This window comes from Pseudomonas fluorescens, assembly GCF_000967965.1.
Classification (GTDB): domain Bacteria; phylum Pseudomonadota; class Gammaproteobacteria; order Pseudomonadales; family Pseudomonadaceae; genus Aquipseudomonas; species Aquipseudomonas grandcourensis.
In genome coordinates this window covers 205,329-250,148 of sequence record NZ_LACC01000004.1, presented here as the reverse complement: position 1 = coordinate 250,148, position 44,820 = coordinate 205,329, and the positions used below count along the sequence as shown (strand labels likewise).

Annotated in this window: 32 protein-coding genes; 16 read left to right on the top strand and 16 right to left on the bottom strand. The window is 61.2% G+C overall.

All coding sequences use genetic code 11. The annotated features are described in order from the left end of the window. Nucleotides 1-6,885 (top strand): Ig-like domain-containing protein (locus tag VC35_RS03500; RefSeq protein ID WP_052960536.1); only part of this gene is annotated, 6,885 nt, incomplete at its 5' end. 109 nt (nt 6,886-6,994) lie between these two features. Here the strand turns inward: VC35_RS03500 and lapD are convergent. The 4 genes from lapD to VC35_RS03480 all read right to left on the bottom strand — a co-directional run bounded on the left by lapD (nt 6,995) and on the right by VC35_RS03480 (nt 10,760). After that, entirely contained in the window at nt 6,995-8,935 is a 1,941-nt protein-coding gene (gene lapD / locus VC35_RS03495) for a cyclic di-GMP receptor LapD (RefSeq protein ID WP_046037758.1), read from the bottom strand. 22 nt (nt 8,936-8,957) lie between these two features. Beyond that, nucleotides 8,958-9,665, bottom strand: a complete 708-nt coding sequence (gene lapG / locus VC35_RS03490) for a cysteine protease LapG (RefSeq protein ID WP_046037757.1) — start codon at nt 9,663-9,665, stop codon at nt 8,958-8,960. 101 nt (nt 9,666-9,766) lie between these two features. Further along, nucleotides 9,767-10,162 carry a YbaN family protein gene (locus tag VC35_RS03485; protein ID WP_046037756.1) on the bottom strand — a complete coding sequence of 132 codons (396 nt, stop codon included), beginning with the start codon at nt 10,160-10,162 and terminating at the stop codon, nt 9,767-9,769. 10 nt (nt 10,163-10,172) lie between these two features. Then, a complete protein-coding gene (locus VC35_RS03480; protein WP_046037755.1) occupies nt 10,173-10,760 on the bottom strand; it encodes a UPF0149 family protein in 588 nt (195 codons plus the stop codon). Nucleotides 10,761-11,145: 385 nt separating this feature from the next. On the opposite strand from VC35_RS03480, the gene recQ reads away from it, so the two are divergent. The 4 genes from recQ to VC35_RS03460 all read left to right on the top strand — a co-directional run bounded on the left by recQ (nt 11,146) and on the right by VC35_RS03460 (nt 15,528). Further along, a complete protein-coding gene (recQ, locus tag VC35_RS03475; RefSeq protein WP_046037754.1) occupies nt 11,146-13,272 on the top strand; it encodes a DNA helicase RecQ in 2,127 nt (708 codons plus the stop codon). A 119-nt stretch (nt 13,273-13,391) separates the two neighbouring features. Then, nucleotides 13,392-13,826, top strand: a complete 435-nt coding sequence (locus VC35_RS03470; RefSeq protein WP_007984163.1) for a MarR family transcriptional regulator — start codon at nt 13,392-13,394, stop codon at nt 13,824-13,826. Between the two features lie 127 nt (nt 13,827-13,953). Next, nucleotides 13,954-15,207 (top strand): FimV/HubP-related protein, encoded by a 1,254-nt coding sequence (locus VC35_RS03465; protein ID WP_046037753.1) that lies wholly within the window; start codon nt 13,954-13,956, stop codon nt 15,205-15,207. Nucleotides 15,208-15,240: 33 nt separating this feature from the next. After that, the gene (locus tag VC35_RS03460; RefSeq protein ID WP_046037752.1) at nt 15,241-15,528 is read left to right on the top strand and encodes an Rdx family protein; all 288 of its coding nucleotides are present in this window, start codon (nt 15,241-15,243) and stop codon (nt 15,526-15,528) included. On the opposite strand, the gene VC35_RS03455 is transcribed toward VC35_RS03460, so the two are convergent. Together VC35_RS03455 and VC35_RS03450 are read right to left on the bottom strand one after the other, a co-directional pair. After that, nucleotides 15,522-16,415: a DMT family transporter gene (locus VC35_RS03455; protein ID WP_046037751.1), complete on the bottom strand. Its 894-nt coding sequence runs from the start codon at nt 16,413-16,415 to the stop codon at nt 15,522-15,524. The two genes, VC35_RS03460 and VC35_RS03455, sit on opposite strands and share 7 nt — an antisense overlap. Before the next feature lie 77 nt (nt 16,416-16,492). Next, complete coding sequence (locus tag VC35_RS03450) at nt 16,493-17,251, bottom strand: helix-turn-helix transcriptional regulator (protein ID WP_046037750.1); 759 nt, start codon at nt 17,249-17,251, stop codon at nt 16,493-16,495. A gap of 134 nt (nt 17,252-17,385) precedes the next feature. Between VC35_RS03450 and VC35_RS03445 the strand changes: the two genes are divergently transcribed. Then, the gene (locus VC35_RS03445) at nt 17,386-18,201 is read left to right on the top strand and encodes a UDP-2,3-diacylglucosamine diphosphatase (RefSeq protein WP_046037749.1); all 816 of its coding nucleotides are present in this window, start codon (nt 17,386-17,388) and stop codon (nt 18,199-18,201) included. 174 nt (nt 18,202-18,375) lie between these two features. On the opposite strand, the gene VC35_RS03440 is transcribed toward VC35_RS03445, so the two are convergent. After that, nucleotides 18,376-18,954: an HD domain-containing protein gene (locus tag VC35_RS03440; protein ID WP_046037748.1), complete on the bottom strand. Its 579-nt coding sequence runs from the start codon at nt 18,952-18,954 to the stop codon at nt 18,376-18,378. 27 nt (nt 18,955-18,981) lie between these two features. Beyond that, entirely contained in the window at nt 18,982-19,293 is a 312-nt protein-coding gene (locus VC35_RS03435) for an Mpo1-like protein (RefSeq protein ID WP_046037747.1), read from the bottom strand. A gap of 159 nt (nt 19,294-19,452) precedes the next feature. Here VC35_RS03435 and VC35_RS03430 point away from each other — a divergent pair, with 159 nt between their 5' ends. Beyond that, on the top strand, nt 19,453-20,514 hold the full coding sequence (locus VC35_RS03430) for an AraC family transcriptional regulator (RefSeq protein WP_080925245.1): 1,062 nt from the start codon (nt 19,453-19,455) through the stop codon (nt 20,512-20,514). On the opposite strand, the gene VC35_RS03425 is transcribed toward VC35_RS03430, so the two are convergent. Then, complete coding sequence (locus VC35_RS03425) at nt 20,471-21,925, bottom strand: TrkH family potassium uptake protein (protein WP_046037745.1); 1,455 nt, start codon at nt 21,923-21,925, stop codon at nt 20,471-20,473. The genes VC35_RS03430 and VC35_RS03425 overlap by 44 nt on opposite strands. A gap of 121 nt (nt 21,926-22,046) precedes the next feature. On the opposite strand from VC35_RS03425, the gene VC35_RS03420 reads away from it, so the two are divergent. Further along, the gene (locus tag VC35_RS03420; protein ID WP_046037744.1) at nt 22,047-22,613 is read left to right on the top strand and encodes an NAD(P)H nitroreductase; all 567 of its coding nucleotides are present in this window, start codon (nt 22,047-22,049) and stop codon (nt 22,611-22,613) included. Nucleotides 22,614-22,627: 14 nt separating this feature from the next. Here the strand turns inward: VC35_RS03420 and VC35_RS03415 are convergent, their stop codons facing one another. The 6 genes from VC35_RS03415 to VC35_RS03390 all read right to left on the bottom strand — a co-directional run bounded on the left by VC35_RS03415 (nt 22,628) and on the right by VC35_RS03390 (nt 26,910). Beyond that, nucleotides 22,628-23,971, bottom strand: coding sequence for a sensor histidine kinase (locus tag VC35_RS03415; RefSeq protein WP_046037743.1), 1,344 nt, complete (start codon nt 23,969-23,971; stop codon nt 22,628-22,630). Between the two features lie 235 nt (nt 23,972-24,206). Beyond that, nucleotides 24,207-24,656, bottom strand: a complete 450-nt coding sequence (locus tag VC35_RS03410; RefSeq protein ID WP_046037742.1) for a Spy/CpxP family protein refolding chaperone — start codon at nt 24,654-24,656, stop codon at nt 24,207-24,209. A 134-nt stretch (nt 24,657-24,790) separates the two neighbouring features. Beyond that, entirely contained in the window at nt 24,791-25,468 is a 678-nt protein-coding gene (locus tag VC35_RS03405; protein ID WP_007984138.1) for a response regulator transcription factor, read from the bottom strand. 7 nt (nt 25,469-25,475) lie between these two features. Then, nucleotides 25,476-25,889, bottom strand: coding sequence for an SH3 domain-containing protein (locus VC35_RS03400; RefSeq protein WP_046037741.1), 414 nt, complete (start codon nt 25,887-25,889; stop codon nt 25,476-25,478). Nucleotides 25,890-26,012: 123 nt separating this feature from the next. Beyond that, the gene (locus VC35_RS03395) at nt 26,013-26,312 is read right to left on the bottom strand and encodes a YciI family protein (protein WP_046037740.1); all 300 of its coding nucleotides are present in this window, start codon (nt 26,310-26,312) and stop codon (nt 26,013-26,015) included. A 1-nt stretch (nt 26,313) separates the two neighbouring features. Then, the gene (locus VC35_RS03390) at nt 26,314-26,910 is read right to left on the bottom strand and encodes a septation protein A (protein ID WP_046037739.1); all 597 of its coding nucleotides are present in this window, start codon (nt 26,908-26,910) and stop codon (nt 26,314-26,316) included. Nucleotides 26,911-26,997: 87 nt separating this feature from the next. Between VC35_RS03390 and VC35_RS03385 the strand changes: the two genes are divergently transcribed. The 6 genes from VC35_RS03385 to VC35_RS03360 all read left to right on the top strand — a co-directional run bounded on the left by VC35_RS03385 (nt 26,998) and on the right by VC35_RS03360 (nt 32,963). Continuing rightward, nucleotides 26,998-27,861, top strand: coding sequence for a PHP domain-containing protein (locus VC35_RS03385; protein ID WP_046037738.1), 864 nt, complete (start codon nt 26,998-27,000; stop codon nt 27,859-27,861). A gap of 13 nt (nt 27,862-27,874) precedes the next feature. Next, on the top strand, nt 27,875-28,504 hold the full coding sequence (locus VC35_RS03380) for an L-threonylcarbamoyladenylate synthase (RefSeq protein ID WP_032829738.1): 630 nt from the start codon (nt 27,875-27,877) through the stop codon (nt 28,502-28,504). Nucleotides 28,505-28,564: 60 nt separating this feature from the next. Further along, nucleotides 28,565-29,323 (top strand): segregation and condensation protein A, encoded by a 759-nt coding sequence (locus VC35_RS03375; protein ID WP_172435389.1) that lies wholly within the window; start codon nt 28,565-28,567, stop codon nt 29,321-29,323. Nucleotides 29,324-29,334: 11 nt separating this feature from the next. Beyond that, nucleotides 29,335-30,324: an SMC-Scp complex subunit ScpB gene (scpB, locus tag VC35_RS03370; RefSeq protein ID WP_046037737.1), complete on the top strand. Its 990-nt coding sequence runs from the start codon at nt 29,335-29,337 to the stop codon at nt 30,322-30,324. A 295-nt stretch (nt 30,325-30,619) separates the two neighbouring features. Beyond that, complete coding sequence (gene rluB / locus VC35_RS03365; RefSeq protein ID WP_046037736.1) at nt 30,620-31,840, top strand: 23S rRNA pseudouridine(2605) synthase RluB; 1,221 nt, start codon at nt 30,620-30,622, stop codon at nt 31,838-31,840. A gap of 412 nt (nt 31,841-32,252) precedes the next feature. After that, complete coding sequence (locus tag VC35_RS03360) at nt 32,253-32,963, top strand: response regulator (protein WP_046037735.1); 711 nt, start codon at nt 32,253-32,255, stop codon at nt 32,961-32,963. Between the two features lie 45 nt (nt 32,964-33,008). Here the strand turns inward: VC35_RS03360 and VC35_RS03355 are convergent, their stop codons facing one another. Further along, nucleotides 33,009-34,505: a sensor histidine kinase gene (locus VC35_RS03355; protein ID WP_046037734.1), complete on the bottom strand. Its 1,497-nt coding sequence runs from the start codon at nt 34,503-34,505 to the stop codon at nt 33,009-33,011. Nucleotides 34,506-34,577: 72 nt separating this feature from the next. On the opposite strand from VC35_RS03355, the gene VC35_RS28565 reads away from it, so the two are divergent. Together VC35_RS28565 and VC35_RS03345 are read left to right on the top strand one after the other, a co-directional pair. Next, entirely contained in the window at nt 34,578-35,045 is a 468-nt protein-coding gene (locus tag VC35_RS28565) for a hypothetical protein (protein ID WP_080925244.1), read from the top strand. 297 nt (nt 35,046-35,342) lie between these two features. Further along, nucleotides 35,343-44,820: peroxidase family protein (locus VC35_RS03345; protein ID WP_404942342.1), on the top strand; the 9,478-nt coding region annotated here is incomplete at its 3' end.

The window sequence follows — 44,820 nt, the reverse complement described above, 5'->3', positions numbered from 1 at the left end:
TCGGAAACCCTGCTGACCCTCAACGGCAACGTGCTGAGCAACGATGTGCAAGGCGCCGATCGGGTGCCGCTCGGTGAAAACAGCGGCCCGATCACCCCCGGCACCTTCACCGGCACCTACGGCACCCTGGTGCTGAATGCCAACGGCACGTACACCTACACGCTGAGCACCAGCGATGCCGACTTCAAAGCCCTGCACGGCGGTGGCGACGGTACCGAAACCTTCACCTACACCCTCACCGATTCGGACGGCGACAGCAGCACCGCGAACCTGGTGCTGCAGATCCACAACAACGATGATCCCGTCACCATCGATGGCCTGAGCGTCACCGGTGGCGAGTTGACTGTCTTCGAGAAAAACCTCAGTGACGGCAGCAACCCAGATGCACCAGCCCTGACCCAGAACGGCACCTTCACCGTCGCCGCCCTCGACGGCGTAACGACCCTGACCGTCGGCGGCATCGCCGTGGTCACCGCTGGTGTGGCGGCGGGCTTCCCGCAATCGATCAGCACCCCATTGGGCAGCACTCTGACCATCACCGGGTTCAACGCGGCGACCGGCGTGGTGAGTTACAGCTACACCCTCAACGATAACGAAGCCCACCCCAATGCCAGCGGCGCCAACACCCTGCCTGAACAGTTCGCCGTGAACGTGGTCGACGACAACGGCACCACTGCCACGGGCAGCCTCGACGTGAACATCGTCGACGACCTGCCAAAGGGCGTGTACGACAGCAATGCTTCAACGGCCTCGGAAACCCTGCTGACGTTGAACGGCAACGTACTGACCAACGATGTGCAAGGCGCCGACCGCGTAACTGTTGGTGAAAACGCCGGCCCGGTCACCCCCGGCACCTTCACCGGCACCTATGGCACCCTGGTGCTCAATGCCAACGGCACGTACACCTACACGCTGAGCACCAGCGATGCCGACTTCAAAGCCCTGCACGGCGGTGGCGACGGTACCGAAACCTTCACCTACACCCTCACCGATTCGGACGGCGACAGCAGCACCGCGAACCTGGTGCTGCAGATCCACAACAACGATGATCCCGTCACCATCGATGGCCTGAGCGTCACCGGTGGCGAGTTGACTGTCTTCGAGAAAAACCTCAGTGACGGCAGCAACCCAGATGCACCAGCCCTGACCCAGAACGGCACCTTCACCGTCGCCGCCCTCGACGGCGTAACGACCCTGACCGTCGGCGGCATCGCCGTGGTCACTGCTGGCGTGGCGTCGGGCTTCCCGCAATCGATCAGCACCCCATTGGGCAGCACCCTGACCATCACCGGGTTCAACGCGGTGACCGGCGTGGTGAGTTACAGCTACACCCTGAACGACAACGAAGCCCACCCGACCGCCAACGGCACCAACACCCTGCCTGAACAGTTCGCCGTGAACGTGGTCGACGACAACGGCACCACTGCCACGGGCAGCCTCGACGTCAACATCGTCGACGATCTGCCAAAAGGTGTGTACGACAGCAATGCTTCAACGGCCTCGGAAACCCTGCTGACGTTGAACGGCAACGTACTGACCAACGACGTGCAAGGCGCCGACCGCGTAACTGTTGGTGAAAACGCCGGCCCGATCACCCCCGGCACCTTCACCGGCACCTACGGCACCCTGGTGTTGAATGCCAACGGCACTTACACCTACACCCTCAACACCAGCGATGACGATTTCAAGGCGCTGCACGGCGGTGGCAATGGCACCGAAACCTTCACCTACACCCTCACCGATTCCGACGGCGACAGCAGCACCGCCAATCTGGTGCTGGAGATCCACAACAACGACGCCCCAGTGGTCCTCAACGGCCTTGACGTGTATGGCGGTGAGCTGACGGTCTACGAGAAAAATCTCAGCGATGGCACCAGCCCGGATACACCGGAGCTGACCCAGAGCGGTACCTTCACCGTGACCGCCCTCGATGGCCTGCAAACCCTGACCGTGGGCGGCATCACGGTGGTCAGCGGTGGTGTGGCCGCCGGCTTCCCGCAAACCGCAGTCACGCCACTGGGCAGCACCCTGACCATCACCGGTTACAACGCGGCGACCGGCGTGATCAGCTACAGCTACACCCTCAACAACAACGAAGCCCATCCGACTGCCGATGGCGCCAACAGCCTGGCCGAGAACATCAACGTCGTAGCCACCGACAGCGATGGCGACAGTGCGACCGCGCAGATCAACGTCAACATCATCGATGACTTGCCAAGCGCCAATCCCGACGCGGATTCGGTGCAGGAGGGCGGCACGGTCAGCGGCAATGTGCTGGACAACGACATCGGCGGGGCTGATGGTCCGGCTGTCACTGGGGCGGTGGTCGGTGTGCGTGCCGGTAGCGACACATCAACCTCGGCCATCGGCGGGCTCGGTGACCACATTGCCGGCACCTACGGTTACCTGACCCTCGATGCCAACGGCAACGCCGTTTATCACAGCACGCCTAACGCAGTAAGCGGCCCCGGCGCGGTGGATGTGTTCACCTACACGGTGCGCGACTCCGATGGTGACGAAAGCACCACCACCATCACCATCGACGTCTACAACAGTTGCCTGAAAGCTGTTAGCGACAACGATGTCACGGTTTTGGAAAAAGCCCTCGATCTGAGCCAGGACGGCCAGGACCTGGTGGCCGGTACGGTCACCGGCAGCGATCCGACCAACACTGGTGAAACCGCTTCCGGCACGCTGGTGGGCTCGGTCACCCATGCCGTCGGCGCGATCACCTACGCTCTGGTCGGCAGCGATGTCGGGGCATACGGGCAGATTCAGCTCAACACCAACGGCACCTACACCTACACCCTGACGACGCCACCGAGCACCACGCCGCACGCCAATGACGGTCCGAACGTGATGCACGAAACCTTCAACTACCAGGCCACCGATTCGCTGGGCAACATCGTCACCAGTACCATCGTGGTGAACATTGTCGATGACGTGCCTAAAGCGATGAACGACAGCAACGTCGGCACCGCTTCGGAGACAGCTTTAAGCCTCAGCGGCGATGTGTTCGGCAACGACGTGATCGGCGCGGATAAAGTCGCCACCGGCCCGGATGCCGGCCCGGTCACCCCAGGCACCTTCACCGGTACCTATGGCACCCTGGTACTCAATGCCAACGGCACCTACACCTACACGCTGGATCCCGATAATGCGGACTTCAAAAACCTGCATGGCGGTGGCAGCGATACCGAAACCTTCACCTACACCCTCACGGACGCCGACGGTGACATCAGCACCGCCAAACTGGTGCTGAACGTCTACAACAACGACGATAAGGTCACCCTCAACGGCCTCGACGTGTATGGCGGTGAGTTGACGGTCTACGAGAAAAATCTCAGCGACGGCACCAGCCCCGACACGCCGGCCCTGACCCAGAGCGGTACCTTCACCGTGACCGCCCTCGATGGCCTGCAAACCCTGACCGTGGGCGGCATCACGGTGGTCAGCGGTGGCGTGGCCGTCGACTTCCCGCAAACCGCCGTCACGCCACTGGGCAGCACCCTGACCATCACCGGTTTCAGCCAGGGCGTGATCAGCTACAGCTACACCCTGAACGATAACGAAGCCCATCCCACGGCCAACGGCACCAACAACCTCATCGAGAACATCAACGTCGTAGCCACCGACACCGATGGCGACAGCGATACCGGGCAGATCAACGTCAAGATCGTCGACGACCTGCCAAGCGCCAAACCAGACTCGTCGTCGGTAGTGGAGGGCGGCACCGTCAACATCAGTGTGCTGGGCAACGACGTCAGCGGCGCCGATGGTCCGGCGACAGTGGTCGGCGTGCGTGCCGGCGGCAACACCTTGACCTCGGCCATTGGTGGGCTGGGCAACCAGATCAACGGTACCTATGGCTACCTGACCCTCGATGCCAACGGCAACGCGGTGTATCACAGCAATCAGAATTCCGTCGGCGATCCGGGCGCCACTGACACGTTCACCTACACCGTGCGTGATTCCGATGGCGATGAAAGCACCACCACCATCACCATCGACGTCGCCAACAGCATCATCAAGGCCAACCCCGATAGCGACGTGACGGTCTACGAAAAAGCCCTCGACCTGAGCAAGGACGGGCAGGACCTGGCCGCCGGTACCGTCACCGGCAGCGACCCGGGCGACACGGGCGAAACCGCGTCCGGGACCCTGGTCGGTTCGGTCTCGGGTGCCAGCGGCGCGCTCAGCTACACCCTGGTCGGCAGCGCCACCGGCACCTACGGACAGATCCTGATCAACCCCGACGGCAGCTACACCTACACCCTGACCTCGGCACCGAAAACCTCGCCGAACGCCAACGACGGGCCGAACAGCCTGAGCGAAAGCTTCACCTACAAAGCCACCGATGCACTGGGCAACAGCAGCACCAGCACCATCGTGATCAACATTGTCGATGACGTGCCCAAGGCGGTGGCAACGGATCGCTCGGTGGCGGCGGTGGAGATCGATTCCAACCTGCTGATCGTGCTCGACGTCTCCGGCAGCATGGTCGACGCTTCCGGTGTGTCGGGGCTGTCGCGGCTGGATCTGGCCAAGCAGGCCATCAGTGCGTTGCTGGATAAATACGACGACCTGGGCGATGTGAAAGTGCAGCTCGTCACCTTCAGCAGCAGCGCCACCGACAGGACTTCGGTGTGGGTCGATGTCGCGACCGCGAAGACACTGCTGGCCGGCCTCACCGCGAACGGTGGCACCAACTACGACGCGGCTGTGGCGACCATGCAGACTGCGTTCAACACCTCGGGAAAACTGACCGGTGCGCAAAACGTCGGCTACTTCTTCTCCGACGGCAAGCCCACCACCGGTCAGGAAATCGGCACCACCGACGAAACCGCGCTGAAAGCCTTCCTCGATGCCAACAACATCAAGAACTATGCGATCGGCCTGGGCAGCGGCGTGAGCAACGCCAACCTCGATCCGCTGGCCTACGACGGCATCAGCCACACCAACACCAATGCGGTGGTGGTCACCGACCTCAACCAACTCAACTCGGTGCTGTCTGGCACCGTGGTCGGCGCACCGGTCACCGGTTCGTTGCTGGGTGAGGGCGGCTCGTTCGGCGCTGATGGCGGTTTCATCAAATCCATCGTGGTCGACGGCACCACCTACACTTACGATCCAAAAGCCCTCAGCGGCCAGGGTTCGTTGACGCCAAGCGGCGGCACCAACCACGGCACCTTCGACACCGTGAACAACACGGTGAGCATCGCCACCAACAACGGCGGCACATTGGTGATCAACCTCGACACTGGCGATTACAACTACACCTCGCAGAAAACCACTGCGGTGGTGATCACCGAGAACATCGGCTTCACCGTCAGCGACAACGATGGCGACCTCGCCAGCTCGATGCTGACCGTGAAAGTGATCCCCAACGCGCCTCCGGTGGCGGCGGACGACCACGTCATCACTAACGATCTGTCGAGCAACATCGTGGTGCCGGGCGAGCTGTTGCTGGCCAACGACACCGACCCCAACGGGGATACGCTCAACGCGACGCCGACCACCTTCAACACCGGCTGGGCAGCGAAAGGCGCGGACTTCACCGGTAGCGGCACGATCGGCTTCGCCGGCACCGACAACATCGCTGCCAACCAGAGTCTGGCCAACGTGCGCAATTCCTTTGCGGCCAACGCGGCGACCATGACGGCGCTGTTGGTGGTCAGTGGCTATCTCGACGGGGTGACCAACTCCAATGCCAACGATGAAGACCTCATCACGGTCAAACTAAAACAGGGTGAGACGCTCAACCTCGACCACAACCTGGGTGCCGGGCACATCACGATGGAGTATTCGCTCAATGGTGGGGCGTTCCTAAGCATCGCCGATGGTGGCACCATCACTGCAGGCGCGGATGGCACCTACCAGATCCACGTGACCAACATCGCCAACACCAGTGGTGGCAATAAGAATGGGGCAGAAAACTACGACCTGACCATGACCGTCAATTACGCCGGAGCACACGAAGTCACCACGGACTACCACGGCACCTACACCGCCAACGACAACCACGGCGGCAGCGACTCGGCCAACCTGACCATCAGCTATCAGGACGGTCACACCCTCACCGGCACCAGCGGGGATGACATACTGGTGGCGGGCACGGGCAACAACATCATCAATGCCGGCGACGGCAACGATGTGCTCACTGCCGGTTCCGGCAACAACGAGCTGCATGGCGGTGCCGGCAATGATCTGCTCTTCAGCGGCCCGGGCACCGACATCCTCGATGGCGGTACGGGCATCGACACGGCAAGCTATGCCCACGCCACCGCCGGGGTGACGGTCGACCTCAGCCTGCTGGGTGGGCAAAACACTTTCGGTGCCGGCACTGACACCCTGACCGGTATCGAAAACCTCATCGGCTCGAACTTCAACGACACTCTGACCGGAGACGCCACCAACAACGTGATCAATGGCGGCCTTGGCAACGACATCCTCAGGGGCGGGGACGGCGATGACTTGCTGATCGGTGGCCTGGGCAACAACACCCTGACTGGCGGGACGGGGGCGGATACCTTCCAGTGGCTCAAGGGCAACAGTGGCCATGACGTGATCACCGACTTCACGCCCGGAACCGACAAGCTTGACCTGTCGCAACTGCTGCAAGGGGAAAACGGCACCACGGCTTCGCTGGATGACTATCTGCACTTCACCGTCACCGGCAGCGGGCCGTCGACAGTGACCAGCATCGACGTCAGCGCCATGGCCGGCGCCGCGCCGAACCAGACCATCGACCTGGCCGGCGTCGACCTGGCCAGCCACTACGGTGTAACGCCAGGGGCGGGAGGGGTGATCGCAGGCGGGCATGACACGGCGACCATCATCAACGGCATGCTCAACGATCATTCGTTGAAGGTGGACGCCGTGTGACCTGAAACCCGCTAAAAAAACCCGCCACCCTGGGAAGGGAGCGGGTTTTATTGCCCGGGACAAAGGTCGATGTCCGGTCAATGGTTACAGTACCTCGATGTACCCATCATCACATCGGCTCTGGCGCCCCGATCAACCGCCCCATGGCCCCGAATACACACAACTCCCTGATCGCTTCCAGTTCCCCGCGTGTCTCGACCATCTCGGCAATTAGCGGCAAATCAATGCTGTGGGTCGCGCGAAAGATCGCGTCGATGAACATTCGCTTGTCAGGCTGCTCGTCGATGTTGCGAATGTAGGCTCCATCGATTTTCAGGTACGCCAGGCCCAATTGGGTCAGGTTGCCGATCTGGCTGAAGCGCCCGCCAAAGTGTTGCAGGCCGATTCGATATCCGGTCTTGAGCAATGTGCTGCAAAGGTTCTGTAGCACTTCGGGGGATGGCAACTGGCGCTCGTCGATTTCCAGGGTCAACAGCGGCGCCAGTTCGGGAAGGGAGTCGAGCAGGTCGAGGATTGTTCGCCATTGCACTGGGTCGCGCAGGGTGCTCCCGGACAGACTTAACGCCAGGGGCCTGCGGTTGACCACCAGGTCGTCCAGCGTGGCTTCGAGCATTGCCAGGTCGAACCGTCCGGACCAGCCGAGACGCTCGATCCACGGCAGGAAATGCCCGGCGGCAATCGCCTCGCCCTGCGGGTCGAGCAGGCGTGCGAGCACTTTGTGATGCAGCACCTGGCGGGTGTCGGCGCATTGCACGACGGGCTGGAAGTACAGCTGCATTTTGCCTTCGGTCAAGGCATCGTCGATCCAGGTGCGCCAGTCGTGCTGGGAATGATTCGGTGCCGTGTCACGATGGCTCAAATGAACCCAGGGGCGTTCGGGATGCTGCCGGGACTCCGTCAGCGCCTGATCAAGGCGCAGGAGAACGGTGCTGATCGGCTCACCGGGGCGGTAGGCGACAACGCCCAGATGGGCGACCGGCATGCAATCGCTGGCACCGGTCAGGCGCAGGTTCTCCAGGCTGACGCTGATATCGGCGGCCAGGCGCGCGGCACTTTCTGCGTCCAGACCCGGTGTCAGCAGGCTGAATTCGCCGCCACGATTACGCGCCGCCAGCCAGGTTCGACGCTCCGGCAATTGAGTCAGGCGCTTGAGCAATTCGCCGACGGCAGTGATCAGCGCGTCGGTCCGTTGGCCACCCAGGCGCTGGTTGAGGCCATTGAGGTCGTTGATTCGCAACATCAGCAAATGACCATCGCGGCTCTGTTCGCAAACGCGTAAATGGTCGGCCAGTTGCTCGTCGAGCAGGCGCCGGTTGGCCAGGCCGGTGAGGCTGTCCAGATAGGATTCGGCCCGCAGTTTTTCGCTGCGCGCAGCCTCCTCGACGAACAGTGCCTTGAGCTTCTCGACCATCTGGTTCATCGCCAGCACCACCCGTTTCAGTTCCGGTGTGCGCGGCAGTTTCGGCAGGCTGAGAAACTCGCGTTTGCTGATGGCCTCGGCCTGCCGGACCATGCTGTCGAGGGGGCGAAATTGCCGGCGCAGCATCCATCCTCCAATGACGGCGCTGAACAGCCCGCACAACAGCAACCAGATCAGGCTACCGAGGGTGCTGTCCCAGAGCTTGGCCAGGGCGAATTGCGGATTGCTCAGCACTTCGACCCGTGCCAGTTGTTCCCAGCCGCGCATGATCAGGGCATCGCCACCCTCCGGGCGCAGGTCGACCAGGTTGACGAACCAGTCAGGCACACCGTCGATTTTCGTCGGTGTAGTGCGCTCCACCAGGGTTTGCTGATCCTTGAGCCTGATGACGCGGATGCTGCTGAAATAGCCGCTGTCGAAAATCGAACTGACCATCAGCTCCATCATTGCCGGGTCATCGACCTGTGCCGTCAGCGACAGCCCCAGCGCGGTGGCCGCGTCCTGGGCGTGGGCGCGCAGTTGGCTGAGTGTTTGTTCGCGGGAGCTTTCCAGGCTGGCAAAAAAACTGCCGCTGAACGCCACCAGCAGGAACAGGCAGATGGCCAGGAACAACTGTTTACGCAGTGTCATGCATCGCTCCTTGCAAAGGCGGTTAGCCGTCGCCGACGTCGAACCCTTCGGCCTGCATCTTTTTCAACACCTCCTGCCAGCGCGACAGCTTTTTCGAGTCGCTGCTGCGCTGGCCGCCGTTCTTGCCCGGCAGGTACAGGCCTTCGGCGTTGAAGGCGTACACCGGTAGCAAGTCTTTGCGTTGGGAGGCGGGGCGGATATCGCCGATCAGGTTGTCCAGCACCAGTGGGTCGCTCGTGGGGGTGCTGTAGAACGTCAGCACCATGTGGGCCTGGTTCTGGCTCAGGGCCTTTACGTAGGTGATGCGCAGTTTTTCGCTGGGAATACCGAGTCGGCGCAGGCTGAAATACTTCGCCAGCGCGTAGTCCTCGCAATCGGCGGCGCCCTTGATCAGGGCTTCAACGGGCGTGGCCCAGTAATCGGTCTGTTGCCAGATGCGCGTGTCGTCCTGGAAGTTCAGCTGCTGATCGAAGAAACGGTTCACCGCATTGAGCTGATCGCTTTCGGGCGCGCCGCGTGCACTTTGCAGCATTTGACTCCACGCCTCGATCCGGCCACGCGCCGGTCCGAGCGGGCCGTAGCGTTTTTCAACGGTTAGCAGAATCTGCGCAAAATCCCAATCGGCCCGGACCCCGTTGAATAGAGTCAGTAGCAAACCAGCCAGCAGTAACCAGCCGCCGAGCCGAAGTCGGAGCGTTGGCCATCCTGGACTACGCAGACTGCGGGCCATGTCTGGCTGCTCGAGTGTAGATGGGTGAAGTTTAGGTGGAGTTTTTGCGGGGGTAGGGCAGGTCGTCGGACGGAACTCGCCACAAATGGCCAATGTAGACTTCAGGATTTGCGCAGGGTTTTCTGCTTGAGGATGTAGATCGTCACGAGTACCGCACTGGTCAGCATGAAGCACCGTGCCCAAACCAGCGGCACCAGGTAGCAGGAGAGCAGGATGCTCGCCCACATCAGGCCAATGGCGTAGACCTTGCCCCTGAGTGGAATGCCGTTGCCATCGAGGTAGTCTCGAATCCACGGGCCAAGCCGTGGATGCTCGACCAGCCATTGATAAAAGCGCGGCGAACTGCGGGCGAAGCAGGCTGCCGCCAGTAGCAGGAAGGGCGTGGTGGGCAATACCGGCAGGAAAATCCCGATCACCCCCAGCGCCACGCTCAGCCAGCCGATGGCCAGCAGCACGTAGCGCAACATCAGGGGGCGGTTGCCTATGGGGTTGTCCATAGGCAGAACCTTAGTGGTGGCGAGGCTTGAGAATCGCCGGTTTTTCGTCTGGCGCGTTGCACAGCAGGTACAGCGCGGTCAGGGCTTCCGGGATTTGAACGATCATGTCGTCCATCAGGTTGGCATCCTTGGCGATGTCTTCGAACTCCGGCTGCTCGTCGAACAGGCCCGAACCGACCATGATCGGCAACAGCATTTCGCTGACTTCTTCTTCGGCGCTTTCGAACCAGGCCGCTTCGCGCAGGAATACGCCTTCCATGAAGCCGATGCACCAGCCGCGCAGGTCGGAGTCATCCGGGTCATCGCCCAGGTCCAGGTCGCATGGCAGTTCGAACTCTTCATCGGAGGCCAGCTGGCGAGCGATGTGGGCCTTGAGGCCGAGCAGGGTGGCTTCGATCTCTTCGCGCTGGGCTTCACTGCTGTAGTGCGGCTCCTCGGCGAAGAGGGCATCGATCCACTCACGATCAGGAACGACTTCGGAACAGATCGACAGCGCGGTGAGGTAGCCGTGGGCGGCCACGTAGTCCAGCGCCTCGTCATGCAGTTCATCAGCGTCGAGGAAGACTTGCAGGCGGGTTAGTTGCTCAGCGAAGGACATTAAAGGACTACCTTGGGGAATGTTCGATGCGGGAATTCTAGGCCTTCTTGAGCGCTTGGGCCAGCCGCACGGCATATTTGCACCGTATTCCCTGTAGGAGCGAGCCTGCTCGCGATAGCGGTGGTTCAGGCGAAATCAATGTTGACTGTAATGGCCTCTTCGCGAGCAGGCTCGCTCCCACAGTTTGGCATTGCATGGGCGGAGTCTTATCAGCGGTGCCCTTTGCCGGACGGGGCTCGGGTATACTCGCGCGTTTTGTGATGCCCTGCTGGCGTTACGGCTGAAATGTAAAGCGTCATGCAATGCGCACTTACGATTTATCGGTGCAGCGTCGCGGGTTCTGAACCAGCCTTGCAGGGATGTTTCGGTGATTTTTGGAGTTTCTATGCTCGAACAGGCTCAACGCGTCCTCAAGGACATCTTCGGCTACGACAGTTTCCGTGGCCGCCAGGGTGCAATCATTGAGCGCGTGGCCAATGGTGGCGATGCCCTGGTCCTGATGCCTACCGGTGGCGGCAAGTCCCTGTGCTTCCAGGTCCCGGCGCTGTTGCGCGAAGGCCTGGCCGTTGTGGTCTCACCGCTGATCGCGCTGATGGACGATCAGGTCGCCACCCTCGAAGAGCTGGGTGTGGCAGCCGCCGCGTTGAACTCCACCCTCAGCGCCGAGCAACAGCGCGACCTCGCCGTCCGCATCCGCCGCGGTGAAGTGAAAATGCTCTATCTGGCGCCGGAACGCTTGGTCCAGCCACGCATGCTGTCCTTCCTGCAGGGGCTGGACATCGCCCTGTTCGCCATCGACGAAGCACACTGCGTATCGCAATGGGGCCACGATTTCCGCCCGGAATACCTGCAACTGGGCCAGTTGGCGGAAATGTTCCCCGACGTGCCACGCATCGCCCTGACCGCCACGGCCGACAAGCGCACCCGGGAAGAAATCGTCACCCGTCTGCACTTGCAAGACGCCGAGCGCTTCCTGTCGAGCTTCGACCGGCCGAACATCTTTTATCGCATCGTGCCCAAGGAACAGCCGCGCAAGCAGTTGCTGGCGTTCCTCGCCGAGCGCCGTAGCGATGCGGGCATCGTGTATTGCCTGTCGCGCAAGAAAGTTGAGGAAGTCGCCGCGTTCCTCAGCGAGCAAGGCTTCCCGGCGCTGCCGTACCACGCCGGCCTGCCCAATGATTTGCGGGCCTACCATCAGAAACGCTTCCTCAATGAGGAAGGCCTGATCATGGTCGCCACCGTGGCGTTCGGCATGGGCATCGACAAGCCCAACGTGCGTTTCGTCGCGCATCTCGACTTGCCGAAATCCCTTGAGGCCTATTACCAGGAAACCGGTCGCGGCGGCCGTGACGGCCTGCCGGCGGATGCCTGGATGGCCTACGGCCTGCAAGACGTGGTGATGCTCAAGCAGATGCTGCAGAACTCCGAAGGCGACGAGCGCCACAAGCGTCTGGAGCAGCACAAGCTCGACGCCATGCTCTCGCTCTGTGAAGAAACCCGCTGCCGTCGGCAAACGCTGCTGGCCTACTTCGACGAAGATATGCCCGAGCCCTGCGGTCATTGCGACAACTGCGTCGACGGCGTGCAGACCTGGGATGCCACTGAACCGGCGCGTCAGGCACTGTCGGCGATCTACCGCACCGGTCAGCGCTACGGCGTCGGGCACCTGGTGGATGTATTGTTGGGCAAGGACAACGAAAAAGTCCGCAGCTTCGGCCATCAACACCTGTCGGTGTATGGTGTTGGCAAGACGATGGCGGAGGGCGAATGGCGCTCGTTGTTCCGTCAACTGGTGGCCCGTGGTCTGGCGGACATCGACCTTGAAGGCTACGGCGGCCTGCGCCTGAGCGACAGTTGCCGGCCGCTGCTCAAGGGCGAAGTGACCCTGGAGTTGCGCCGCGATCTCAAGGCGCAAACCGTGGCGAAAAGCAGCAAGAGCCAGGCGAGCCAGCTGGTCCGTGGCGAGGAGCGCGAACAATGGGAAGCCTTGCGCGCCCTGCGTCGCAAGCTCGCCGAAGAACATGGCGTGCCGCCGTACGTCATCTTCCCCGATTCGACCTTGCTGGAGATGCTGCGCAGCCAGCCGACCTCGCTGGCGGAAATGGCCACGGTCAGCGGCGTCGGCGCGCGCAAGCTGGAGCGCTACGGCGAGGCTTTCCTCGAAGTGCTCGGCGGCCAGGTCGAGGCGCCGAAACCGGTGGCCGACGTGCGTCACGAGCTGATCACTCTGGCACGGGCCGGGATGACGCCGGTGCAGATCGCCGGTCAGTTGCAGTGCTCTGAAAAGAACGTCTACACCATGCTGGCCGAAGCGATTGGCAAGCAGCAGTTGTCGTTGGAACAGGCGCTGGATCTACCCGAAGACCTGATGGGTGAAGTCCAGGACGCCTTCCTCGACGGCGAAGGCGAGTTGCCGCCGGCTTCCGAGATCGCCGCACTGTTTGAAGGCAGGGTGCCGGAAGGGGTGTTGTACTGCGTTCGGGCGGCGTTGCAGTCGGAATTCGAGATTTGAGACATCTGTAGTGCTGATGTAACGATTCAGTACAGATCAAGCCTTGCCTCAAGTCGAGGCTCATGCTTAGCTGACTAATAATTAGTTTTTATTTATTTCAGTCTAATCATGAGTGTTTTATGCCGTTAACCGATCAACACCGCTTTGGCATGCAATTGGCCCAGATGTCCCGTGGCTGGCGTGCCGAACTGGACCGCCGACTGGCGGGCATGGGCTTGTCCCAGGCGCGCTGGCTGGTGCTGCTGCACCTGGCACGATTCGAAGAAGCACCGACCCAGCGTGAGCTGGCACAAAGCGTTGGCGTCGAAGGTCCGACCTTGGCCCGTTTGCTCGACAGCCTGGAAAGCCAGGGCCTGGTGCAACGCCAGGCGGTGCTGGAAGACCGTCGTGCGAAGAAAATTGTGCTCTGCGCCCCGGCGCGTCCCCTGATCGAACAAATTGAAACCATTGCCACGCAACTGCGTCACGAACTGTTCGAAGGCGTCGATGAGGCGGATTTGAAGGTGTGCATGCGGGTTCACGGGCACATCCTGGGCAACCTTGAAAAGTCTTGAGGCATAACCGAACGCCAGGCTTCTGAGAGACCGCATTGGGCAGGCTATAAGAACTACTCGGCAATATCGTGTTCGTAACGGATGTACGAACCCGTGCGGATGGTTTCTGTAGATCTCAAGGATGCTCATGCTCAAGTGTTGGCGATTGGTTTTACGCGGTGTTTCTCAGTGGTTGCTGGCCGGGGGCGCGGTCACTTACTCGGCATGGGCGCCTGCGCTGGGCCTGGGTGAAATCACCCTGCATTCGGCGCTGAATCAACCGCTGCGTGCCGATATCGCACTGGTGGATGCCGCAGGCCTGGAGGAGAACGAACTGTCGGTGAGCCTGGCAACGGCGGACGAGTTCAGCCGTGCCGGGGTCGACCGGGTATTTTTCCTCAACAACCTGAAGTTCACCCCGGTCCTGCGTGGTAATCGCAGCGTGATTCAGGTGACCTCCGGCAAACCGGTCAGTGAACCCTTCCTGAATTTTCTCGTGCAGCTTAATCAGCCTAATGGGCGATTGCTGCGCGAGTACACGGTACTTATCGATCCGCCGGGCGCGCCAGGGGTTGTTCCCGCCACCGATGAAGCGGTTTCCAGCTCCCCGGCGTCCGCATTCCCCAATGTTCAACCGGTCGTATCGCCGTCCCCCGTGGCCAGAACGACGCCAGAACCGGACGTCGCCATGGTTGATCCTGCTGTCGAGCAACTGGCCGCCAGCACCCTGCAAAACCACGAGTTGCAAACCACTGTCGATGAGCTCAACGCGAAGCTTCAAGGCCAGGATGAGCTGATCGCCGGCCAGAAAAAACAGTTGGCCGAGCTGCAAATCCAACTGGCGGAGCTCAAGAAGGTAAAGGCGCAACCCATTACATCCGACGCAGTGGCGCCAGCCCCCATCAGTGCTGAAAACCCCGGAATTGGCTGGCTACCAATCGCCAGCGTGTCGGCGCTGATAGTATTGCTGGCGCTGGGCTGGTTTGTTCGCCACCGACGCCAGCAGCATCAGACCGCAGTGTCAGAGGCGCTGCAGTCGGAGCATGAACCGCTGGCTGAGCTCTTTACCGAGCCAGTGATGTGGCCCCCCGTCGTGCAACCATCCACTGCGCATCGCGACGGGGTGCCGGCCAACGATGAGCTTGAGCGGGTCGACAACCGTCATTTCATCCCGGTCGCTGCTGCCGTGGCGGTGGTTCCGGGTCTGGCGATATCCGGTGAATCCGCCACTGACGATGAGTACCGGCTCAATCTGGAGGAGCTGTCCATGGCGTCGAGTTGGGACGCGATCAACCCAAGCGAGAACCCGCAGCCGGCAACTCTGGCCATGATCGAGCCTGGGTTCGAATTGGAGGTGCAACTCGCTCCGCCATCTCGTCAGCCTCCGGTCGGGCTATCATAGCGGCGTCGTCAAACTCTGGAGTCACGTCCCATCATGACCGTCAGCAAACCGGAAATCATCATCACCTATTGCACGCAATGCCAGTGGCTGTTGCGTGCGGCCTGGCTGGCCCAGGAACTGCTCAGCACCTTTGGTGATGACCTGGGCAAAGTCTCCCTGGTGCCGGGCACCGGCGGGGTCTTTCATATTTACTGTGACGCTGTGCAGATCTGGGAGCGCAAGGTGGACGGTGGCTTCCCCGAGGCCAAAGTGCTCAAGCAGCGAGTCCGCGACCAGATCGACCCGAACCGCGACCTGGGACACAACGACCGCACTCAGTGAGACGTCGCCTCGGCTGCAACGGCTTTCTTGCTTGTGCCACTTGAGAACCGACTGGACGCCACAATCGCCACAATGATCAGCGCGCCCCCCAGCAACATGCGCAGGGTCGGGTTTTCGTTGAACAGCAGCCAGGCGACGGTGATGCCGTAGACCGGCTCCAGGGCGAACACCACTGCGGCGGTGCGTGCCTTGATCACTGCGAGGCTGGCGACGAACAGGCTGTGGGCGATACCGGTACAGAACACACCGAGCAGGCCGATCCACAGCCAGTCGATGGCGCGCACTTCGCTCAATTGAGGCGCTGCCACTGGCAGCAGGCACAGGGCAACCACCACGTTCTGGCACAGCGCCGCCTGTACCGGCGGGACTCGCCCGGAGCTGGCACGGTTGGTCAGTGACAACAGGGCGAACAACAATCCGGAACCCACGGCCCACAGCAGGCCGGTGGTGGCGCCGCTGGCCAGGTCAAAATCAGGCGTGACCAGCACCAGCCCGACACTCACCAGCAGCACCAGCACAATTTCATTGGCGCGAATGCGCTCGCGGAAGATCAACCCTTCGAGGATCACGGTAAAGGCCGGGAAGCTGGCGAAACCGAGCGTCGCAATCGCCACGCCTGCGACTTTCACGGCAATGAAGAAGCTCACCCAGTGTCCGGCCAGCAACAGGCCGCTGAGCAGCAGCCGGCGCCAGTCCACGGCCTCAAGTTTCTGCCAGCGCGTCTGGCTGGCGAACCGTGCAAAAAACGTCAGCGCGAGCACGGCAAAGGCGGCACGGCCGAACACGATGATCGCCGGGGACGCGGCGGCCAGTTTGCCGAACACGCCGGTCAGGCCGAACATCAATGCGCCTATATGCAAGGCGCCAAGGGCGGTACGGGGAGTCATTGCAATCCTTAACGACAAACGAACAGAGGCCTCATTGAAGCGCGTAATGGCCCATCAAGTCTGTCGGCAAACTCGCGTTATTTGTCGCCACCCTCGCGCCGCAGTTTTCCGGGCGATGCCCCGAACTCGCGCAGCACCGCCGCCGCGAAGGCACTCTGGGAGCTGTATCCGACGCGGCTGGCAATTTCGCCGATGGGCAGCGCCGAGTTGCGCAGCAAGCCCACCGCTATGTGCAGGCGTCGGCTGCGGATATAGTCCATCGGCGTTTGCCCGCATTCGGCCACGAACCGTGCATGCAGACGGGCACTGGAAAGGCCGGCTACCCGGGCCAGGTCGGCCACTTGCAGCGGGTATGCCGCGTACTGATCGATGTGCGCGTCCAGCGCCGCATAGGGCAGACGCCGACCGCCGACGGCTTCGGGCCTGACGTTGTTGAGACTGGCCAGCAACAGCACCGCGCCTTGTTGAGCGATCAGCGGATCATCCACCGGACTGTTCGCCAGCCAACTGACCAATTGGCTTTGCCCGGCATTCAGGGGCAGGCGCCCGGCGTTGTCGAGCAGGCGTCGGCTGGGCTCGGCGTGATCGCCCAACGACTGGGCAACCCATTGTTCGCTTGGCACATCCAGCACCAGGCAGCGGCTGCCATTGGCGCTGCCACACGCGTGATGCGCTCCGGAGGGCACCACCACGAAACTCTGCCGGACCACCTGGCTGCCACGCCCGTCGACCTCGAAATCCAGGGCGCCAGAAAGCCCGAACACCAGTTGCGCGTGTTCGTGGCTGTGGACGATCAGGTCGTGGCTGTATTGGCGAAGCGTGAGGATCGGTCTCATCGCGGGTCTCCCGGCTCAGGGCGTCAGTCTACACCGAGCGGGCCTGCAAGCGCTGTCACAGGACTGACTTGACGCTGTCATGGACCATTAACCGGCTCGGGGCAGACTTGGCAAAACTTGCCAGAGGGTTGCCCATGACCAGCGCCGAGCTCGCCAAACCCACCCGTAAGCAACGCGTACGGACTTTATGGATTTCCGACGTGCATTTGGGCACCCGGGATTGCCAGGCTGAACACCTGTCGCAGTTTCTCAAGGGCTATCACGCGGACAAGATCTACCTGGTCGGCGACATCATCGACGGCTGGAAACTGCGCGGCGGCATGTACTGGCCGCAAGCGCACACTAACGTCATCCGTCGCCTGCTGACCATGAGCAAGCGCGGCACCGAGGTGATCTATGTCACCGGTAACCACGACGAATTCCTGCGCCGCTATTCTAAGCTGATTCTGGGCAACATCCAGTTGGTCGACGAAGCCGTGCACGTCACCGCCGACGGCCGACATCTGCTGGTGATCCATGGCGACCAGTTCGATGTGATCACCCGTTACCATCGCTGGCTGGCGTTTCTCGGTGACTCGGCCTACGAATTCACCCTGACCCTCAACCGCTGGCTCAATCATTGGCGCGCGCGATATGGCTACGGCTACTGGTCGCTGTCGGCCTACCTCAAGCACAAGGTAAAAACCGCGGTCAGCTTCATCAGCGACTTCGAAGAAGCCATCGCCCATGAATGCGTCAAGCGCGAGCTGCACGGCGTGGTGTGCGGGCACATTCACCATGCCGAGATTCGCAAGGTCGGCGAGGTGGACTACCTCAATTGCGGCGACTGGGTGGAATCATGCACCGCGCTGATCGAGCACTGGGATGGTTCGATCGAGTTGTATCGCCTGGCGGATGCCCAGGCGCGCGAGGCGCAGTTGAAGGCGGCCAGGGTTACGGAGTTGGCTTGATTGATTTGTTTTTTGTGGCGAGGGGGCTTGCCCCCGTTCGGTGGCGAAGCCGCCGTAAACCTATAAGTGCCGATCTATCGACGTTCCGTGGTGAATGGTTTTAGGGCTGCTGCGCAGCTCAACGGGGGCAAGCCCCCTCGCCACAACGGTCGCCATAGGTCATGAGGCTGGCGATTACTCTTCCATCGCCGCCTTGTAGATCGAGTCCCTGGGGTGCGCAAACAACCGCTCCATCATCGGCTCGAAAAAGCTCAACGGCAGCGTGTCGTACGCCGGGTCAAACGCGGCCGCATCGTATTTGGCGCAGAATTCGGCGGTCGTCTGGTACTGCGGATGGTCCTGGAATTGCTCACGCAGATGCCGGTCCATGCCCAGGTGATGGAAGAAGTAGTAGCCCTGGAAAATCCCGTGCTTTTCCACCATCCACAAGTTCTCGGCGCTGACAAACGGCTTGAGGATCGCCGCTGCGATGTCCGGGTGATTGTAAGTACCCAGGGTGTCGCCGATATCGTGGAGCAGGGCGCAGACCACGTACTCTTCGTCGCGGCCATCACGCCAGGCGCGGGTGGCGGTTTGCAGGGAGTGGGTCAGGCGATCCACCGGGAACCCGCCAAAATCACCCTCCAGCAACTTCAGGTGCGCCACAATCCGTGCAGGCAATTGTCTTGCGTAGGCACTGAAGTCCGCGGCGATAATTGCCCAGTCCTCCTGTGTGCCGTCCTTCAAGTGGGTGAAGCGGGCATTGGCATTCATCGGCAACTCTCTTGTGACGCAAGTCAGCTAGAACGGAACGCGCCCCAGGACCATGTCCCGGTACATGACAAAATCACCGAACAGGCTATAGAAGGGGTGTTGGAAGGTTGCCGGGCGGTTCTTCTCGAAGTAGAAATGCCCGACCCAGGCAAAGCTGTAGCCTGCCAGTGGCAGGGCCCACAATAGCATCCAGGCTCCGCGACCAATGGTCAGCGTCAGAATCAAGATAACCAGGGTCGTGCCGATAAAGTGTAAACGGCGGCAGGTGCTGTTGCTGTGCTCACTGAGGTAGTAAGGATAGAACTCAGCGAAGCTGTTGAATCGTTTGACGTTTTCCACGACAGCGATCTCTGTGGTTATTGTTCTTGCTGCAAGTTGTTCTGCGGGTAGCTTAATTGAGTCTAGAGTGATCAATGGCATCAGCCAGTGACAATAGGCGCCACTTTAGTATCCTTCGGTCAATAGCCGTAGCACTCGGCCACCATGTAAGAAAACGCCATGAGCGAACGAACGACTTCTGCAAGCTGGGCGATGGGGATTGTCAAAGCGCTGGAGATGGACGGCCTGGATTGCCGGGCTCTGTTCAAGCAGCTGGGGCTCGACTACGCGGCACTGGATGATCCGGACGCACGCTTCCCGCAAGATTCCATGACACGGCTGTGGCAGCGCGCGGTCGAGCTGTCCGGCAATCCGGCCATCGGCCTGAACATGGGCAAGGTGGTGCGACCGGCGCAGTTTCATGTGACCGGCTACGCCTTGATGTCCAGCCAGACTTTGGCCGAAGGCTTTCAGCGACTGGTGCGCTATCAGCGGATCATCGCCGAAAGTGCCGACCTGAGTTTCCAGCTGCTGGAAGAAGGCTATGCACTGATTCTGACGGTGCATGGCGATCATCTGCCACCGACCCGGCAAAGCGCCGAAGCGTCACTGGCCTGTGCCTTGGCGCTGTGCAGCTGGTTGACCGGGCGTACGTTGCAACCCCGCAAAGTGTTGGTGCAAGGCGCCGAGCCGGCCAACCTGGAACCCTATAGACAAGCCTTCCATGCACCGCTGGTGTTCAACGCGCCTTACGATGCGCTGATTTTCGAACGCGCCGATATGGAAGCGCCGCTGCCGACGGCCAACGAGGCCATGGCATTGCTGCATGACCGCTTTGCCGGCGAGTACCTGGCGCGCTTTTCCGAAAGCCGCGTGACCCACAAGGCGCGGCAGGTGTTGTGCCGCCTGCTGCCCCAAGGCGAGCCCAAGCGCGACACCGTGGCGCAGACGCTGCATCTGTCCCAGCGCACCTTGCAACGGCGCTTGCAGGAAGAGGGCACGAGTTTTCAGGCGCTGCTGGACGATACCCGGCGCGAACTGGCCGAGCAGTACCTGGCGCAACCGACCATGACCTTGCTGGAAATTGCCTACTTGCTGGGGTTTGCCGATCCGAGCAACTTTTTCCGTGCTTTTCGGCGCTGGTTCGATGCCACACCCGGCGAGTACCGGATGCGGCTGTTGCAAGCACCTGACGCGGTCAATGACGCCAAAATGCCGGAATACAAAGCACAAACACCGTAATGATCTCCAACCGGCCCAGCAGCATGCCGAACGAGAGAATCCACTTGGCGGCATCCGGCAGGGTGGCGAAGTTGCCCGCCGGACCGATGGTCTCGCCGAGCCCCGGGCCGACACCGGACACGGTACTGGCCGCGCCGGTGAGGGCGGTCATCCAGTCCACGCCGAGCAGCGACAGCAGTAGCGCAATCACGCAGATGGTGATCGCAAAGAAGAACGAAAAGGTCAGGATCGAACGCACAATTTCTTCGTCGAGGCGGTGACCGTTGTACTTCTGCTTGATCACCGCCCGCGGGTGAATCAGCTGGTTAAGGTTGGCCTTGAGCAGGATATAGGCCACCTGGAAGCGGAAAATCTTGATCCCGCCCGCGGTCGAGCCGGAGCAACCGCCGACAAACCCCAGGTAGAAGAACAGCATCAGCGAGAAATTGCCCCAGAGGCTGTAGTCCCCCAGCGCAAAACCGGTGGTGGTCACCACCGACGTCACATTCAGCGCCACATGCCGCAACGCCTCCAGCCAATGCAGCTGGGTAGTCCACCAATACCAGGTGCCGAGCACCAGCCAGGTCACCAGCAGCATGCCGAGCAGGCCTTGAACCTGTTCATCCTTGATCAGCGCCCGACGGTTACCACGCAACGTGGCGACATACAGTGTGAACGGCAGGGCACCGAGAATCATGATGACGATCGCGACCCAATGCACCGCCGGTTGCGGCCACTTGGCCAAAGACTGGTCGGAGGTGGAGAAGCCACCGGTGGAAATCGCCGACATCGCGTGGTTGATGGCGTCGAACAGGCTCATCCCGGCCCACCAGAACGCCAGGCTGCCGACAATGGTGATGCCGACGTAGGTCGCCACGATCAGCCGCGCCACCATGTGCGAGCGGGGCATGACTTTTTCCGAGCGGTCCGACGATTCGGTCTGGAACAGCCGCATGCCACCGATGCGCAACAGCGGCAGGATCGCCACCGCCATGCCGATGAAGCCGATGCCGCCGAGCCAGTGCAGCAACGAGCGCCACATCAGGATGCCGGGGGACATGGTGTCCAGGCCGCTGAGTACGGTTGCGCCCGTGGCGGTGATGCCGGACATGCTTTCGAAGAATGAATCGGTGTAGCTGATGTGCTGGGTCAGCAGGAACGGCAGCGCGGCGAAGATGCACACCACCAGCCAACTGCTGACGGTCAGCAAGTACATGTCCCGGGGGCGCAGGTGAATGTGTTCGGGGCGCCCCGGAATCACCAGCGCCAAACCGGCGACAAAGGTGATCATGCTGGCCCAGAGGAACGACGGCAGATCGCTGGTACGGTCGAAAATGACCAGCGTGGCCATGGGTACGACCATGGAGATCGCCAGCGTTATCAGGAAGATGCCGATGATGAAACCAATGATCCGTAAGGTCGGCAACGCCATGAGGTCCGCTCGGCTGATAGTGGAAAGGGCGCCATTCTACCTGCGAGGCAGGGCATGTAAACCGGCACTGCTGCGGCAGTTACCGCTAGAATAGCCGCACAAATTTTTCAGGAGGTGGCCGATGCAGGCTCTCGACGCTTTGCTCAACCGTGTTTCCGTTCCACGACTGATTGACCCTGCACCCACTGCCGAGCAGCGCGAGGTGCTGTTTGGCGCCGCCATGCGCGCCCCGGATCACGGTCACTTGCAGCCTTGGCGTTTCCTGACGGTGGAAGGCGCGGCGCGTGAGCAAATGGGCGAGTTGCTGGCCGAAGCGGCGAAACTGCAAGACAGCGAAGTCGGCGAAGCGGCCATCGACAAGGCGCGCAATGGTCCGCTGCGGGCACCGTTGGTGGTAGTTGTGATCGCTTGCGTGCAGGATCACGTCAAGTATCCGAAGTCCGAGCAGTTACTGGCGGCGGGCTGTGCGGCCCACGGGATTTTGCTGGCGGCCTATGCGCAGGGCATCGGCGCGGTGTGGCGTACCGGTGACCTGGCTTACTCGGCCCATGTGGCCAAGGGCTTGGGTTTGGCGGAGGGGGAAGAGGTGATTGCTTTCCTGTATCTGGGCACACCGCAGAAAGAACCGCGAGTGGCCGAGAAAGTCGATCTGGCCGAATTCGTCAGTGCCTGGCCGGGTAAGGCCTGACACCCCACATTGGATCAGGGCTGAACCACGGCCCCCGGCACCAACGGCAATTCCAGGCTGGCAATGAACCCGCCTTCCGGGTGATTGGCCAGCACCAGGCTGCCGCCATGGCGCTCCGCCGCTCGGCGGGCGATGGCCAGGCCCAGGCCGTGTCCGGCTGCGGTCTGCCCCGGGGCCCGATAGAACGGCTCACCGAGCTGGCTCAAATATTCGACACTGACCCCCGGTCCGTGATCGCGCACGGTCACGACGATCCGCTCACCCTGGCGCAGCGCCTGCATTTCGATCGGCAGGCCACCCACCGGATTGAAACGCTGGGCATTGCGCAGCAGATTGTCCACGGCCCGTTCGATCATGGTCGGCCATCCCTTCATATTCAGTTGCGATTCGGCTTCGAGGTGGACGAGTTGCTCGGGTGAACCGAGTTGCGCATCCTTTTGCAGGGTATTGAGCAAGGCGTTCAGGTCCACCTCTTCTGCACTGGCGTTATCGGAGTCGACCCGCGCCAGTACCAGGATTTCGCTGATCAGCGCTTCCAGTCGGTCGCACTCGCGGGTCAGGCGCGGCCACAGCTGTTCCCGCTCCTGAGGGGTGGCCCGTTCGGCCAGTGCCAGCGCGATACGCAGACGGGCGAGGGGCGAGCGCAGTTCGTGGGAAACATCCCGCAGCAGTTGCCGCTGACTGCCAATCAGGCTTTGCAGGCGCGCGCCCATGCGGTTGAAGTCGTTGGCCAGGACGCCGAACTCATCGCGACGGTTGGCCAGCTTGACCAGGCTGTTTTGTTGATAGGTGGTTTGTCCCAGGTCATGCACCGCGCCGCGCAGACGGCTGAGCGGGCGAGTGATGGAAAAGGTCACCAGCAGGCTGAACAGGGTCAGCACCACCAGGGCGATCCCCAGCGCACTGAGCGGCCAGAGCAGGCTTTCGCGGTGCCAGGCGTCCAGTTCCGGGTGCGGAATGCGGTAGATGAACAGGTAAGTGTCACCGGTTTTTTCGCTGGTGAATTCATCGGTCAGACGCCGCCATGGCAGGCGCCGGTCCTCGTTGTTCTGGCGGGCCTCAAAGGCCGCCGCACGTTTCGGGAACGTGCCGCGCACAACCGGATCGCCGCTTTCGTTAAGCACCTGAACGTCGATGTGATACTGGCGTTTGCGTTGCTGGAGAATGTCCTGGGCGGCGTCTTCGCCCTGGCTTTCGTAGGTTTGCGTCCACTCTTCGGCCAGCGTGTTGAGGCCCGGGTGGCGGCTGAGAATCCAGGCGTCCTGGTTGAGCATGTGCCCGAGCAGGATGGAAAGCCCTGCAACCAGAGCGATGGCCAGCCAGAAGCTGGCCAGGATACGCCAGAACAATGAACGCACGGAAAATCCTCGAACAAGCGCAACTAATGTGGGAGCGAGCCCGTGGCGAGGGGGCTTGCCCCCGTTGGGTCGCGAAGCGGCCCCGGCATTTCAACGTTAAACCGCATGTAACGGGTTTACGACTGCTTCGCAGCCGAACGGGGGCAAGCCCCCTCGCCACACAAGCTCGCTCCCACAGTGAATTGTGTGGTGCCAGACCCAGCGGTGAAAAACCGTTGGGTCCGGGGTTAGCGCATTATTGCGCCTTTTGCGGTTGTTGCGCTTTCCAGGCCTTGAACTCGGCCCACTCGGCGCGGCGTTCAGCCTGTTTTTTCTGGATCTCGTCGAATTTCTTCTGTTGATCCGGTTTCAGCAAGGCGCGCACGTCCGCTTCAGCCTTCTTGTGGTTGGCGGCCATCTCGTCCTTCATGGCTTTCTGGTCGGCTGGCGAGAGCTTCTCCAGGTACTTCTCGACCAGTTGCTTACGCTCGTGCATCTGTTCGCCCATGATCTTGCGGATCTGCTCGCGCTGTTCGCGGCTCAGGTCCAGTTCACTGTACGGGCCTTTGCCGTGCATGCCGTGCATCTGACCGCCGTGGCGCGAACCGTCCATCGACCCATCCATCGGGCCTGCGCCTTCAGGCATGGCCATGGCAACGGTCGGCAGGGCAGCAGCGAACATCAGAGCGATAAGAGTCTTGCGCATGGTGTATCTCCTTGTCTCGTTCCCGGTACGTTCCGGATGAGTACAGATTACGCAGATCAAGGTCAGCGGCGGTCAGCGGAGGGTAAAGCTTGGGTAAAGACGATTTCCCGCCGACCTGACAAACCCTACAGGGATCAGAGGCTGTAGTAGTAGCCGCGACTGCGCAGGGCGACGATGCGCGGTCGGCCATCGGGGTGTGGGCCGATCTTCTTGCGCAGGTTGCTGACGTGCATGTCCAGGCTGCGGTCGTACAGGGTCAGCTTGCGGCCCAGGGCGATCTGCGCGAGCTCCTGTTTGTCCAGGGGCTCGCCGGGTTGCTTGAGCAAGGCTTCGAGCAGGCGGCTTTCGGAGACGGTGAGGGTGAATTCCTGTTCGTCGATGCTGACCACGCCGCGCACCGGGCTGAAACACAGGTCGCCCAGTTCCATCTGGCTGGACACCGCTGCCGGGTGGCTACGACGCAGGACTGCGCGCAGGCGGGCGGTCAGTTCCCGTGGGTCGCAGGGTTTGGCCAGGTAATCGTCGGCGCCGAGTTCCAGGCCGAGGATACGGTCCAGGGGCTCGCCCCGGGCCGAGAGCATCAACACCGGCAAATCCGGATGATCGCTGCGCAACTGCTTGAGCAGTTCCAGACCGCTGCCATCGGGCAGCATCACATCGAGCACCACGGCCGCCGGGGCGGTTTCGGCCAGTGCACGGCGTGCGCTCTGGCCGTCGTGACAGGCACGCACCTGAAACCCTTCCTGGCTCAGCCAACTGCTCAGGAGCTCACACAGCTCCTGGTCATCATCAATAAGTAACAGCTCGCTCATGACTCACTCAATTTAGCCATTGTCGACGTTTTCGACTTGCTCCACTGGCGAAGATACCGCAGAGCAGAGCCAATAGCGCTACCCCGGCGCCAATGACGAACCATTGTTGCTGGTCGGTCAGCAGGCGCGGCAGGGGACTGCTGGCCTGGGCCTCCTTGAGTTGCAGCTTCAAACGCTGGTTCTCCTGGCGCAACCGGGCCAGCAGCGGGCTTTCGCGTTCGCCATCGACAGTTTGCAATTGCTTGTTCAGTTCTTCCCGTTGCCGTTCGCTTTCTTTCAAGCGTTGCTGCAGCTCGGTGATCTGGCTGCCGGCGCTCAAGGAAAGCGGCGTCGAGTTGCCACCCTCGGCGGATTCTTCACCGTGGGCGGGCGCCACGATCGACAACGTGACCAACATCAGGCACAACGGACCCTTGCGCATGGCGACTCCTGGTTCCAATACGAGTATTGGGAAAGTTGTCGGCCGGCAAACGAGAATAATGAGCGATTGAGAACGCGATGAACCGATATGGTTCACCGCGTGGGGGCATTTGAAAGAAGAAAGTTACGGCAGGACTTGCTTGAACGGCTTGACCAGAACGTTGGCGTAGACGCCTGCAGCGATGTACGGATCGGCGTCGGCCCAGGACTGGGCGGCGCTCAGGGAATCGAATTCGGCAACGATCAGGCTGCCGGTGAAACCCGCCGCGCCCGGATCATTGCTGTCGATCGCCGGGTGTGGGCCGGCCAATACGATGCGACCTTCGCCCTTGAGCACTTGCAGGCGCTCCAGGTGTGCAGGCCGTGCGGCCAGGCGGGCTTCCAGGGAGTTGGCGACGTCTGTGGCAATGATTGCGTAAAGCATGTCAGTCCTCGGTTTTTGGCGTTGTGGTGTCGGCATCGTGCAGATGGCGGGACAGGTAGATGCCCTGGCCGACCAGGAACAGTAAAGTCATGCCCAGGCTGCCGAAGACCTTGAAGTCGACCCAGTAGCTCTGGAAGGTGAACGCGACAAACAGGTTGGCGGCACCGCAAAACAGGAAGAAGGCGATCCAGGCGATGTTCAGGCGCGTCCAGACCGGCTCCGGCAAGGTCAACGCGTGGCCCATGATGCGTTTGATCAGCAGGCTGTCACCGACGAAGTGGCTGCCGATGAACGCCAGGGCGAACAGCCAGTTGACCACCGGGGCTTTCCACTTCAGGAACGTCTCGCTGTGGAACGCGAGCGTCAGGCTGCCGAAGACCAGGCAGGCGATCAGGGTCAACCACTGGCTCTTCTCCAGCTTGCGCTGCTTGATGAACAGTGTGCCGTAGACCACCAGGGAGCTGACGATCAGCATCGCGGTGGCGCTGTAAATACCGCCTACAGTGATCTCATGACCGGCGATGTCGACGACCCGTGGGTCGATTTTGAAGACGATGAAAAACAGCAGGAGCGGGATGAAATCGATGAATTGTTTCACAGTGGCAGCCAGAAGCAGGATGTGGCGGCATAATAACAAACATATGGGCGCGCGATAGCGCCAGCTGATTTGAGGTTACAAAGCCCTGTGAATGTTGATTTGCACTGCCATAGCACGGCCTCCGATGGCGCCCTGGCGCCTGCGGTTCTGGTGGCGCGGGCGTTCGAGAAAGGCGTGCGAGTCCTGGCCTTGACCGATCACGACACCCTCGAGGGCCTCGACGAGGCCCGGCATGCGGCTACCGCGCTGGGGATGCAACTGGTCAACGGCGTCGAATTGTCCTGCACCTGGGGCGGCGCGACCATTCATGTCCTGGGCTACGGTTTTGACGTGAACGCCGCGCCGTTGGTCGAGGCCATCGCCAGATTGCATGATGGCCGCTGGCTACGCTCCGAGGAAATCAGCCGCAAACTGGCGCTCAAAGGCATGCCGGGGGCGCTGGATGGCGCCCGGGAGATCCAGCAGGAGCTGGGCGACAGCGGTAACGCGCCGGCCCGCCCGCATTTCGCCGACTGGATGGTGCGTGAAGGTTTCGTCAAGGACCGCGCCGAGGCGTTCCGCAAATGGCTGGGCGCCGGCAAGTTGGGCGACGTCAAGCAACACTGGCCGACCCTGGAAGAAACCGTCGAAACCCTGCGTGCGGCCAAGGCCTGGGTCAGCCTGGCACACCCGTGGCACTACGAATTCACCCGAAGCAAGCGTCGTCGTCTGATTGCCGACTATATTCAAGCAGGGGGCCACGCCATCGAAGTGGTCAATGGTTACCAGCCTGCCGAGCAAGTGGGCAGCCTGGCCATTCTGGCCCGCGAATTCGGTCTGCTGGTCAGCGCCGGCAGTGATTTTCATGGCCCTGGAGGCTGGTCGGAGATCGGTGAATACCGGCCACTCCCGGAGGATCTGCCGCCGCTATGGTGTCGATTCAAACATGACCCAGTTATTGCCGCCGTCTGAACAGGTAGAGAATGTGAGTCAATTTTTCCAGATTCATCCGGAAAACCCGCAAGCGCGCCTGATCAAACAGGCAGTCGAAATCATCCGCAAGGGCGGGGTGGTGATTTATCCCACAGACTCTTCCTACGCCATAGGTTGCCAGATCGGCGACAAGGTGGCCGTGGAGCGCGTTCGGCGCCTGCGACAGCTGGATGAAAAACACAACTTCGCGTTGATCTGCAGCGATCTGTCGCAATTGGGCCTGTTCGCCAAGATCGACACCGGCACGTTCCGCATTCTCAAGGCCCATCTGCCGGGGCCGTATACCTTCATTCTCAACGCCACCCGCGAAGTGCCGCGGCTGTTGTTGCACCCGAAGAAACGCACCATCGGCCTGCGTGTGCCGAGCCACCCGATTGCCCTGGCGTTGCTGGCTGAACTGGGTGAGCCATTGATGAGCGTGACCCTGATCATGCCCGGCGATGAAGATCCGTTGAGCGACCCGCACGAAATGCGCCAGTTGCTCGAACACCAGGTCGATCTGATCATCGACGGCGGTTTCGGCGGGATCAAGGCGTCCACCGTGATCAGCCTCGCCGACGGCGAGCCGGAAGTCATTCGCGTTGGTTGCGGCGACCCTGCGCCGTTCATGGTCGAGGCCTAGATGTCCGCAGTAGAACCCGTCGACAGTCAGGCCGGAGCCCAGCAGGAACTGCCCTTCGCCATGGTCTATGGCCAGGCGGTCATGGAAATGCCGCTGGACCTGTACATCCCGCCGGATGCCCTCGAGGTCTTTCTCGAGGCGTTCGAAGGCCCGCTCGACCTGTTGCTGTACCTGATCCGCAAACAGAACATCAACATCCTCGACATCCCGGTGGCGGAAATCACTCGCCAGTACATGGGCTACGTCGAACTGATGCAGTCGGTGCGCCTGGAACTGGCCGCCGAATACCTGGTGATGGCCGCGATGCTGGCCGAGATCAAGTCGCGGATGCTGCTGCCACGGGCCGAAACCGTCGAAGACGAAGAGGAAGACCCGCGCGCCGAACTGATCCGCCGCTTGCAGGAATACGAGCGTTTCAAGGCTGCCGCCGAAGGCATCGATGGCCTGAGCCGCGTCGGCCGTGATGTGGTGGTGCCCAAGCTTGACGCTCCGGAAGCCCGGGCGCGCAAGCTGCTACCAGACGTGCGTCTGTCCGAGTTGCTGCTGTCGATGGCCGAGGTCTTGCGTCGTGGCGACATGTTCGAAAGCCATCAGGTCAGCCGCGAGGCGCTGTCGACCCGCGAGCGCATGAGCGATGTGCTGGAGCGCCTCAAGGGCGGCGGTTTCGTGCCGTTTGTCGAGCTGTTCACCGCTGAAGAAGGGCGCCTGGGGGTGGTGGTGACCTTTATGGCGATCCTTGAACTGGTCAAGGAATCCCTGGTCGAGCTGGTGCAGAATGAGCCATTTGCCGCGATCCACGTGCGAGCCCGAGCCGAATAACGAGTCGAAACATGAACCTGACTGAACCCCGTGATCTGGCACCCTTGCTTGAAGCCTTTCTGTTGGCCTCGGGAAAGCCGCAATCTTTGGAAAGCCTGTTCGAACTCTTCGAGGAAGGCGAGCGCCCGGAACCGCCGGTCTTCAAGAAGGCCCTGACGATTCTCGCCAAGTCCTGCGATGGCCGCGCCTTTGAACTCAAGGAAGTGGCCTCGGGGTATCGCCTGCAGATTCGCGAGAAGTTTGCGCCGTGGGTCGGACGTCTGTGGGAGGAGCGCCCGCAGCGTTACTCCCGGGCCATGCTGGAAACCATGGCGCTGATTGCCTATCGCCAGCCGATCACCCGTGGCGAAATCGAAGACGTGCGGGGCGTGGCGGTCAACAGCAATATCGTCAAGACCTTGATGGAGCGCGAGTGGATCCGCATCGTCGGCTACCGCGACGTGCCCGGCAAACCGGCGATGTTCGCCACCACCAAGGCGTTCCTCGATCACTTCAACCTGAAGAACCTCGACGACCTGCCGCCGCTCGCGGAACTGCGCGAGCTGGAGCCCGATCCGGTGCTCGACTTCGACGACGCCCCCGTACCCGCCGGGCTGCAAGAGTTGGCCGACGCCAGCGCCGAGCCGGAAGAGCCCAAGGAAGAGACCAGTTTCCATACGCTGTTGCTGGAACTGGACAGCATGGAGGAGGGGATCAAGACCGACTTCGACGACTTGCTTCGTGATGGCGCGTCGCCTGAGTTCGATCCGGAACAGTCGGTCATCGAGCCAGAAGTCGAAGCGGCACAGCCCGAGCCTGAACCGGAAGGCGAGCCTGAGCCGGAAATTGAACCGGAGCAAGAAGACGACATCCTCGGCGTTGCCGAAGCCCGGGAAAAACTCCTGGCCGCCGTTGCCGCCCTCGAACAGCCCAAACCCGAGCCGGAGCTTTCGGACGAAGAGGCCGAGGCCCGCGCCCTGGCCGAAGCCATCGAAGCCGAGCGTCACCAATTCGAAGACTGATACGAATCTTGGGAACTGTGGAGATCCATTGTGGGAGCGGGCTTGCTCGCGAAGAGGGCGTGTCAGACGACATCTTTGTTGGCTGACCTGCCGCCTTCGCGAGCAAGCCCGCTCCCACAGGGGAATTGTGTTCACCGCAAAGCTACGAACCACCGGCCAGCGGAAAAACAAATAACCTTGCCTTGATCAGCTAGTCTCTGATGCGCAAACGCCCTCATGCGCGTATGATTCGCGACCCTTCGGCGATCCCTTCGCCCAAGTACCCAGTTTTCAGACCACACCGGGAGGTGCCCAGATGAGTATCAAAGACCAGCAAGACGACCAGCCAATCGGCCCAGCAGGCGAAAAACTGCAGAAAGTCCTCGCCCGTATCGGCGTCGGCTCGCGCCGTGACGTGGAAGCCTGGATCAGCCACGGCCGCATCAAGGTCAACGGCAAAGACGCCACCCTTGGCCAGCGCGTCGACATGCACGACGCCATCACCATCGATGGCAAGGTGATCAAGCGCGAAGAGGCCGCCGAGTCGGTGCGCCGCGTGATCATGTACAACAAGCCCGACGGCGAGATCTGCACCCGTGTCGATCCGGAAGGCCGTCCGACCGTGTTCGACAAGATGCCGCGCCCTAAAGAGGGTCGCTGGATCAACATCGGTCGCCTGGACATCAACACCACCGGTCTGCTGATGTTCACCACCGACGGTGAACTGGCCAACCGCCTGATGCACCCTTCCTACGAAATGGACCGTGAATACGCGGTACGTGTGCGTGGCGAAGTCGATGACGAGATGATCGAGCGCCTGAAGGCGGGCGTTGTCCTTGAAGATGGCCCGGCCAAGTTCACCGACATCAAGCAGGCGCCAGGTGGTGAAGGTTTCAACCATTGGTACCACTGCGTGGTGATGGAAGGCCGTAACCGCGAAGTTCGTCGCCTGTGGGAATCCCAGGGCCTGGTGGTCAGCCGTCTGAAGCGCGTGCGTTTCGGCCCGGTGTTCCTCAACTCCGACCTGCCGATGGGCCGCTGGCGCGAAATGAGCCAGTACGAAGTCGACGTTCTGAGTGCCGAGGTCGGCCTGACGCCGGTCGCAATGCCGCAGATGAACGCCAAGAGCAAAGACAAGCTTGACCGGATGCAGCGCAAGTCGTCGCGTCCAATGGCCAAGACCGAGCGCGTGCGTACCCTGCGTCCTGCCACTGGTGCAGCCTCCGCACCTGCCGCGCCGCGTGCCAGCCGCGAGCCGCAGATCGAAGGCGAACGTCCAGGGCGCAAGCCTGCTGCCCGTCAGGACGGCGAACGCGGTCCACGCACGCCACGTCCGGCCAATGGCCGTACCGAGCGTGGCGAAGGTCGTGGTACGCCGGTAGCCGATCGCCCGGCCGACACCAAGCGCCCGGCCAAGCCTGCGCCTAAGCGTCCGGGGATCAAACTGGTCGACAGCGACACGCCATCGGGCAAGCGCCGTGGCGCACCGGCCGGTTCCGGCCAGCGTCCGGGCTTCGGTCGTCGCAAGCCGGAGTGAGGCAGCGGTAAGCTTCGAGCTGCGAGCGAAAAGTAAAAACGCCAACCTTCGGGTTGGCGTTTTTTTTTGCAGTCCCTACCAAAATCGGTCAGTGAAACAGGCCCGCTACCCTCTCCATAAATGGGGCATTTCACCCACCCAGCCGGGGGTTTACCACCTAATTTGAGGAATCTTCCCTCCCACACCTTTCTCTCGCTTGAAGCACTCAAAAACAGCCTGTTAATTCATTTGAACTTTTTCTTCGCTTTATTGAAATGGCTCATTAGTTGCACCACCCCCTGGTACTCGCACCGCTGTAGTCCCGGACATCATGGAGACGGCGGGGCTTGCCGGATTCGGCATGACGCGAGGGGTGAAAAATGAAAGGCGCGACACCAACATGCAGCTCCATCGCCTCTTATGAGGAGTTCCTATGAGTTCCATGATCAAGATTGGCATCGTTGATGATCACCCGCTGTTAAGGGATGGGGTCACAATGGCACTGAAGAAAGTCGCTGACTTTCAGGTGGTCGAGCAGGGGGCGTCTGCCGAGGATGCCCTGGAAATTGCCGCTCGTTTTGCTCCGGATGTTTTGCTGATGGATGTAAATATGCCGGGCGATAGCTTTGCTGCCGTGCGAGCGATCTCAACTTCTTCGCCCGCAGTTAAAATTTTGATGCTGACGGTATCCGAGTCCATCGAGGACGCCTATACCGCCCTCGAGGCGGGTGCGCAGGGATATGTGTTGAAAGGCATAAGCGGTCGTGAGCTTGTACAAGCCATCAGAAATGTTGCCGGTGGTGAAACCTTCATTACACCCAAGCTTGCCAGCAAGCTGTTAAGCAATTTCGCAAAACACGCGGCTGATAAGCAAAAGGTCGAACTGACCCATCGCGAGGAACAAGTTATCCGGGAGGTATCGAAGGGCCTGACTAACCGCGAGGTTGCTATCAAGCTCGAGCTCTGCGAGAAGACCATCAAGCACTACATGACGAATGTCATGTACAAGCTACGCGTTCGTAACCGGACGCAGGCAGTCGCAGCAGTGAGACGGCATTGGGAGAGTGACCATATACCTGGCTTATGTGGTGTTCTTCAACGCCGCGACTTGAATGACAACGGTAAGACAAGTAACGGGCGATAAGCGCTTGCGGTTACTTGAGTGCAATGATCATTTTGGTACGGGTGATCAGATTTTGAACTGCGCCCTGGCTTTGGTTCCGGCATGGGGCGCCGATTCAATGATGAATATTCCGCCGAGGGATTCGACGCGATAGCGCATGCCTACAAGGCCCAGATGGGTTCTACCTCGACCAGGCACATTTGGTTTTTCGGTTGGAATTCCCACTCCCGCATCCTCGACTTGTACTTCCAGTAACCCTTCGCAGTGAGAGGCGCTGAGTTTTTGGCCTTTTCCTCCGGCGTGAATATAGGCATTGTTCAACGCTTCCTGGGCGAAGCGGTAAATACAAATTTTATGCGCTATCGGTACATCGTCAGGAAGAGTATCAAGCTCCAGTTCTACTCGCGTCTCGGTTCGCTCTTCGTGCCGCTCGGCAAGCAATACCAGCGCATCGTGCAGGGTCAGTTCATTGACTTCGGGAAGTGCCAGGCCGAGTGATATTTCCCGCACTTCGTTTAAAGCATCCTCGCCGGCACGCCTGATCATTTCGATGACCTCCCCATCCGAGGCGCCTTGTGAATCTTCGAGTTCTTCAAGGCGAAGGAGAATAAGTGACAACAGCTGAGCAGGACCATCATGAAGATCTGCCCCGATCCGCCGAAGAGTGAGTTCATTGATTCTGGAGAATTCGCGATTGGCTGTAGTGACTTTGTGCTGAAGGGCGGCATTGTTTGAGTGCAACTTGGCTTGCTCATCCATTCGCCATTCAAGTGCTGTTTCATGCTGCTTTATTATCTTGTCATCACGCCGAACGATAAAAAATAACAACAAAAGCATGGCTGTCGTTGCTGCACCAACTATCGCCCATACTTTCTTGCGAACATTATTGATTTCGCGCTGTAACGCTTCCGCGGTTTCGTAGAACTCTCCAACCGCAACAATCTTTCCAGTAACCGTTTCTCGCAGTGGAGCAAAAATTTCATAGAGCGGAATATTCAGACTTCGCTCAAAAGCATCCTCAGTATCATCTTCAAAATCATTGTCCAGTTCTGTATAGATCTTGCCTGTCAGCGCCTGTGAGATCTCCTCTGTCGGAAAAGTTTTCTGGACCGTGGACTTGTCGGTGCTGTAGACAATCGTGCCGTCTGGAAGCCAGATCTTCACCGAGACCACATGCGTACTCAATGAGGTGCTGGACAGCAGGTGATCAATAGTCTGAATGGTTCCATCGGGGAGTTCTTTGGCAGTGGTCAGTCCCTGGACGAAAGGATCGAGAAAGTTCTGCATATAACGCGCGCCAGTCTCTGCCGCCGTTTGAATCGTTGCATCTTCGATACTCTGGCTTACGAGCTTTCCAACGAACGTCATGGTCAAGCCCAGAATGATTGTGGCGCAGATGACGAACTGGGTTGAGCGGCTTGAATGGCGCAGTTTCGCACGGGGAGGCTGTCTCCCTGGCACTCCGCCACTGGACGCTTGGCCAGCCTCTGATCCGACCAAGGTCTGATCCGATTCTTCGACCAAGGTCTCAGAATTTGATTGGGCTTTTGTCTCTGTACACATCCGGGTAGCCCCTCAATACTCATTTTCAATGGAGTGTAAAGCTGGCGTTTGAGGTTGAAGTCGGGAGGCGCGATGAATAATTTAAAAAGATTCTCGATCCATCTGGATAATCGCTATTTCCGGCAACAACAGCCGGGGGTTATTACCAATAGTGTGGTCGGCCATTCGCACCCTGGCATTCAAGTCAAACTCGGTTCATTTGAAATCTCTGTTGAGAATACGCTCCAGTACAACAGTGCGGGTGTTCCACTCAATCAGAACCAAACCTATGGTTCCAATGGTTTCCTGACTCCGCCACCCAGCGTGCGGAGCCAGTCTCCAGTACATACTAGTCAATTCGTAGTCGATGCCAGTTTTCTCATGGATAAAAGGCTTGTTGACGAAGCCGCATGGACGCAGAACCGTGCCATCACCCCTCAGGAAGTCCCGGAATATGGCGATCTTCGCGAGCATATTCCGGCCAATGCCTTTGTTCTCTGGATGTGTGGCATCTGTGACAAGCCCCCTACACCTGAGAGAGCATCATGTACAGATGCATAGAGCCCCGATACGTGACGGGGCCGTTAGCAAGTTGCACCTTCTATTCAACCTGGGTTCATGGGCCGTCGCCTCCTTGAGGCGCAATACCAGCCTGTAAATACGGTTGTCATGGGGAATTGATCCTCAGTCGAGTTCTGCTGATTGCTTGCAATTCAGTAGGGGCTCGGTGCGGCCGTGGTACCAGGTCCCGTCGTTCAAATTTCGGTTTCATTTATGGGGTTCAGCACTAAACCACGCGTTTGCAGCCGTGTTTTATGCGTGTGGTTTCCTGACTAGTCAAGCATCGAGGAAACAGCCATGGCCAGCTTCATCAAGTCCGATCTTGAGTTCATTCTCGAACAAATTTTCATCGCTGAACGGAATGCGGCAGGCGCGAGTCTGGCTGACATGCTGCCGAACGTAGAGGTACCCTTCGGCCTGCGCACTGTCTCCGGCATCGACAACAACCTGGCCAATCCCCAGTTCGGCGCCGCCGACAACTTCTTCCCGCGTATGACGACGCCGGTGTTCAATACCGCGCAGGTCCAGCCGGTCGGCTTCTTCGGCCCGGCCGATCCTGGCGGAACCACACCGACCTCCTACCTGCAGACCAGCGGTTTCGTCTTCGACTCGCAGCCGCGTACCATCAGCAACCTGATCGTGGACCAGACCGCCAACAACCCGGCGGCAGTCGCGGCTGCAGCGGCCAATCCGGATTCACAGGTCGTCACCAGCCCCGGTCTGGATGGCCTGTTCGGCACCGCCGACGACATTTCCGTCTTCCAGATTCCTAATATCACGCCGGACGCGGGCCTGACCGCGCCCTTCAATGCCTGGATGACCTTCTTCGGCCAGTTCTTCGATCACGGCCTGGACCTGGTCACCAAAGGCGGCAGCGGCACGGTGTTCATTCCGCTGCAGCCCGACGATCCACTGTTCGTGCCTGGTAGCCCGACCAACTTCATGGTGTTGACGCGGGCCACCAATCTGCCCGGTCCCGACGGCATCCTCGGCACCGCCGATGACATCCACGAGCAGAGCAACACCACCTCGCCGTTTGTCGACCAGAACCAGACCTACAGCTCGCATCCCTCGCACCAGGTGTTCCTGCGTGCCTATGAACTCAACGCCGTTGGCGATCCGGTGGCCACCGGCAAGCTGATCACCAACCGTGACCTGGGCGTCGATGGGCATTTCGGCACAGCTGATGACGTTGAAATCGGCGGCATGGCCACCTGGGCAGTCGTCAAGGCTCAGGCCCGTGATCTGCTCGGCATCAACTTGACCGATGCGGATGTGTTCAACGTACCGCTGCTGGCGACCGATGCTTACGGCAACTTCATCAAGGGGCCTAACGGCCTTCCTCAAGTCGTGATGATGGGCGCGGATGGCATTGCCGGTACGGCCGATGATGTGCTCGTCGAGGGTAATCGGGCTGCACCCATCAGCCTGACAAACGCCGTGCGCACCGGTCACCAGTTCCTCATCGACATCGCCCACAGCGCCGATCCGACCGGCGGCCTGACGGCCGACGCGGACACCGTCATTGGCGGCCCGCAAGCCCCCGGCACCTACGACAACGAACTGCTCGACAAGCACTACATCGCCGGCGATGGCCGGGTCAACGAGAACATCGGCCTGACCACCGTGCATTCCATCTTCCACAGCGAGCACAACCGGCTGATTGACCAGACCAAGGCAACGGTGCTGGCCTCCGCCGACCTCGCCTTTCTCAATCAGTGGCTGCTGCCTGACGCCCAACTGGCGGCGTTGCCGGTAACGGCGGCCGACATCGCGGCCCTGCACTGGAACGGCGAGCGGTTGTTCCAGGCCGCCAAGTTCGGCACCGAGATGCAGTACCAGCACCTGGTGTTCGAGGAGTTCGCGCGCACCATCCAGCCGCAAGTGGACGTTTTCCTGGCACCCATGGGCAACGACACCACGATCAACCCGGCGATCGTCGCCGAGTTCGCGCACACGGTCTTTCGCTTCGGCCACTCGATGCTGGTGGAGACGGTCGATCGTTTCGATGCCAACTTCAACGTCGTTGGCGACGGCAATCCGGTTGACCCGGGCAATCAACAGACCGGCCTGATCGCGGCCTTCCTCAACCCGTTGGCATTTGCTGCGAGCGGCCCCACCCCTGGGGAGGCGGCAGGCGCCATCGTACGCGGCCTGACCCGTCAGGTCGGCAACGAGATCGACGAGTTCGTGACCGACGCGGTGCGCAACAACCTGGTCGGTCTGCCGCTGGACTTGGCCGCCCTCAACCTGGCGCGCGGCCGCGACACCGGCATCCCGTCGCTGAATGAGGCGCGGCGCGAGTTCTACCACATGACCGGCGACAGCCAGTTGACCCCCTACACGAGCTGGGCCGATTTCGTGCAGCACATGAAACACCCGGAATCGCTGATCAATTTCATCGCCGCCTACGGCACGCATTCAACCATCACTAGCGCTACGACGATGGCGGCCAAGCGCGCCGCGGCTGCGGATCTCGTGCTCGGCAGCGCGACCGCGCCAGCCGATCGTCTCGACTTCCTGCACAGCACCGGTGCCTGGGCGAGCACCGCCGGTGCGGACGGTATTCTGAACACCGCAGACGACGTGACCACCACTGGCCTGGACAACGTCGACTACTGGATCGGCGGCCTGGCCGAGGAGAAAATGCCCTTTGGCGGCCTGCTGGGTTCGAGCTTCAACTTCGTCTTCGAAACCCAGTTGGAAAACCTGCAGAATGGCGACCGCTTCTACTACCTGGCACGCACCGCAGGACTCAACTTCGGCACTGAGCTTGAGAACAATTCGTTCGCCAATCTGGTGATGCTCAACAGCAACGCAACACACCTGCCGGCTAACATATTCCTGACGCCGGCCTTCATCCTGGAGACCGACCCGACGCACCAGTTCAATCAGAGTGTGATTGCCGGGCCGGATGGCATACTGGTCGACAATCCATTGACGCTAGTCAATGAGGCCGCCGACAACCTGCCAGCCAACGCCGACCCCTTTGGCCCATCGGACCACCCGATTGGCTCACCACGTATTGACCATTTCACGCCACTGGTGATTCGCGACAACCCCGCCACACCGGGCCTGGATACCAACTACCTGCACTACACCGGCGGCGATACGGTCGTGCTGGGCGGCACGCCCGGCGACGACATCCTCATTGCCGGCGACTCGGACGACGACACCGTCTATGGCGACGCCGGCAACGACCGCCTCGACGGCGGCTACGGCAACGACAACGTCTTTGGCGGTACCGGCGACGACATCATCACCGACATCGGCGGCAGCGACACCCTGCGCGGCGAGGACGGCAACGACGTCATCCAGGCCGGCAACTCGACCCTCGGCCTCAACAACCTGGTCTTCGGCGGCGCTGGCAAAGACTTCATCATCACCACCGAAGACATCACCATGACCTTCGCCGGCGCGGGCGACGATTTCATCCTCGGCGCCAAGGTCAACCTCGCGCCGACCGGCAACGAAGGCGACGACTGGATCGAGGGCGGCACCCAGGACGGTGCGCCCGGCGATAACATGAGCCCGACCTTGTCCGACGATGTGCCCGGCAACGACATCTTCATCGGCACCGGCGGATTCGATGAAATGATCGGTGAAGGCGGCGACGACACCTTCGTCGCCAGCGATGCTCAGGACAAGATGGACGGCATGTCCGGGTTCGACTGGACCACCTACAAGAATGACAAGTACGGCGTGACCGTCGACATGGTCGTTCCCTTCTTCAGTCCGTATCACGCGGTACCTGATGCCGCGGGCAATATCGTGGGCGCCGTGGCGCAATCGGCCGACTCGGTCTATGACCGGTTCGCGGAAGTGGAGGGCCTGTCGGGGTCGGCCTTCGCCGACTTCCTGCGCGGCGATGAACAAAACGCGGCCATCATCGCCAACATCACGGCCAGGGGCAGCATCCTCACCAACTTCGATCTCGTCAGCGGCCTGCGGGCCTTCGTCGGCAGCGCCGGATTCGGTGCCGACGGTATCGGGGGGACGGCCGACGATCAGTTCGGCGCGGGCAACATCATCCTCGGCGGTGATGGCAGCGATATCATCGAGGGTCGTGGCGGCAGCGACCTCATCGACGGCGACAAGTGGCTCAACGTGCGCATCAGCGTGCGTCAGAACATCGATGGCACCGGGCCGGAAATCGCCACCTTCGACAGCATGACGCCGATGATCCCGCTCATGCTGAACGGCACCTACAATCCCGGCCAGCTCGTCGCCGTGCGTGAAATCCTGCCGGGCGCGGGGGGCTTCGACACCGTCAACTTCCTGGGCCCGATGGCGAACTACACAATCACCGTCAACGATAACGGCACCCCGGCCAACTTTGCCGATGACATCGTCACCGTGACCGACAATGTCGGCAAGGAAGAAACCGACCGTCTCACCAACATCGAGCGGCTGCAGTTCTCCGATCAGTCCATGGTCCTCGTGCCCGGGCTCAACGCTGAGCCGGTGGGCGCGCTGACGGTAGATAACACCGCACCGACCGTTGGCCAGATACTGACCGTGTCGGCGGCAGGCCTCACCGATGGCGACAACGCGGGAGGGGCTATCCACAATTCCATCAGTTACGTATGGCAGTTTGAAGCGGCACCGGGCTCGGGCGTCTTCGAGGACATCATCCTCGGCCCAGGCCGCATCGGTATCGGATTTACAAGAGCGGACGCGCCCACTCTCACGGTGACGTCGGATCTTGCCGGCCTGGCAGTGCGCGTCAAAGGCATCTATGCGGACGATCATGGCGTGACCGAGCAGGTATTCTCGGCGCCGACTACGGCAGTAGTGGCCGCGGCGCCAGCCCCCGCAGTGGCGCCTTCGCTGATTGATCCGCAGACCACTGCCCCCAGCAATGGTGTGCGTTACACGCAATCCGACCTGGCGTTCATCCTTGACCAGATCAAGATAGCGGAACACAACGCGGCGGGTGAGAACATGGTTTCTCTGCTGCCGAACATACGGATGCCATTCGGTTTGCGCACGGTCGAGGGGACGGACAACAACCTGCTCCATCCCGAGTTCGGTGCTGCCGATAATGTATTCCCGCGCCTGACCACGCCGAACTTCCGCCCGGCGGATCCGGTTCCGGCCGGTTTTCCGGGAGCCGGCACGCCGACCTCGTATACGCAGACCAGCGGCTTGGTGTTCGACTCGCAACCGCGCACCATCAGCAACCTGATCGTCGACCAGACCGCCCACAACCCGGCGGCGGTCGCGGCCACCTTCGATCCGGGCGTGGATGGCATCCTCGGCACGCCTGACGATGTCCTCAAGGCCGGTGCGCAGGTGGTTACCGGAACCCGCACCGACGGCACGACGTTCCAGACCTTCTTCGACCCGAACATAAGCCCCGATGCGGGCCTGACCGCGCCCTTCAACCAGTGGATGACCTTCTTCGGCCAGTTCTTCGACCATGGCCTGGACCTCGTCACCAAGGGCGGCAATGGCACGGTGTTCGTCCCGTTGCAGGCGGATGATCCCTTGGTCCTCGGGCCAGACGGCATCGCCGGTACCGCCGACGATCTGCCTGCAAACCTGCGCTTCATGACCGTGACACGGGCGACTATGCTGCCCGGCCCCGACGGCATCCTGGGCACGGCCGACGACATCCACGAGAACACCAACACCACCTCGCCGTTTGTCGACCAGAACCAGACCTACAGCTCGCATCCTTCGCACCAGGTGTTCCTGCGTGCCTATGAGTTCAACGCTTTAGGCGATCCGGTGGCCACCGGCAAGCTGATCGAGAATCGGACTGCCGGTGGCGACGGCATCCTGTTTACCGGTGACGATAGTTTGACTGGCGGCATGGCCACCTGGAAGGTGGTCAAGGCGCAGGCGAGTGCGATGCTGGGCATTAACCTCACCGATGCCGACTTCGACAACGTGCCGCTGCTGCGCACCGATGCCTACGGCAACTTCATCAAGGGTTCGAACGGCTTCCCGCAGGTCGTCATCGGGCTTGGCCCCGACGGTATTGCGAACACGGCTGACGACGTGGTCATCGAAGGCAACCCGCTGGCCCCTATCAGCCTGGCGACTGCCGTGCGCACCGGCCATGCCTTCCTCAACGACATTGCGCACACTGCCGTTCCGGTGGACGGCCAGACCGGCGCGGCACTCCTGCCCGATGTGGACACTGTCATCGGCGGTACACCTGCGCCGGGCTTCTACGACAACGAACTGTTGGACGCGCACTACATTGCCGGCGACGGCCGGGTCAACGAGAACATTGGCCTGACCACCGTCCATTCGATCTTCCACCATGAGCACAATCGCTTGGTCGATCACACCATGGCGGTGGTCCTGGCGACAGCGGCAAGCGGCGATGTGTCGTTCCTGAACGAGTGGCTGCTGACACCTGTCACTGCCGTTCCTGCCGACACCTCGACCCTTGACTGGAACGGCGAGCGTCTGTTCCAGACAGCGAAGTTCGGCACCGAGATGCAGTACCAGCACCTGGTGTTCGAGGAGTTCGCGCGCACTATCCAGCCGATGGTCGATCCGTTCTTCGCACCTGGTCAGGTGTACGACACCGCGATCGATCCGAGCATCGTTGCCGAGTTCGCGCACACTGTCTATCGCTTCGGGCACTCGATGCTGCTGGAGCAGGTCGACCGGCTCGATCCGAACTTCGCCTCGAGCGACATCGGGCTGATTCAGGCCTTCCTCAACCCGCTCGAGTTCGCGGGCAGCGGCGCCACCCCGGAACAGGCGGCCGGTGCTATCGTGCGCGGTGTGACCCGCCAGGTGGGTAACGAGATCGACGAGTTCGTCACCGAAGCCCTGCGCAATAACCTGCTGGGCCTGCCGCTCGATCTGCCCGCCATCAACCTGGCGCGCGGCCGCGATACCGGCGTTCCGTCCCTGAACGCGGCGCGGCGGGAGTTCTATGGGCCCACCGGCGACGCAGAGCTCAAGCCCTACACCAGTTGGGCCGATTTCGTGCAGCACATTAAACATCCGGAATCGCTGATCAACTTCATCGCCGCTTATGGCACGCACTCAACCATCACCAGCGCCCTCACGCTGGCGGACAAGCGCGCCGCGGCTGCGGACCTGGTGTTAGGCGGCGCGACCGCACCGGGCGACCGTGTCGACTTCCTGAACAGCACGGGTGCCTGGGCCAGCACCGCCGGTGCGGACGGTGTTTTGAACACCGCAGATGACGTGACCATCACCGGTCTGGACAATGTCGACTTCTGGGTTGGTGGGCTGGCCGAGGAAAAGATGCCCTTTGGCGGCATGCTCGGCTCGACCTTCAACTTCGTCTTCGAGAACCAGATGGAGAAACTCCAGGACGGTGACCGCTTCTACTATCTGGAACGCACCGCCTCGATGGACTTTGGCGCTGAGCTTGAGAACAACACGTTCTCCACGCTGGTCATGGCCAATACCGACGCAACACACCTCTCGGGCAGGGTTTTCCTGACGCCAGCCTACACTCTGGAGGTCAACCAGGCGAACCAGTACAACCCAAGTCTGATTGCCGGGCCGGATGGCATACTGGTCGACAATCCATTGACGCCAGTCAATGAGGCCGCCGACAACCTGCCGGCCAACGCCGATCCGTTTGGTCCGTCGGTCCACCCGATTGGCTCACCGCGCACTGATTTTCTCACGCCGCTGGTGATCCGAGACAACCCCGCCACGACGGGTCTGGATAGCAACTACCTGCACTATACCGGCGCCGAAACGGTCGTGTTGGGCGGCACGCCCGGCAACGATATCCTCATTGCCGGCGACTCGGACGACGACACGGTCTATGGCGATGCCGGCAACGACAGGATCGATGGCGGTTACGGCAACGACCAACTCTTTGGCGGTACCGGTGACGACATCATCACCGACATCGGCGGCGATGACGTCATCCACGGCGAGGACGGCAACGACGTCATCCAGGGCGGCAACGGCCTCAACCTGATCCTCGGCCAGGCCGGCCAGGACTTCATCGTCACCGGCGAAGACGCGGCCGACACCAGCGGCGGCCTGGGCAACGACTTCATCCTCGGCAGCAAGGCGAACGAATTCGCGCGCGGCGGCGAAGGCGACGACTGGATCCAGGGCGGATCCGCCGATGGTGTTGCCGGCGACAACTTCGACCCATTCGGCAACGATCCGATCAATGGCAACGACGTCTTCATGGGCGATGGCGGACCGGACAACTTCGACGGGGAAGGCGGTGATGACATCATGATCGGCAGCCCCAGCGAGGCGGACCGTTTCATCGGCTTCTCCGGTTACGACTGGGCGACCTTCAAGGACGATCCGGCCGGCGTGACCATCGGCCTCAACTCCAGGCTGCGCTTCTTCGATCAGCCTGCGGTGCCTGGTTCCACCGCGTCGATCCTTGCCCGGTTGGACCTGGTGGAAGGGCTGTCGGGATCGTCCCACGCCGATTTCCTCAGCGGCGATGACTCCACTGCCGACTTGCTCGCCATCGCTGGCGCCAAGGGCAGCGTGCTCACCAACTTCGACCTCATCAGCGGTCTACGGGCGTTCGTCGGCATCGCCGGCAACGGCGCGGATGGCATCGCCGGCACAGCCGACGATAAGTTCGACGGGGGCAACATCGTCCTGGGTGGCGCCGGCAGCGACGTCATCGAAGGCCGTGGAGGCGATGACCTCATCGACGGCGACAAGTGGCTCAACGTGCGCATCAGTGTGCGGCAGAACATCGATGGCACCGGGCCGGAAATCGCCAGTTTCGACAACATGTCACCCCTGGTCCCGCTCATGTTGAACGGCACCTATAACCCCGGCCAGCTCCAGATCGTCCGCGAGATCCTGACGGCGACCGGTCCTGACTTCGACACGGCGCTGTTCTCCGGCAATCTGGCGGATTACACCGTGATTGAAAACGTCAACGGCACCTATACGGTCATCGACAGTGTCGCTGGCAGGGACGGGACCGACACCCTCAGCAATATCGAGCGGGTGCAGTTCTCCGATCAGGCGCTCGTACTCGGCGGTTTGAACTCGGCGCCAGTCGGTGTGTTGAGGATCGACGATCCCACGCCCGCCGTCGGCCAGGTGCTGACGGTCTCGGCGGCAGACATCACCGATGCCGACAATACCGCGACCGGCGGCGCGATCACCGGGCCCATCAGTTTCTTCTGGCAGTTCGAAGCGCGCCCGGGCTCGGGCGTATTCGAAGACATCACCTTCTTTGCCGCCGGAGAGGTCGCGCGCGCGGAGGGCACGACCGTCACGGTGGGCTCGGAACTCAGGATTGCACCACCGGCGACCCTCATCGGCGCCGTGCCGGCTATCCCGGAACTCGTCGTGCCAACCGGACTGGCTCTGCGCGTCAGGGCGGTCTACAAGGACGCCAATGGCGTGCTGGAGGAGGTGTTCTCGGCGCCGACCGCACCGATCACGCCGGCCGGTACTGGCACCGTCAATGTCTTGCCGGTTGGAACGGTGCTGATCAGCGATACGACCCCGACACCAGGCTCGGCCTTGACCGCCACGGATGCGTTCACCGACGCCAACGGGACCACGACCTCGGTGATTACCCATCAGTGGCAGGTGGGGCGCGGTGCGATCTTTACCGACATCGCCGGTGAGACGGGCACAACCTTCACGCCCATCCAGGCACAGACCGGTCAGCAACTGCGTGTCGTCGCGAGTTACACCGATGACCTCGGCACACTTGAGCGAGTCACCTCTGCCGCAACGACAGTGGTCGGTGATGTGTTTGTCGGTACCGCCGGTGGCGACATATGGACCGGCACGGCAGGCGACGACGTGGCCAGCGGAGGTG

Bases quoted from the DNA above. Each gene is read 5' to 3' on its own strand.
- lapD (WP_046037758.1), bottom strand. From the start codon at position 8,935: ATGACACTGCGTAAACAGTTGTTCCTGGCCATCTGCCTGTTCCTGCTG.
- lapG (WP_046037757.1), bottom strand. From the start codon at position 9,665: ATGGCCCGCAGTCTGCGTAGTCCAGGATGGCCAACGCTCCGACTTCGG.
- VC35_RS03485 (WP_046037756.1), bottom strand. From the start codon at position 10,162: ATGGACAACCCCATAGGCAACCGCCCCCTGATGTTGCGCTACGTGCTG.
- VC35_RS03480 (WP_046037755.1), bottom strand. From the start codon at position 10,760: ATGTCCTTCGCTGAGCAACTAACCCGCCTGCAAGTCTTCCTCGACGCT.
- recQ (WP_046037754.1), top strand. From the start codon at position 11,146: ATGCTCGAACAGGCTCAACGCGTCCTCAAGGACATCTTCGGCTACGAC.
- VC35_RS03470 (WP_007984163.1), top strand. From the start codon at position 13,392: ATGCCGTTAACCGATCAACACCGCTTTGGCATGCAATTGGCCCAGATG.
- VC35_RS03465 (WP_046037753.1), top strand. From the start codon at position 13,954: ATGCTCAAGTGTTGGCGATTGGTTTTACGCGGTGTTTCTCAGTGGTTG.
- VC35_RS03460 (WP_046037752.1), top strand. From the start codon at position 15,241: ATGACCGTCAGCAAACCGGAAATCATCATCACCTATTGCACGCAATGC.
- VC35_RS03455 (WP_046037751.1), bottom strand. From the start codon at position 16,415: ATGACTCCCCGTACCGCCCTTGGCGCCTTGCATATAGGCGCATTGATG.
- VC35_RS03450 (WP_046037750.1), bottom strand. From the start codon at position 17,251: ATGAGACCGATCCTCACGCTTCGCCAATACAGCCACGACCTGATCGTC.
- VC35_RS03445 (WP_046037749.1), top strand. From the start codon at position 17,386: ATGACCAGCGCCGAGCTCGCCAAACCCACCCGTAAGCAACGCGTACGG.
- VC35_RS03440 (WP_046037748.1), bottom strand. From the start codon at position 18,954: ATGAATGCCAATGCCCGCTTCACCCACTTGAAGGACGGCACACAGGAG.
- VC35_RS03430 (WP_080925245.1), top strand. From the start codon at position 19,453: ATGAGCGAACGAACGACTTCTGCAAGCTGGGCGATGGGGATTGTCAAA.
- VC35_RS03425 (WP_046037745.1), bottom strand. From the start codon at position 21,925: ATGGCGTTGCCGACCTTACGGATCATTGGTTTCATCATCGGCATCTTC.
- VC35_RS03420 (WP_046037744.1), top strand. From the start codon at position 22,047: ATGCAGGCTCTCGACGCTTTGCTCAACCGTGTTTCCGTTCCACGACTG.
- VC35_RS03410 (WP_046037742.1), bottom strand. From the start codon at position 24,656: ATGCGCAAGACTCTTATCGCTCTGATGTTCGCTGCTGCCCTGCCGACC.
- VC35_RS03405 (WP_007984138.1), bottom strand. From the start codon at position 25,468: ATGAGCGAGCTGTTACTTATTGATGATGACCAGGAGCTGTGTGAGCTC.
- VC35_RS03400 (WP_046037741.1), bottom strand. From the start codon at position 25,889: ATGCGCAAGGGTCCGTTGTGCCTGATGTTGGTCACGTTGTCGATCGTG.
- VC35_RS03395 (WP_046037740.1), bottom strand. From the start codon at position 26,312: ATGCTTTACGCAATCATTGCCACAGACGTCGCCAACTCCCTGGAAGCC.
- VC35_RS03375 (WP_172435389.1), top strand. From the start codon at position 28,565: ATGGTCTATGGCCAGGCGGTCATGGAAATGCCGCTGGACCTGTACATC.
- scpB (WP_046037737.1), top strand. From the start codon at position 29,335: ATGAACCTGACTGAACCCCGTGATCTGGCACCCTTGCTTGAAGCCTTT.
- rluB (WP_046037736.1), top strand. From the start codon at position 30,620: ATGAGTATCAAAGACCAGCAAGACGACCAGCCAATCGGCCCAGCAGGC.
- VC35_RS03360 (WP_046037735.1), top strand. From the start codon at position 32,253: ATGAGTTCCATGATCAAGATTGGCATCGTTGATGATCACCCGCTGTTA.
- VC35_RS03355 (WP_046037734.1), bottom strand. From the start codon at position 34,505: ATGTGTACAGAGACAAAAGCCCAATCAAATTCTGAGACCTTGGTCGAA.
- VC35_RS28565 (WP_080925244.1), top strand. From the start codon at position 34,578: ATGAATAATTTAAAAAGATTCTCGATCCATCTGGATAATCGCTATTTC.